At 71.0% G+C, this 56479-nt stretch carries 49 protein-coding genes and 3 pseudogenes (2 of these 52 only partly in view); 27 read left to right on the forward strand and 25 right to left on the reverse strand.

Annotated features, from left to right (window positions below):
- The 6 genes from ACWD4G_RS29700 to ACWD4G_RS29725 all read right to left on the reverse strand — a co-directional run.
- Positions 1–517: the beginning of an 8-oxoguanine deaminase gene (locus tag ACWD4G_RS29700; RefSeq protein WP_451298756.1), read on the reverse strand. The gene continues 857 nt to the left of window position 1, outside the view; 517 of the gene's 1374 nt are visible here — the first part of the coding sequence; it begins with the start codon at positions 515–517; its stop codon lies beyond the left edge, outside the window.
- A 24-nt stretch (positions 518–541) separates the two neighbouring features.
- Positions 542–1444 carry a factor-independent urate hydroxylase gene (gene pucL / locus ACWD4G_RS29705; protein ID WP_451298758.1) on the reverse strand — a complete coding sequence of 301 codons (903 nt, stop codon included), beginning with the start codon at positions 1442–1444 and terminating at the stop codon, positions 542–544.
- A gap of 5 nt (positions 1445–1449) precedes the next feature.
- Positions 1450–1884 (reverse strand): hydroxyisourate hydrolase, encoded by a 435-nt coding sequence (gene uraH / locus ACWD4G_RS29710; protein ID WP_451298760.1) that lies wholly within the window; start codon positions 1882–1884, stop codon positions 1450–1452.
- Between the two features lie 6 nt (positions 1885–1890).
- Positions 1891–2355 carry a 2-oxo-4-hydroxy-4-carboxy-5-ureidoimidazoline decarboxylase gene (gene uraD / locus ACWD4G_RS29715; RefSeq protein WP_451298938.1) on the reverse strand — a complete coding sequence of 155 codons (465 nt, stop codon included), beginning with the start codon at positions 2353–2355 and terminating at the stop codon, positions 1891–1893.
- A gap of 135 nt (positions 2356–2490) precedes the next feature.
- On the reverse strand, positions 2491–2859 hold the full coding sequence (locus ACWD4G_RS29720) for a helix-turn-helix domain-containing protein (protein ID WP_451298940.1): 369 nt from the start codon (positions 2857–2859) through the stop codon (positions 2491–2493).
- A 53-nt stretch (positions 2860–2912) separates the two neighbouring features.
- Positions 2913–3161 carry a hypothetical protein gene (locus tag ACWD4G_RS29725; protein WP_451298762.1) on the reverse strand — a complete coding sequence of 83 codons (249 nt, stop codon included), beginning with the start codon at positions 3159–3161 and terminating at the stop codon, positions 2913–2915.
- Between the two features lie 149 nt (positions 3162–3310).
- On the opposite strand from ACWD4G_RS29725, the gene ACWD4G_RS29730 reads away from it, so the two are divergent.
- Positions 3311–4132: a TIM barrel protein gene (locus ACWD4G_RS29730; RefSeq protein WP_451298764.1), complete on the forward strand. Its 822-nt coding sequence runs from the start codon at positions 3311–3313 to the stop codon at positions 4130–4132.
- Between the two features lie 26 nt (positions 4133–4158).
- Positions 4159–5121, forward strand: coding sequence for a 2-hydroxy-3-oxopropionate reductase (locus ACWD4G_RS29735; protein WP_451298766.1), 963 nt, complete (start codon positions 4159–4161; stop codon positions 5119–5121).
- Positions 5122–5853: 732 nt separating this feature from the next.
- Here the strand turns inward: ACWD4G_RS29735 and gcl are convergent.
- Positions 5854–7638 (reverse strand): glyoxylate carboligase, encoded by a 1785-nt coding sequence (gene gcl / locus ACWD4G_RS29740; protein ID WP_451298768.1) that lies wholly within the window; start codon positions 7636–7638, stop codon positions 5854–5856.
- A 344-nt stretch (positions 7639–7982) separates the two neighbouring features.
- On the opposite strand from gcl, the gene ACWD4G_RS29745 reads away from it, so the two are divergent.
- A complete protein-coding gene (locus tag ACWD4G_RS29745) occupies positions 7983–8684 on the forward strand; it encodes a hypothetical protein (RefSeq protein ID WP_451298770.1) in 702 nt (233 codons plus the stop codon).
- Between the two features lie 334 nt (positions 8685–9018).
- On the opposite strand, the pseudogene ACWD4G_RS29750 reads toward ACWD4G_RS29745, so the two are convergent.
- Positions 9019–9288: pseudogene (locus ACWD4G_RS29750) on the reverse strand (AMP-binding protein); the annotation flags it as partial.
- Entirely contained in the window at positions 9285–10964 is a 1680-nt protein-coding gene (locus tag ACWD4G_RS29755; protein ID WP_451298772.1) for an AMP-binding protein, read from the reverse strand. The gene ACWD4G_RS29755 and the pseudogene ACWD4G_RS29750, both read right to left, overlap by 4 nt.
- Positions 10965–11065: 101 nt before the next feature.
- Here ACWD4G_RS29755 and ACWD4G_RS29760 point away from each other — a divergent pair, with 101 nt between their 5' ends.
- The 4 genes from ACWD4G_RS29760 (at position 11066) to ACWD4G_RS29775 (ending at position 17651) form a co-directional block, all read left to right on the forward strand.
- Positions 11066–11923 carry a response regulator transcription factor gene (locus ACWD4G_RS29760; RefSeq protein ID WP_451298774.1) on the forward strand — a complete coding sequence of 286 codons (858 nt, stop codon included), beginning with the start codon at positions 11066–11068 and terminating at the stop codon, positions 11921–11923.
- A 295-nt stretch (positions 11924–12218) separates the two neighbouring features.
- Positions 12219–15047 (forward strand): helix-turn-helix transcriptional regulator, encoded by a 2829-nt coding sequence (locus ACWD4G_RS29765; protein ID WP_451298776.1) that lies wholly within the window; start codon positions 12219–12221, stop codon positions 15045–15047.
- Positions 15048–15470: 423 nt separating this feature from the next.
- The gene (locus tag ACWD4G_RS29770) at positions 15471–16268 is read left to right on the forward strand and encodes a S1 family serine peptidase (RefSeq protein WP_451298778.1); all 798 of its coding nucleotides are present in this window, start codon (positions 15471–15473) and stop codon (positions 16266–16268) included.
- A 180-nt stretch (positions 16269–16448) separates the two neighbouring features.
- Positions 16449–17651, forward strand: coding sequence for a magnesium and cobalt transport protein CorA (locus ACWD4G_RS29775; protein ID WP_451298780.1), 1203 nt, complete (start codon positions 16449–16451; stop codon positions 17649–17651).
- Between the two features lie 37 nt (positions 17652–17688).
- Here the strand turns inward: ACWD4G_RS29775 and ACWD4G_RS29780 are convergent, their stop codons facing one another.
- Positions 17689–18672: a phosphotransferase family protein gene (locus tag ACWD4G_RS29780; protein WP_451298782.1), complete on the reverse strand. Its 984-nt coding sequence runs from the start codon at positions 18670–18672 to the stop codon at positions 17689–17691.
- 218 nt (positions 18673–18890) lie between these two features.
- Here ACWD4G_RS29780 and ACWD4G_RS29785 point away from each other — a divergent pair, with 218 nt between their 5' ends.
- Positions 18891–19889: an asparaginase gene (locus ACWD4G_RS29785; protein WP_451298784.1), complete on the forward strand. Its 999-nt coding sequence runs from the start codon at positions 18891–18893 to the stop codon at positions 19887–19889.
- 220 nt (positions 19890–20109) lie between these two features.
- Positions 20110–21600, forward strand: coding sequence for a bifunctional lysylphosphatidylglycerol synthetase/lysine--tRNA ligase LysX (lysX, locus tag ACWD4G_RS29790; protein ID WP_451298786.1), 1491 nt, complete (start codon positions 20110–20112; stop codon positions 21598–21600).
- A 181-nt stretch (positions 21601–21781) separates the two neighbouring features.
- On the opposite strand, the gene ACWD4G_RS29795 is transcribed toward lysX, so the two are convergent.
- Positions 21782–22270, reverse strand: a complete 489-nt coding sequence (locus ACWD4G_RS29795) for a GNAT family N-acetyltransferase (RefSeq protein WP_451298788.1) — start codon at positions 22268–22270, stop codon at positions 21782–21784.
- Between the two features lie 55 nt (positions 22271–22325).
- Positions 22326–22841, reverse strand: coding sequence for a GNAT family N-acetyltransferase (locus ACWD4G_RS29800; RefSeq protein ID WP_451298790.1), 516 nt, complete (start codon positions 22839–22841; stop codon positions 22326–22328).
- A gap of 136 nt (positions 22842–22977) precedes the next feature.
- On the opposite strand from ACWD4G_RS29800, the gene ACWD4G_RS29805 reads away from it, so the two are divergent.
- The 6 genes and pseudogenes from ACWD4G_RS29805 to ACWD4G_RS29830 all read left to right on the forward strand — a co-directional run bounded on the left by ACWD4G_RS29805 (position 22978) and on the right by ACWD4G_RS29830 (position 29024).
- Positions 22978–23517 (forward strand): GNAT family N-acetyltransferase, encoded by a 540-nt coding sequence (locus ACWD4G_RS29805; protein WP_451298792.1) that lies wholly within the window; start codon positions 22978–22980, stop codon positions 23515–23517.
- A gap of 293 nt (positions 23518–23810) precedes the next feature.
- A complete protein-coding gene (locus ACWD4G_RS29810; RefSeq protein ID WP_451298794.1) occupies positions 23811–24455 on the forward strand; it encodes a polysaccharide deacetylase family protein in 645 nt (214 codons plus the stop codon).
- A gap of 194 nt (positions 24456–24649) precedes the next feature.
- A pseudogene (locus tag ACWD4G_RS29815) lies at positions 24650–27502 on the forward strand (extracellular solute-binding protein); the annotation flags it as partial.
- Positions 27503–27695: 193 nt separating this feature from the next.
- A pseudogene (locus ACWD4G_RS29820) lies at positions 27696–28187 on the forward strand (helix-turn-helix domain-containing protein); the annotation flags it as partial.
- A 146-nt stretch (positions 28188–28333) separates the two neighbouring features.
- Positions 28334–28756 (forward strand): CBS domain-containing protein, encoded by a 423-nt coding sequence (locus ACWD4G_RS29825; RefSeq protein WP_451298796.1) that lies wholly within the window; start codon positions 28334–28336, stop codon positions 28754–28756.
- Between the two features lie 40 nt (positions 28757–28796).
- Positions 28797–29024 carry a DUF6480 family protein gene (locus tag ACWD4G_RS29830; RefSeq protein ID WP_451298798.1) on the forward strand — a complete coding sequence of 76 codons (228 nt, stop codon included), beginning with the start codon at positions 28797–28799 and terminating at the stop codon, positions 29022–29024.
- Here the strand turns inward: ACWD4G_RS29830 and ACWD4G_RS29835 are convergent.
- Together ACWD4G_RS29835 and ACWD4G_RS29840 are read right to left on the reverse strand one after the other, a co-directional pair.
- Positions 29021–29176, reverse strand: coding sequence for a hypothetical protein (locus ACWD4G_RS29835; RefSeq protein WP_451298800.1), 156 nt, complete (start codon positions 29174–29176; stop codon positions 29021–29023). The two genes, ACWD4G_RS29830 and ACWD4G_RS29835, sit on opposite strands and share 4 nt — an antisense overlap.
- Positions 29177–29189: 13 nt before the next feature.
- Positions 29190–30119, reverse strand: coding sequence for a LysR substrate-binding domain-containing protein (locus tag ACWD4G_RS29840; protein ID WP_451298942.1), 930 nt, complete (start codon positions 30117–30119; stop codon positions 29190–29192).
- A gap of 109 nt (positions 30120–30228) precedes the next feature.
- Between ACWD4G_RS29840 and ACWD4G_RS29845 the strand changes: the two genes are divergently transcribed.
- Genes ACWD4G_RS29845 through ACWD4G_RS29855 form a run of 3 tightly spaced genes read left to right on the forward strand, consistent with a single transcriptional unit; the run spans position 30229 to position 33959 of the window.
- Positions 30229–31422, forward strand: a complete 1194-nt coding sequence (locus ACWD4G_RS29845) for a diaminopropionate ammonia-lyase (protein ID WP_451298802.1) — start codon at positions 30229–30231, stop codon at positions 31420–31422.
- Between the two features lie 58 nt (positions 31423–31480).
- Positions 31481–32812, forward strand: a complete 1332-nt coding sequence (locus tag ACWD4G_RS29850; protein WP_451298804.1) for a M20 family metallo-hydrolase — start codon at positions 31481–31483, stop codon at positions 32810–32812.
- Positions 32805–33959: an ArgE/DapE family deacylase gene (locus ACWD4G_RS29855; RefSeq protein WP_451298806.1), complete on the forward strand. Its 1155-nt coding sequence runs from the start codon at positions 32805–32807 to the stop codon at positions 33957–33959. The genes ACWD4G_RS29850 and ACWD4G_RS29855 overlap by 8 nt, the downstream gene beginning before the upstream one ends.
- Before the next feature lie 66 nt (positions 33960–34025).
- On the opposite strand, the gene dmpG is transcribed toward ACWD4G_RS29855, so the two are convergent.
- The 3 genes from dmpG to mhpD are packed head-to-tail and all read right to left on the reverse strand — an operon-like array spanning position 34026 to position 36840.
- Positions 34026–35075 carry a 4-hydroxy-2-oxovalerate aldolase gene (dmpG, locus tag ACWD4G_RS29860; protein ID WP_451298808.1) on the reverse strand — a complete coding sequence of 350 codons (1050 nt, stop codon included), beginning with the start codon at positions 35073–35075 and terminating at the stop codon, positions 34026–34028.
- Complete coding sequence (locus ACWD4G_RS29865; RefSeq protein ID WP_451298810.1) at positions 35072–36031, reverse strand: acetaldehyde dehydrogenase (acetylating); 960 nt, start codon at positions 36029–36031, stop codon at positions 35072–35074. The genes dmpG and ACWD4G_RS29865 overlap by 4 nt, the downstream gene beginning before the upstream one ends.
- A complete protein-coding gene (mhpD, locus tag ACWD4G_RS29870) occupies positions 36028–36840 on the reverse strand; it encodes a 2-keto-4-pentenoate hydratase (protein WP_451298812.1) in 813 nt (270 codons plus the stop codon). Before mhpD ends, ACWD4G_RS29865 begins: the two co-directional genes overlap by 4 nt.
- Before the next feature lie 141 nt (positions 36841–36981).
- Between mhpD and ACWD4G_RS29875 the strand changes: the two genes are divergently transcribed.
- Complete coding sequence (locus ACWD4G_RS29875; RefSeq protein ID WP_451298944.1) at positions 36982–37704, forward strand: IclR family transcriptional regulator; 723 nt, start codon at positions 36982–36984, stop codon at positions 37702–37704.
- A 244-nt stretch (positions 37705–37948) separates the two neighbouring features.
- On the opposite strand, the gene ACWD4G_RS29880 is transcribed toward ACWD4G_RS29875, so the two are convergent.
- Positions 37949–38590 carry a TetR/AcrR family transcriptional regulator gene (locus ACWD4G_RS29880; RefSeq protein ID WP_451298814.1) on the reverse strand — a complete coding sequence of 214 codons (642 nt, stop codon included), beginning with the start codon at positions 38588–38590 and terminating at the stop codon, positions 37949–37951.
- Between the two features lie 161 nt (positions 38591–38751).
- Between ACWD4G_RS29880 and ACWD4G_RS29885 the strand changes: the two genes are divergently transcribed.
- The 5 genes from ACWD4G_RS29885 to ACWD4G_RS29905 all read left to right on the forward strand — a co-directional run bounded on the left by ACWD4G_RS29885 (position 38752) and on the right by ACWD4G_RS29905 (position 44462).
- On the forward strand, positions 38752–40455 hold the full coding sequence (locus ACWD4G_RS29885; protein ID WP_451298946.1) for a bifunctional 3-(3-hydroxy-phenyl)propionate/3-hydroxycinnamic acid hydroxylase: 1704 nt from the start codon (positions 38752–38754) through the stop codon (positions 40453–40455).
- A gap of 8 nt (positions 40456–40463) precedes the next feature.
- On the forward strand, positions 40464–41345 hold the full coding sequence (locus ACWD4G_RS29890; RefSeq protein ID WP_451298816.1) for an alpha/beta fold hydrolase: 882 nt from the start codon (positions 40464–40466) through the stop codon (positions 41343–41345).
- Complete coding sequence (locus tag ACWD4G_RS29895; RefSeq protein ID WP_451298818.1) at positions 41342–42376, forward strand: VOC family protein; 1035 nt, start codon at positions 41342–41344, stop codon at positions 42374–42376. Before ACWD4G_RS29890 ends, ACWD4G_RS29895 begins: the two co-directional genes overlap by 4 nt.
- 62 nt (positions 42377–42438) lie before the next feature.
- Positions 42439–43488, forward strand: a complete 1050-nt coding sequence (locus ACWD4G_RS29900; RefSeq protein WP_451298820.1) for an amidohydrolase family protein — start codon at positions 42439–42441, stop codon at positions 43486–43488.
- Between the two features lie 116 nt (positions 43489–43604).
- Positions 43605–44462, forward strand: a complete 858-nt coding sequence (locus ACWD4G_RS29905; protein ID WP_451298822.1) for a PaaX family transcriptional regulator — start codon at positions 43605–43607, stop codon at positions 44460–44462.
- Between the two features lie 49 nt (positions 44463–44511).
- Here the strand turns inward: ACWD4G_RS29905 and ACWD4G_RS29910 are convergent, their stop codons facing one another.
- The 3 genes from ACWD4G_RS29910 to ACWD4G_RS29920 form a co-directional block, all read right to left on the reverse strand.
- Entirely contained in the window at positions 44512–45777 is a 1266-nt protein-coding gene (locus ACWD4G_RS29910) for a DUF418 domain-containing protein (RefSeq protein ID WP_451298824.1), read from the reverse strand.
- Between the two features lie 99 nt (positions 45778–45876).
- On the reverse strand, positions 45877–46482 hold the full coding sequence (locus ACWD4G_RS29915; protein WP_451298826.1) for a TetR/AcrR family transcriptional regulator: 606 nt from the start codon (positions 46480–46482) through the stop codon (positions 45877–45879).
- Positions 46483–46705: 223 nt separating this feature from the next.
- Complete coding sequence (locus ACWD4G_RS29920; RefSeq protein WP_451298828.1) at positions 46706–47833, reverse strand: GAF domain-containing protein; 1128 nt, start codon at positions 47831–47833, stop codon at positions 46706–46708.
- A gap of 258 nt (positions 47834–48091) precedes the next feature.
- On the opposite strand from ACWD4G_RS29920, the gene ACWD4G_RS29925 reads away from it, so the two are divergent.
- Positions 48092–49921: a serine/threonine-protein kinase gene (locus ACWD4G_RS29925; RefSeq protein WP_451298830.1), complete on the forward strand. Its 1830-nt coding sequence runs from the start codon at positions 48092–48094 to the stop codon at positions 49919–49921.
- Between the two features lie 99 nt (positions 49922–50020).
- Positions 50021–50662, forward strand: coding sequence for a Pr6Pr family membrane protein (locus ACWD4G_RS29930; RefSeq protein WP_451298832.1), 642 nt, complete (start codon positions 50021–50023; stop codon positions 50660–50662).
- Between the two features lie 109 nt (positions 50663–50771).
- Here ACWD4G_RS29930 and ACWD4G_RS29935 read toward each other — a convergent pair whose 3' ends face one another.
- The 4 genes from ACWD4G_RS29935 to ACWD4G_RS29950 all read right to left on the reverse strand — a co-directional run bounded on the left by ACWD4G_RS29935 (position 50772) and on the right by ACWD4G_RS29950 (position 55610).
- A complete protein-coding gene (locus ACWD4G_RS29935) occupies positions 50772–52205 on the reverse strand; it encodes a hypothetical protein (RefSeq protein ID WP_451298834.1) in 1434 nt (477 codons plus the stop codon).
- A 363-nt stretch (positions 52206–52568) separates the two neighbouring features.
- Entirely contained in the window at positions 52569–53501 is a 933-nt protein-coding gene (locus ACWD4G_RS29940; RefSeq protein ID WP_451298836.1) for an ATP-binding cassette domain-containing protein, read from the reverse strand.
- Positions 53502–53509: 8 nt separating this feature from the next.
- A complete protein-coding gene (locus ACWD4G_RS29945) occupies positions 53510–54583 on the reverse strand; it encodes an ABC transporter permease (RefSeq protein WP_451298838.1) in 1074 nt (357 codons plus the stop codon).
- Between the two features lie 7 nt (positions 54584–54590).
- The gene (locus ACWD4G_RS29950) at positions 54591–55610 is read right to left on the reverse strand and encodes a sugar ABC transporter substrate-binding protein (RefSeq protein WP_451298839.1); all 1020 of its coding nucleotides are present in this window, start codon (positions 55608–55610) and stop codon (positions 54591–54593) included.
- Positions 55611–56074: 464 nt separating this feature from the next.
- On the opposite strand from ACWD4G_RS29950, the gene ACWD4G_RS29955 reads away from it, so the two are divergent.
- Positions 56075–56479 carry the 5' portion of a GntR family transcriptional regulator gene (locus tag ACWD4G_RS29955; RefSeq protein ID WP_451298841.1) on the forward strand. 360 nt of this gene lie beyond the right edge of the window, so the window shows 405 of its 765 coding nt (coding positions 1–405); it begins with the start codon at positions 56075–56077; the stop codon falls past the right edge of the window.

A 56479-nucleotide genomic window follows, 5' to 3' on the forward strand; every position in this document is an offset into this window, starting at 1 on the left:
CGAAGTCCGGGGGCAGTCCGCCGTCCTTCTCGCTGCGGTCCATGGAGCCACGGGCGAGGGTGAAGCGGACGCCCGTCTCGCGCGCGGCCCGGATGATCGAGCCCGACAGATCGCCGGAGCCCTTCGGGAAGACGTAGTGGTGGTCCATGGCGGTCGTCACCCCGCCACGGGCCATCATCGCGAGCGAGCCCTGCGCCGCCGCGTACGTCATGCGTTCGTCGATGCGCGCCCAGGTCGGGTACAGGGCGACGAGCCAGTTGAAGAGGTTGTGGTCGGTGGCGAGACCCCGGGTGATCCACTGGTAGTAGTGGTGATGGGTGTTGACCAGGCCGGGGGTGATGAGGTGCCCGGTCGCGTCGATCCGTCGTACGACGTCCGTCAGCCCCTCGGGGGCCTTGCCCTCGCCGACCGACTCGATCACGTTGTCCGCGACGACCAGGTGACCCGAGGTGTACTCGGTGTCCTTGGCGTCCACGGTCGCGATCGCCGCGTTCTCGATGACGATGCGCTGAGCCATCGTTGCTCTTCCTCTACTTCCGCGTCAGAGGTTGGTGAGGTCGACCGGGATCTTCGCCTCGCTGCCGTCCCGCAGGATCGTGGCCTCGATCAGGCCGTAGGGGCGGTCGGCGGCGAAGTACACAGCTCCTTCGGCGGTGTCGTTCTTGAGACCGAACGGAGCCAGGTCCACCAGGAAGTGGTGCTTGTTCGGGAGGGAGAAGCGGACCTCGTCGATCTCGCTCCGGTTGTCGATGATCCGGGCGCCCATCGCGTACAAGGTCTGCTGGAGGGAGAGCGAGTACGTCTCGGCGAAGGCCTGGAGCGTGTGCCGCTTCACCTGTGCGTACGACTCGTCCCAGTCCGGCGTCGGCTGCTCGTCGTCGGTCCAGTGGAAGCGCCAGCGGCCGGAGACCTCGGTGGCGAGGATACGGTCGTGCGCCTCGGGCAGGGTCGTGTACTTGTCCTTGACGTAGCCCCAGAATTCGGAGTCGGTCGAGTTCAGGACGGTGAGGTCCTTGAGGCCGGAGACGACCTCCCACGACGAGCCGTCGTAGGTGATCTGGGCGAGCCGGGTCTCCTGGCTTTTGCGGACGAAGGAGTGTGCGCCCTCGCCGCCGTGCTCTATGCGCTCCCAGGCGTACTCCTCGATCCGGATGCGCGCCCGGTGGATCGCCGGCTGTGAGGTCACGAAGTGGCGGGCGAGGTGGATGCCGAACTGCTCGGCCGACTGGATGCCGTGCTCCTTGGCGAAGGCGTACACGGTGTTCTTGGTGGTGTCGGTCGGCAGGACGTTGGCGTTCGAGCCGGAGAGGTGGACCTCGTCCATGTCGCCGGAGAGCGACACCGAGACGTTCAGGTCCTTGATGTGGTGGGTGGCGCCGTCCCGCGTGATCTTGACGACTCGGTTCTCGGCCTTGCCGTACTGGTTCTGTCCAAGAATGGGCACGGGTGCTAACTCCCTCGGTATACGGAGTAGCCGAACGGGTTGAGCAGCAGCGGTACGTGGTAATGCTCGCCGGGGTTCACCGCGAAGGTGATCGCCACCTCCGGGAAGAAGGCCCCAGCCCCGGCAGTACCGCTGTCCCGATTCGCGGGGGCGTCCTGCTGCGCATCGGCTCGCTTGTTCTGGAAGTACGGCTCGACCGCGAAGTCCAGCCGTACGTGGGTGGTCCCCTCCGGGGGCGCCGGGAGGTCCTTGCACCGGCCGTCGGCGTCGGTCGTGGAGCCGCCGAGGGCCTGCCAGTCCGCGTCGCGCCCGGAGCGGGCGGAGAGTCGGACGGCGACCCCTGAGGCCGGGCGGCCGATGCTCGTGTCCAGGATGTGCGTGGACACGGAGGCGGTGGTGCCTGTGCCGGTGCTGGTGCTCGTGCTGATGTTGGTGCTCATGGTGCGTCAGCCCTCTTCGACGAGCCGGGTGAGGCGGATGCGGTTGATCTTGCCCAGTTCGGTGCGGACGATCTCGCGTTCCCGCTCCGGCGGGTTGCCGATCCGCTCCCTGACGGCGTCCCGCATCCGCTCGCCGGTGAGCCCGGTGGCGCAGATCAGGAAGACATGGCCGAACTTCTCCTGGTAGGCCAGGTTCAGTTCGAGCATCTCCGCCTTCAACTCGTCGGAGGCGCCGGCCATACCGCGCTGCTCCCGCGCCGAGGTGGGGTCCCCCGGCTTGGGCCGGCCGATCGGCGGATGCCCGGCCATGGCCTCGGCCAGATCCTCGGCGGTCAGCTCGGCCATGGCGGCGTCACTGGCGGTGAGGAGGTCGTCGACGGTGGCGTACGGGCGCGCGGCGAGCAGCCTGCGCCCCCATTCCGCCGAGGCACACACCTCATGGAGGGCGGCCGTGGCCGCGTGCTCCTCCATGGCGTTGAACCGGGCGAGCCCCGGCGCCGACGTACGCGAAGTCACGGGAGCCTCCGTGGCCGTGAGTCTGGACTGCCTACGGCAAGCTAACGCCCCACGACGACATCGCGTCAACAGTTTGTTGAAAAATCCCGGTTACGGGGAGTGGCGGCCGGGCTTCGTCGACGCCTCCCCGCCCGGTCGCGCCTTGGCACGCTGCTCATTGACGTAGTTGATGTAGTTGTAGACGGTGAACCTGCTGACGCCGAGCGCGCTCGCGACGGTCTCCACCCCGTGCCGCACCGTGAAGGCCCCGCGCGCTTCGAGCGTGCTGACGACCTCCTGCTTGGTCTTGCGGTCGAGGTCGGCCAGGGGCTTTCCGTGCTTGCGTTCGAGCGCGGCCAGAATGTGGTCCAGCGACTCGGCGAGCTGCGGCAGCCGTACGGCGACGACGTCGGCCCCCTGCCAGGAGAGCACCACATCGTCGGGGCCGGCCTCGCCCGGCGGGACCATGACGCCACCCATGGCATCGACCAGCGGCTTGACGGCCTCGGCGAAGTCGTCACCCCCGGGGCCGGTCACTCGCCCTCCTCGATGACGTTGACCTGGAGCGAGATCCTGGTGGCACCGCCCCGCAACGCCTTGCGCAGCAGACTGCCGACGGCGGCGAGGACGACCTCGGAGCCACCCTCCGCCGTGTTGCCGAACGGCCCCACATCCACGGCGTCCAGATCGGCGGCCGCCAGGACCTCCCGGGCGACCAGCGCGTGCCGGGGCGGCTCGTCCAGGTCGAAGGGTTCGGTCGTGAACTCCACTCGCAATCGCACGCGCCCAACCTAACGCGCACCCCCGGGGTTCCACCTCCCCCTCTTGACAGAGCGGGGTCGTCGGCGACAGCATTCCATTAAGCAGAAACTAAATTTCGTAATACGGAATTTCGTGTCCGGAATTGACGCCCGAAGGGAGCGGCCGTCCCATGGGACCCGCAGAGCAGCGCTACGACGTCAATCTGTCGATCCTCTTCACGGAACTGCCGCTCCTGGAGCGCCCGGCCGCGGCCGCCGCCGCCGGCTTCGACGCGGTGGAACTGTGGTGGCCCTGGCTCGACTCCCCCACCCCCGAGCCCGCCGAACTCGACGCCCTGAAGCGGGCGATCGAGGACGCCGGTGTCCGGCTGATCGGGCTGAACTTCTACTCCGGCCAGCTCCCGGGCCCGGACCGGGGCGCCCTGTCCATCCCCGGCGCGGAAGCGGAGCGGTTCCGCGCCAACATCGACGTGGTGGCCGACTTCGCCGAGTCCGTAGGCTGCCGGGCCCTCAACGCCCTCTACGGCAATCGCGTCGACGGCGTGGACCCGGCCGAGCAGGACGCGCTGGCGCTGGAGAACCTGGTGCTCGCCGCCCGCGCGGCCGACCGTATCGGCGCGACCCTGCTGATCGAGGCGCTGAACCGGCTGGAGTCACCCCACTACCCGCTGGTCTCGGCCCCCGCCGCCGTCGACGTCGTCGACAAGGTCAACCAGGCGACCGGCCTCGACAACGCGCGCTTCCTCATGGACCTCTACCACCTGTCCATGAACGGCGAGGACCTGCCGTCGGTGATCGACCGGTACGCCGACCGGACGGGCCACGTCCAGATCGCCGACAACCCCGGCCGGGGCGTCCCCGGCACCGGCTCACTGCCCCTCGCGGACCTCCTCGACCGGCTGAGGAAGGCCGGTTACGAGGGGTGGGTCGGCCTTGAGTACAAGCCGGGGGACCGCCCGAGTTCCGAGGCCTTCGACTGGCTGTCCCGCTGACCCCGCACGGAGAGGAACCCCCAGGTATGAGCAACCCCGACGCTTCCTCCCACCCGGCCCGCGCGGATGCCTCCCACCCGGCCCGCGCGGATGCCTCCCACCCGGCCCACCCAGCGGTTGCCTGGATCGGGCTCGGCATCATGGGCTCCCCCATGTCGGAGAACCTGATCAAGGCGGGTTACGACGTCACCGGCTACACCCTGGAGCAGGACAAGCTGGACCGGCTGAGCGCGGCCGGCGGTACGGCGGCCGGTTCCGTCGCCGAGGCCGTGCGGAACGCCGATGTCGTGATCACCATGGTTCCCGCGTCACCGCAGGTGGAGGCCGTGGCGTACGGCCCGGAGGGCATCCTGGAGAACGCGCGGCCGGGGACCCTGCTGATCGACATGTCGTCCATCACCCCGCAGACCTCGATCGACCTGGCCCGCGCCGCGCGGGAGAAGGGCATCCGGGTGCTCGACGCGCCAGTCTCCGGTGGTGAGGCCGGGGCGGTCGAGGCCGTGCTGTCCATCATGGTCGGCGGCGACCAGGCCGACTTCGACGCGGCCCGGCCCGTCTTCGAGGCGCTCGGCAAGACCATCGTGTTGTGCGGACCCCATGGCTCCGGTCAGACCGTGAAGGCCGCCAACCAGCTGATCGTCGCCGTGAACATCCAGGCGTGCGCCGAGGCCGTGGTCTTCCTGGAGAAGTCCGGCGTGGACCTGGCGGCGGCCCTGGACGTCCTGAACGGCGGGCTCGCCGGCTCGACCGTGCTGACCCGCAAGAAGGGCAACTTCCTCGACCGGGACTTCAAGCCGGGCTTCCGTATCGATCTGCACCACAAGGACATGGGCATCGTCACGGACGCCGCGCGCACGGTCGGCGCCGCCCTGCCCGTCGGCGCGGTCGTGGCCCAACTGGTGGCCTCCCTGCGCGCCCAGGGCGACGGCGACCTCGACCACTCGGCCCTGCTCCGAGCCGTGGAACGCCTCTCCGGCGCCCAGGTCTGATCATCCGCTTCCCGGCCGGCCGTTCCAGCCCGGCCGGCCCGGCGGGACCGCCCAGGAACCCCGGGCGGCGGCGTCGCTGACATCTGTCCTGTCGCGCCCATGCGACACCGCCGCCCGGCACCAACTCCCGCCCCCTGCCCGCCCCTTGTCTACGCAAGGGTGCGTAGCCCGTCTACGGAACCCTCAAATCAACCTCTGAACCCGTGCTCCGGGGCTTCAACTCCCCCTGGGTGCGGGCACATTCTCGTCACATGAGGCCCGCCGGCACGGGGGCGGCGGGCCTCGACGGGGGAAGCCGCCGGGGGCGCGGGGGAACGCCCCTCGGCGGCAGGAGGAACTCCCCTCGCGAGAACGGGGGAAACGGGGGAAACGGGGGGAGACCATGAGCGGCAGTGCGACAAAGCGGCCCGCCTCGTGCGGGGTCGCACTGCCGCGCGGTGGGCCCAGCGCCCGCGGACGTCGGGGTCGTCCGCGCGCGCTGGGCCTTTTCCCGTCGTCCCGCCACAAGCCCGCCCACGGCTGAGTGAAGCCACGGGCGCGCGAAAGGGGCGGCCCATCCCCCGGCTGAGCCGCCCCCGACGCCCCACCGCACTCCGCCCCTCCGCACTCGGGGCCTACGGGCCTACGGGCCTACGGGCCTACGGGCCTACGGGCCTACGGGCCTACGGGCCTACGGGCCTACGGGCCTACGGGCCTACGGGCCTACGGGAACACCCTGGGGCATTCCGTGCCTCAGGCCCTCAACCGTGTGATCGACGTCGGCGCGTGCCCCGGCTCCGTGGCCACCTCCTCGAACTCCACCACCTCGCTGATGTCGTTCGTCGTGGACATGGAGATGTTGGTGACGCGTTCCAGGATCGCCTCGACGACGACCGGCACCCGGTGCTCCGCCGCCAGCTTCTTGGCCTGCTCGAAGGCGGCGCCCAGTTCGGCGGGGTCGGTCACGCGGAGCGCCTTGCAGCCCAGCCCCTCGGCGACCTTGGCGTGGTCGACGCCGTAGACGCCGAGTTCGGGCGAGTTGAGGTTCTCGAACTCCAGGTTGACCTGGAAGTCGATGTCGAAGGCGCGCTGGGCCTGGCGGATGAGGCCCAGATAGGCGTTGTTGACCAGCACGTGGACGTACGGGATGCGGTGCTGTGCCCCGACGGCCAGCTCCTCGATCATGAACTGGAAGTCGTAGTCGCCGGAGAGCGCGACGACGGACGCCTCGGGGTCGGCCTTGGCGACACCGAGCGCGGCCGGGATCGTCCAGCCGAGGGGGCCCGCCTGGCCGCAGTTGATCCAGTGGCGGGGACGGTGGACGTGCAGCAGCTGCGCGCCGGCGATCTGGGAGAGCCCGATGGTGGTGACGTACCGGGTCTCGGGGCCGAAGGCCTTGTTCATCTCCTCGTAGACGCGCTGCGGCTTGATGGGGATGTCGTCGAAGTGCGTACGGCGTTGAAGGGTGGCCTTCCTCTCCTGGACGGAGGCTGCCCACGCCGAACGGTCGGGCAGCCCGCCCGCCGCCCTCAACTCCCTTGCCACCGCCACGAAATGTTCCAGCGCGGCCCCGGCGTCGGAGGTGATGCCGTAGTCGGGGGCGAAGATCCTGCCGATCTGGGTGGGCTCGATGTCGACGTGGACGAACGTCCGGCCGGCCGTGTAGACGTCGAGTCTCCCGGTGTGGCGGTTGGCCCAGCGGTTGCCGATGCCGAGGACGAAGTCGGACGCCAGGAAGGTGGCGTTGCCGTAGCGGTGGGAGGTCTGGAGGCCGACCATGCCGGCGTTCAGCTCATGGTCGTCGGGGATGGCGCCCCAGCCCATGAGGGTGGGGACGACCGGGACGCCGGTCAACTCGGCGAATTCCACCAGGAGTTCGCTCGCGTCGGCGTTGATGACACCACCGCCCGCGACGATCAGGGGGCGCTCGGCCGCGTTCAGCATCCCGATCGCCTTCTCGATCTGGGCGCGGGTCGCGGCCGGTTTGTGGACCGGCAGCGGCTCGTAGGTGTCCGGGTCGAACTCGATCTCGGTGAGCTGGACGTCGACGGGGAGGTCGATGAGGACCGGCCCGGGGCGGCCCGAGCGCATGAGGTGGAAGGCCTGTTGGAAGACACCGGGGACCTGGGCGGCCTCCAGCACGGTGACCGCCATCTTGGTGACCGGCCGCGCGATCGAGGCGATGTCGACGGCCTGGAAGTCCTCCTTGTGGATCACGGCGGTGGGGGCCTGGCCGGTGATGCAGAGGATCGGGATGGAGTCACCGGTGGCGGAGTAGAGCCCGGTGATCATGTCGGTGCCGGCCGGTCCCGAGGTGCCGACGCAGACCCCGATGTTGCCGGGGTGGGTGCGGGTGTAGCCCTCGGCCATGTGCGAGGCGCCCTCGACATGGCGGGCGAGGGTGTGGTGGATACCTCCGGAGGCCTTCAGGGCCGCGTAGAAGGGGTTGATCGCCGCGCCGGGCACTCCGAACGCGTCGTGGACGCCCTCGCGCTTGAGGATCTCGACTGCCGCGCGGGCAGCGGTCATACGAGCCATGCGTACTCCTGCTTCGGTTGCCGAAGTCGCGCTCCCGTCGCGCCCCGCGGTGAGCACTGCCGATTTCTGTGACCGACCTTCTGTGACGGACTCTCCCCGACCGATGGGAATCCATGAATCCATTCCCGAACAGATTACAAATTCCGTATCGCGGAAAGTTTTTTCTGCTATCTGGAAGCAATGTAGAACGCGGGGTGGAGAGCGTCAAGGGAGCCGGACGCGGGCGGCGTCAACGGCGTCGACGTGGGAATCCACCTGTCCCATCGGGGTGTTCGCCTGCCGGGACGGCTCTCGCTGGAGGACGATGAGGGGGCTGTTCAGGTGGTGTCGGGGTGGGGTGGAGCATGAGCGAGAGCATGGTGGTGCGGTGCCCGGACTGCGGGCGGGAGCATCAGTACGCCGCCCCGGCCTATCCCTGTCCGTGCGGCAACCCGGTCGCGCCCCCGCTGAACCGGCATGCCGCGCCCGTCTCCGTCACCCATCACACCTGGGACGAGGACTGGGTCACCGTCCGCTGCGGCAGCTGCGGCCGCGCCGACCAGTGGCCGCACCCGGAGCTGGGCTGCACCTGCGGGACCGTGCTGCGCGTGCCCGTGATCGGCGCGCTACGGCCGCTGGGCCCCGACGACGCCGGCCCGGACGCACGGCCCGTCGACCCCCGGCCCACCTTCCGGCCGTTCACCATCCGCACCGCCCGCGACGCGGTCACCGCCGTCGCCCTCTATCTGCGCTGGCTCGGCTACCGGGACGTACGCCGCGCCGACCAGCGGCAGCCCCACGGCATCGGGCTGGCCGCGCGCGGTGTCCTCGCCCAGGTCGACCCGTCGGTCGGCCCGGCCTCGCTGCGGGACGTCGAATGTCTGTGGCTGACCGCCATGACCGAGTCCGCCGACTGCGTCTACTTCTCCCTCGCCGGTTACGCCACCGACGCCCGCGAACGCGCCGACGGCCTCGGTGTCTCCCTCTTCGTCCTCGACCTCACGGGCACCCCGCAGCCGGTGAACGGCGCGGCGGTCGAGCTGATCGCCACCGGCGCGGGGGCCTGAGCCGCCCCATCGGCGCGGGGGCCGGAGTTGAGCCCCATCGGCGCGGGGCCAGAGCCGCACCACGGCACCGTCCATGCCTTCCAGGCATAGCGCTCCCGGAGTTCGATCTCGCGGACCTTCCCCGAGGCGGTCCTCGGGAAGGCGTCCAGGATGCGCAGGGCGCTCGGCAGGACGCGGCCGACCGTGCCGGTGCGGTGCGCCAGGTCGTCGTCGCGGCGGGTCCGGGTGGAGACGGGCGAGGTCTTTGTCATGCCGTAGCAGATGGGCACCTCCGCCATGTGCATCTCGGTGACCGCCCTCCCCCACTGCCTCAAGGGTGTGGGAGGTGCCCCCAGGGGCGGTCGACCGCCCAGATCCCGATCCGGTCGCCCTTCTCGACGCCGGAGGCGAGCAGCGCGCACGCCGACCGGTCGACATCGGCGGCGAATCGGGCGTACGTCCAGCGCCGCCCGGAGGGTACGTCGACCAGGGCCTCGCGGTCCGGCCAGACGGCCACCGCACGGTCCGGATCGGCGCCGGTGGTGTCACCGAGGAGAGCGGTGTCGCCGGTGCCGTGCGTGTACGAGAGCGCTGTCGGGGCCGCCGGGGTACTCGGCGCCGTCAGCGGAAGTCCTCCTCGCGGTACTCCGCTTCCGAACCCTCGGCCGTGGCCTCGCGCAGCTGGACCCGGCGGATCTTGCCCGAGACGGTCTTCGGCAGATCGGCGAACTCCAGCCGCCTCACCCGCTTGTAGGGCGCCAGCGTGGTCCGGGAGTGCTCGAAGAGGATCTTCGCGGTGTCGGGGCCCGGCTCCCAGCCCGCCGCCAGCACGACATACGCCTTGGGCACCGCGAGCCGCAGTTCGTCGGGCGCGGGCACGACGGCGGCCTCGGCGACCGCCTCGTGCTCCAGGAGGGCGCTTTCCAGCTCGAAGGGGCTGATCTTGTAGTCGCTCGCCTTGAACACGTCGTCCCGCCGGCCCACATACGTGATGTAGCCGTCCTCGTCGCGTGAGCCGATGTCGCCGGTGCGGTAGAAGCCTCCGGCCATGGACTCGGCCGTACGGTCGGGGTCGCCGTGGTAGCCGGTCATCACGCCGACGGGCCGGTTGGACAGGTCGAGGGCGATCTCGCCCTCGACGGCGCCGGGGGCGCCGGTGACCTGGTCGAGGAGGACGACCTTGAAGCCGGGGCTGGGCCTGCCCATGGAGCCCGTCTTCAACTCCTGGCCCGGGCTGTTGGAGACCTGGACGGCCGTCTCGGTCTGGCCGAAGCCATCGCGGATGGTGACGCCCCAGGCGCGGCGGACCTGTTCGATGACCTCGGGGTTGAGAGGTTCACCGGCGGCGACGACCTCGCGGGGCGGGGTGCGCAGCTGGCCGAGGTCGGCCTGGATCAGCATGCGCCACACGGTCGGCGGGGCGCAGAAGCTGGTGACACCCGCGCGCTCCATCTCGCCGAGCAGCCGACTCGCGTCGAAGCGCGTGTAGTTGTGGATGAAGACGGTCGCCTCCGCGTTCCACGGGGCGAACAGATTGGACCAGGCGTGCTTGGCCCAGCCCGGCGAGGAGATGTTCAGGTGGACATCGCCGGGCTGGAGGCCGATCCAGTACATGGTGGCCAAGTGGCCGATGGGATACGACACATGGGTGTGCTCGACCAGTTTGGGCCGGGCGGTGGTGCCGGAGGTGAAGTACAGCATCAGCGGATCGGTGGCGTTGGTCTCACCGCTCGGCTCGAAGTCGGCCGGGGCCTCGTACGCGTCCTCGTAGCGCCGCCAGCCGTCCACCGCCCCGCCGACGGTGATCTTGCCGTAACGTCCGGGCACCTCGTCGAACTTGGGCGCGTCCTCGGCCCGTACGATCGTGTGCCGCACCCGGCCGCGCTCGACACGGTCGCGCAGATCGGCGGGGCCCAGCAGCGGGGTGGCGGGGATGACGACGGCGCGCAGTTTCATCGCGGCGAGGGCCGTCTCCCACAGCTCCGCCTGGTTGCCGAGCATGACGAGGATGCGGTCGTCCGCGCGAACGCCCTGTGCGCGCAGCCAGTTGGCGGCGCGGTTCGAGCGCTCGGACATCTCGGCGAAGGAGAGCCGGACCTCGGAGCCGTCCTCCTCGACGATGTGCAGCGCCGTGCGGTCGTTCCCGTCCGCGATGACGTCGAACCAGTCGAGTGCCCAGTTGAAGTAGTCCGGGCGCGGCCAGGTGAAGCCCTTGTACGCCGTGGCGTAGTCCTCACGGTGTGCCAACAGGTAGTCCCGGGCCGCCCGGAACTCGTCCGTGGCGCGCGTCCTCGCCGACATGTGTCCTCCTCATTGCCGGACCGTTGCGTGACATCGTGTAATGCGTGATACACGTCTCACTACCCCCGAACGGGGGTGCGCCGCGCCGAAGGGACGAGTTCATGGCCTTGAATCCCCCCACTTCCGCCGAAACGGCGATGTCCGGCACGACGGAGTTGCGTGGCGCGCTGTTACGACTGCGGCGGTCGACCGGGCTGCCGCTCGCCTTCGCCGGACTGATCGATCCGGGCACCGGGCAACTGCGCATCAGCGAACTCCAGGGCAATCGGGCCACCTCCCTCAGTGGTCTCTCCGTCCTCTCCGGGAACGGCCTCGGCGGCAAGACGGTCGCGCTGGCCCGCCCCTGTTCGGTGACCGACTACTCGGTGTCGCGCCAGATCAGCCACGAGTACGACGCCGCCGTCGCCGCCGAGGGCATCCGCTCCGTGCTGGCGGTCCCCGTCGTCGTACGGCGCCGGGTGCGCGGTGTCCTGTACGGCGCGCTGCGTACACCCCAGGTGCTGGGGGACCGTACGGTGGGCGCCGCGCTGGAGGCGGCGCGCGATGTGGAGCAGGCACTGGTCGTACGTGACGAGGCCCACAGTCTGTTGGCCGCCGTCGGGACACCGCGGGACGCGTCGCCGGGGGCGTGGGAGGAGGTACGGGAGGCACATGGCGCGCTGCGCGCGCTGGCGCCGCGTATCGAGGACCCGGTGTTGCGGGAGGAGTTGCTGCGGGTGTGCGGGCGGCTCGCGGGCGCGGCGGTCGGGTCGGGTGGCGGCGGGGTCGATCTCACACCGCGTGAGCTGGACGTGCTCACGTCGGTCGCCTCCGGCGCGACGAACGCGGTGGTCGCGGAGCGGTTGGGACTGCGGCCCGAGACCGTCAAGGCGTATCTGCGGTCCGCCATGCGGAAACTGGGGGCGCACAACCGGTTGGAGGCGGTTGTCGCTGCGCGGAGGGTGGGGTTGTTGCCGTAGCACGGCGAGGCTTTGCCGAGTAGCGCCGTAGCAGTACAGGGTCCGTCGCGGGCTGCGGGCTCGTCGTGGCTGGTCGCGCAGTTCCCCGCGCCCCTTATAGGCGGCTGCGCCGCCATCAGGTCGCGGGCCGGGCCACTCGGCGAAGGCCCCGTCGGCCCGTTTTCATGTAACGGGCACGTGAAATTCCTAATGCCGTACTCTGCCTGTTATTCCACTCATCTACCGGCCGTTCCGAAATTCAAAGGCTGGTTGCCTAATATTGGCCCGGACACGACACAGAGGGGAGCGGTGGCCCGTGCGACGGGACTTCAAGGAGCCTGGGAGACCCCGCCCCGACCTGGTCATAGGCAGGGAGGAGCTGTTCTCGGCGGCGCGGGAGCAGCTTTCGCGGGGTGGGAGCGTGCTGGTGCACGGCTCCGCCGGGATCGGTAAATCGACCGTTCTGCGTGCTCTGGCGGCGGAAGCCGCGGAAAACGCCGCCACGGCCCGCACCGTACTGCGCTGCTCGGCGACCGAGTCGGAGTCGCATCTGCCGTTCCTGGCGCTGACGGATCTGCTGGGCCTGGTCGTGGACGAGGTGTCCGACCAGCTGCCCGCGCCCCAGCGCACCGCGCTGGAGTCCGCGCTCACCGGGCGGGGCGAGTCCACGCTTCAGCGTGACGGTCTCGCGCTCAGGCTCGCCGTGCTGTCCGCGCTGCGCGCGCTCGCCGCCAAGGGGCCGGTGCTGATCGTCGCCGACGATCTCCAGTGGCTGGACCCGGCCAGTGTGGAACTGCTCGGATTCGCCGCGCGGCGGCTCGGCGAGCTGCCGGTGCGGATGCTGTGCGCCGTGCGTACCTCGACGGACCCGCACGGCCATGAGCAGGACAAATATCTACGCGCGTCCCCTACGGACACCCTGGCCCTGAGGGTGAATCCGCTGTCCCGGGCCCATGTCGCCGAGCTGCTGGAGAACCGGGGGTACACCGGTCTGCCCCGCTCCACCGTGCGGGACATCCATCGCACGAGCGGCGGCAATCCGCTGTTCGCGCTGGAGCTGGGCCGGGCGCTGGCCGACAGTACGACGCCGCCGCGCCCCGGTGAGCCACTGCCCGTGCCGACCTCGCTGCGGACCCTCGTACTGAACCGCCTGGACATGCTGTCGGCCGAGGCCCGCCACACGCTGCTGGTGGCGAGCGCCGGTGCGCGGCCCACGGTGGCGTTGCTGCACGCCGCCGGGCGGGAGAACGCCGAGGCGGAGACCGCGCGGGCCGTGGAGCTGGGGCTGCTGGCACCGGAGCGGGAGGCTCCGGGCGTACGGTTCGCGCATCCGCTGGTGTCGGCGGCGCTGTATGCCGAGGCCACCGCGCAGGAGCGGCGGGCCGCCCATGCCGCGCTGTCGACGGCCGCCGTCGACCCCATCGAGCGGGCCCGGCACCTGGCGCTGTCCACGCAGGGCACCGATCCGCAGGTCGCCGCGCGGCTCGGCGAGGCCGCGGCCGCGGCCCGGGACCGGGGCGCCCCGTCCGTCGCCGCCGAGCTGGGGCTGCTCGCGGCCCGGCACACCCCGGCCGACGCGACGCCCGGCCCGGACGAGCGGCGGTTGCAGGCCGCCGAGGACGCGCTGACCGCCGGGGAGAACGACCTCGGCCGGGACATCGCCCGTGAGGTGCTGAGCCGGGCGACCGAACCGGCCGAGCGGGTACGGGCCTGGATGGCGGTGATCGACGCGGCCGGGCAGTCCATCACCGAGGTCGACGCCGTCTATCCGCAGGCCCTCGCCGACGCGGGCGACGATCCGCGGCTGCTCGCCCTGGTCCGCTATCAGCTGGCCTGGCGTGCCCTGGTCATCGACGGCGACTTCGCGGAGGGCCGCGAGGAGGCCGCCCGCGCCGCCGAACTGGCCGCCGAGGCCGACGACCGGCGCACCGAACTGCTCGCGCTCGCCCTCCAGGCCCAGGTCGAGACCCTGATGGGGCACCCGGACGCGCCCATGACGATCAAGCGGGCGCTGAAGGAGCCGCAGGACCCGCAGCTCGCGTGCCACCACAACGGGGCGGGTGCGACCCGCTTCCGCTGGCTGATGATGAGCGACCAGTTCGGCGAGGCCCGGGCCGTCGTCACCTCGCTGCTGCGTGAGGTGCGCCGGCGCGGCATGGTCGAGAGCGAGGTGCACTACGTGCGCTTCCTCGCCGAGATCGAACTGCGCACCGGGCACTGCGGGCGGGCCCTGGACCTCGCCCGCGAGGGCTACGGTCTCGCCCGGGACTCCGGGATCGCCGAGGGCGCCTCGGCCATGCTCACCTCGTTCTGCGAGGCCGCCGGCGGCGATGTGGAGCGGGCCCAGGCGCTCGCCCGGGAGGCCGCAGAGCACGCGGAGCAGGACGGCGACCTGATGTATCTCTCCCGCGCCCTGTGCGCCCTCGGACACGCCCAGTTGGTGGCGGGGGACGCGTCCGGCACGGTGCAGTCGCTGCGCCGGGTGAGGGAGTTGGAGCAGGGGCTCGGGGTCACCGACCCGGCGCGCGGGCGCTGGCAGGGCGATCTCGCCGAAGCGCTGGTGCGGGTCGGGGAGTTGGCCGAGGCGCAGGACGTCATCGACGTCACCCGGGAGCGGGCGCTGCGTCTCGGCCGGGAGAGCGTGCTCGCCGTCCTGGACCGGGCGGAGGCGCTGGTGCGCGCGGCCCGGGGTGAACAGGACGCCGCCGTACGGCAGTTGACCTCGGCGCAGGATCAGCTGGCCAAGCTGGGCTATGGGCTGGAGGAGGCGCGGGCCGCGTTCGCGCTGGCGTCCTTGCGTCCGGGGCGGCCGGGGCCGACGTCGTACGACGAGGCGTCCCGGTTGTTCCGTCGCTGCCGGGCGCTGCCGTGGCTGCGGCAGGTGGAGCAGGTCGCGGTCGCCCCGGCGCCCCCGCCGCGGGTGCCCATGGCCCCGCCCGCGCTGGACGCCCTCGCCGTGCTGGCGACGACCGAGCGGCAGGTGGCCGAGCTGGTCATGGAGGGCGCGACCAACCGGGAGATCGCCGGCCGGCTCTACATCAGCGTGAAGACGGTCGAGGCGACACTCACCCGCGTCTACCGGAAGCTGGGCATCCGGTCGCGTGTGGACATCGTGCGGCTGGCGGCGGGACACCGTACGAACTGACCTCCCCGGGACCGGCGTTTCGTACCCCTCCCGGGGACCAGACCCATTTCGGGGGCGGCGCGCGAAGCGACCCTGACATGCCCGGCACCACGGCGTAGGCCCCCTCGCGGGGCCGGCTCGGTGGCGTGCCCTTTTCCGGGGCTGACGCGCGTAGCTGCCATGGCGACCTTGCGGCTCCAGCCTAGGCTCAAACCCCCGCCGGGGTCATCAAGGGTTTTCCCTCCCCAACTCCCCTAGGGACATCCCCCATTGGGAGGGGCTCACCATCGCTCTTAGTTTTTGAGCCGTGCCGCACGCCAGGGCACACAGTCCGGCCCACCGCCCCGCTCGGCTCCCCCGAGCGGGGCGGTAACCCCCACGGCAGGTCTGTGCACCACCCCCCACCCGCGCGTCCCCCACCGGCAATCCCCCATGAGGAGAACCATGTTCGGGTTCAACCGTGCGAAGAAAACGCTTGTCGCCGCCGCGGCGACCGCCGCCGCCTCCGCGGCCGCGCTTCTCACCGCCCCCGGCGCCGTCGCCGCTCCGCAGCCCATCGTCGGCGGTTCCACCACGACCGCGAGCGCCTACCCGTACGTCATGCAGATCACCAACGCCTCGCAGAGCCAGTTCTGCGGCGGCACGCTCGTCTCCGCCACCAAGGTGATCACCGCGGCCCACTGTGTCGACGGCAGAACGACCAGCAACACCCGTGTGGTCGGCGGCCGTACGTACCGCAACGGCACCGACGGTACGGTCAGCACGCTCACCGACATCTGGATTCACCCCGACTACACGGACGCCACCCAGGGCAGCGACGTGGCCGTGCTGACCCTGTCGTCATCGATGCCGTACACCCCGGTCTCGTACGTCTCCTCGTCGCAGACCGGCGTCTACGCGGCCGGCACCACCGCCCGCATCCTCGGCTGGGGCACCACCTCATCCGGTGGCTCCTCCTCCAACCAGCTCCGCACCGCGACCGTGCCGATCGTCGCCGACTCGGTCTGCGGCAGCTCCAGCTCCTACGGCTCCGAGTTCATCGCGAGCGACATGGTGTGCGCCGGGTACTCCTCCGGCGGCGTGGACACCTGCCAGGGCGACAGCGGCGGTCCCCTGATGATCGGGGGCGTCCTGGCAGGCATCACTTCCTGGGGCTACGGCTGCGCCGACGCGCAGTACCCCGGGGTCTACACCCGGCTGACCACCTTCTCCAGCCTGGTGACCGCCGAGGTCAACTCGTAATCGGGTAAGACCCGGCCCACGATCCCCTGAGGCACTCCCTCAGGTGATACCAGGGGGCGCTGCGAACCTGCCACGAGCGGTTCGCAGCGCCCCCTTCCAGTACCGGGTCTCGTCGCGTTTGCCCCGTATATCCTGCTCGGTGATCACAGAGTCGTACGCGCCAATCGGAAGGCAGCCGCGATGGCCGATCGACGTGCCCGCCGGGCTTCGAAGAGCGCCGACCCGAACGGGAAGGGCAACGGCGCGACCGCGAGCGGGGGCCGGAGGTCCGTCTGGCGCCGTGCGCTGAACACTCCACCGGGCCCGCCCCCGGAGCGGGTGGAGGCGGCTGAGGAGGCGGCGCCCCGGGCCCAGCCGGAGGGGGCCAGTGTGGTGCGGGCGGCCCTGTACCAGGACGGCGTACGGGTCTCCTCCCCCGCCACGCTCGCGGAGACCTACCGGGAACTGCGCGAGGCGCCCGCCGGTATGGCGTGGATCGGGCTCGCCCGCCCCACCGAGGACGAACTCCTCTCCCTGGCCTCAGAGTTCGGCCTCCATCCGCTCTCCGTCGAGGACGCGATGGAGGCCCATCAACGCCCCAAGCTGGAACGCTACGGCGACACCCTCTTCGTCGTCCTGCGGGCGGCCCGGTATCTCGACGCGCCGGAGGAGGTCGACTTCGGCGAGCTGCATGTGTTCGTCGGCCCCGACTTCGTGATCACGGTCCGCCATGGCGCGGCGCCCGACCTCTCGGCGGTGCGACAGCGGATGGAGCAGACCCCGGAGCTGCTGAAACTCGGCCCCGAGGCCGTTCTGTACGCCATCCTCGACGCCGTGGTCGACGGCTACGTCCCGGTCGTCACCGGCGTCCAGAACGACATCGACGAGATCGAGACGGAGGTGTTCCGGGGCGATCCTGAGGTCTCCCGCCGCATCTACGAACTCTCCCGCGAAATGGTCGAGTTCCAGCGCGCCACCCGTCCGCTGGTCGGCATGCTGCACGGTCTGATGGCGGGCTTCTCCAAGTACGGCACGGACGAGGAACTCCAGCGCTACCTCCGCGACGTCGCCGACCACGTCACCCACACCAGCGAACGCGTCGACGGCTTCCGCCAGGCCCTCACCGAGATCCTGACCGTCAACGCGACCCTGGTCACCCAGGAACAGAACGCGGAGATGCGCGCACTGGCGGAGGCCGGCTTCCAACAGAACGAGGAGCTCAAGAAGATTTCGGCGTGGGCGGCGATCCTCTTCGCCCCGACGCTGGTCGGGACCATCTACGGAATGAACTTCCTGCACATGCCGGAGTTGCGCTGGGTGCTCGGATACCCCTTCGCGATCGCCCTGATGGGGATCGTCTGCACCAGTTTGTACATCATCTTCAAGCGACGGGGCTGGCTCTGAGCGGTCATCGTCGAGCGCCGAACGGACCTCCCGCGGGTCAGAACGCCCAGCCGCGCCGGTCGGCCAGCCATCGCAGGCACACCTCCCCGCACCACGTCTGGTGTTGACGAATGTGCGGGGACCAGTCCGCCGGGGGCTGTCCGCCGGAGGTCAGGAAGAAACCCGAGAGTGCGGCCAGCGCCGCATCGAGTTGTTCGTCGGCGACTCCACGGGTGGTGGGGTGCCGGATGAAGAGGGACGTGGCGTCGTGGCCGTCGGCGTGGGCGGTGGCCAGGAGCAGCACCAGATCGAACCAGCTCGCCCCCAGACATGGCCAGTTCCAGTCGCAGATCCACGCGGTGCCCGAAGCGTCGATCAGCACGTTGTCCTGGCGCAGGTCGTGGTGAAGGACGGCATGTCCTGCGACGGCCTCCCGCCATCCGCTCTCCAGACCGGCCAGCACGTCCAGGAGGTCGAGTGGCATCCAGGAGGGGAGGACATCCGTGGGCGTGGCGCCACGGGCGAGGTCGCGCCAGTCGGCGAAGTCACCCTCCGCGCCCACCGGCTTGAGACCGAGGTGCTGGAGCCGTGCGGGTGGGGTGGCGAGCGCTTCCGCGGTGATCGTGCAGGCGTCGAGGGTGGCCTTGAGCTCGTCGGGTTTCCATGGCCTGGCCGGCATACGGCCGCCGTCGACAGCTTCGATACCAAGGACGACCCAGCCGTCCTGCTCCTCGATCCACCGCAGGCGCGGCGCCGGAATCGGTGCGGGGAGCGCCTGGTTGATCGACGCTTCCCGGCGGTAGCAGTCGGCGACCACCGCGTTGTCCGCGCTGTTGACCGCCTTGATGAACTGAGGCCCCGACCTGCCGCGCAGTACCGCGGCGAAGCCGCTGGTGAATCCGCTCCCGGCACTGGGCCCGGCCTGTACCTCGCCCCCGAGACGCTGTGCGATGAGCCGGCGAACGTCCTGGGGAAGGTCCCGCCAGTGCGGGCGTACCGCTGTGGCGTGGTACCGAAGGCGCGGGGTGACGATCTTGGGCATGCCGTCAGCATGAGGGAACCGCATGCGCCGGCGCCACACAGTTGTCACGCGGGCGAGGGGGCCGGCCCCTTCGCCGGCTGAGCCACGTAGCCACGTAGCCACGTGGGACTGCGTCGAGACGAGGAGCGTCCTGGTCGAGGACCCGATAGCCTGCGTGGAGCGATCTCCGAGTAACGAGATTCAACCTGGCAGAGGGAGGTCGGAAGTTGGGGGCGAGGATGGGCGCGACAAGAGCGGTGGCCGTCTACTCTCTCGGTGGCACCATCGCCATGACCACCGATCCGGCGACCGGCGGAGTCGTCCCGGCCCTCTCCGCCCACGACCTCCTCGCGGCCGTGCCCGGCCTGGATGGCCGCGGAATCGAGCTGCGCGTGCACGACTTCCGCCGTGTGCCCGGTGCCTCACTGACCTTCGACGACCTCACGGAACTCGGCGCGGCGGTCGACAAGACCCTCGCCGGCGGTGACGTCGACGGTGTCGTGATCACGCAGGGGACCGACACCATCGAGGAGACCGCGTTCTTCCTGGACCTTCATCACGGCCACGAGCAGCCGATCATCGTCACCGGCGCCATGCGCAATCCCACCATGGCCGGTCCCGACGGCCCCGCCAATCTGTACGCGGCCGTACTCGCCGCAGCCGACCCGCAGTTGCGTGGCGCCGGTGCCCTGGTCGTCCTGAACGACGAGATCCACGCGGCACGCCACGTCCGCAAGTCCCACACCACCAGCCCCTCCGCCTTCACATCACCCGGCGCGGGACCCATCGGCCGGATCGCCGAGGACAGCGTACGACTGACCGCTTCCCTACCCCACCGCCGCAGCCCCTTGCCCCGGCCGCGAAGCCGTGAAGCGCGCGTGGGCCTGTATACGGTCAGTCTCGGCGACGACGGGGAACTGCTCGCGGCATGGGACGGCCGATGCGATGGGCTCGTCGTCGCCGCCTTCGGTGTCGGCCACGTTCCTCAACGACTCGTCGAGAGCCTCGAACGGCTTGCCACGCGCATCCCCGTGGTCCTCTCATCGCGCATCGGCAACGGCCCCGTCCTGACCAGGACATACGGCTTCCCCGGCTCCGAGAAGGACCTGATCGGCCGTGGCCTGATCCCGTCCGGCGATCTCGGCCCCCACCAAGCACGCCTCCTGCTCCACGCACTGCTGACACAGGACGCGGACCACGAGACGATCACGGAGAAGTTCTCCGGCTTCGCGGGCTGACCTGCGTACCTCAGCACGTCCGAGGTCTCCGTGAGGAGGGCCATGTCCTCCTCACGGAGACGGCCGTTACGTCGGCCGAGGCCGCAGAGCCGGGTGCGGCTGGACGGCATGGTGTATCGGCTACGGCGCCCTCGTACGGAAGATCCGGGGGTTCGTACGGAAGATCCGGGGGCATTGGCCGCGACAGAGGCGCTGCTCCTCGCCGCATACCCTTGGTCCCATGAGTCACGAGCCCTACGAAGACGCCCCGGAGCAGATGCGCGTCCGCCTGGAGAAGGTGGCGCGGCTCCGCGATAACGGCGTCGACCCCTACCCGGTGAACTACCCGCGCACACACACCGTCGGCGACGTCCGGGCGAAATACCCCGAGTTGGAAGCCGACACCGCGACCGGGGAGAAAGTCGGGATCACGGGCCGGGTCATGCTGTCGAGGATCGGCGGCAAGCTCTGCTTCGCCACCCTTCGGGATGGGACCGCCGCGATCCAGGTGATGATCTCGCTCGCGGGCGTCGGTGAGGAGGCACTCGCGGCCTGGAAGCGCGATGTCGACCTCGGCGACCACATCGGCGTGACGGGCGAGGTCATCTCGTCCAAGCGCGGCGAGCTGTCGATCATGGCGGAGAGCTGGGCGATCACGTCGAAGTGCCTGCGTCCGCTGCCGGAGAAGCACGCCGGGCTCACCGATCCCGAGGCGCGGGTCCGCTACCGCTATCTCGACCTCATCATCAACGACGAGGCCCGCAAGATGGCCACCTTGCGCAGCGACACCGTGCGGGCGATCCGGGACTTCTGGCACTCCGAGGGCTACCTGGAGGTCGAGACGCCGATGCTCCAGCCGATCCATGGCGGTGCGGCGGCCCGGCCGTTCAAGACCCATATCAACGCCTACAACATGGAGATGTATCTCCGGATCGCGATCGAGCTGTACCTGAAGCGGCTCGTCGTCGGTGGCATCGAGAAGGTCTTCGAGGTCAACCGCAACTTCCGGAACGAGGGTGCGGACTCCACGCACAATCCCGAGTTCACGATGCTCGAAACCTACGGCACCTATCTCGACTACAACGACATGGCCGATCTCACCCAGCGGTCGGTTCAGCAGGCCGTCGTGGCCGCGCTGGGTACGACCGTGGTCGTCCATGACAACGTCGAGTACGACCTGGGCATCGCCGAGTGGCCGCGGAAGACCGTCTACGGCCTGGTCTCGGACGCACTCGGCGAGGAAATCACTCCGCACACCCCGATCGACGGCGTCCGCAAGCTCGCCGACGCCCGCGAGATCGGATGGGACCCCAAGTGGGGTCAGGGCAAGCTCGTCCAGGAGTTGTTCGAGGAGCTCGTCGAGCACACGCTCATGCAGCCCACGTTCGTCATGGACTACCCGGTGGAGACCTCGCCGTTGACCCGCCAGCACCGCTCCGAGCCGCTTCTGGCGGAGAAGTGGGACCTGATCGGTTTCGGTGCCGAAATGGCCACGGCCTACTCGGAACTGGTCGATCCCATCGAGCAGCGCCGCCGCCTCACCGAGCAGTCCCTGCTGGCCGCGGGCGGCGACCCGGAGGCCATGCAACTCGACGAGGACTTCCTCCGCGCCCTGGAATACGGCATGCCCCCCACGGGCGGCATGGGCATGGGCATCGATCGCTTGATCATGGCCTTCACCGGCAAGAACATCCGCGAGACCATCCTGTTCCCTCTGGTGAAGCCCAACTGACAAGTCCCAGCGGTCCATTGCCATGGCCCCCGCATGAAGTCGGCGCGGGGGCCATGGCAACGGGTGAGGCATCGCCGGGCGGCGAGCCGCCGGCGCCGCCGGGGACTCGAACCCCCGAACCGATGACAACGTGGCCTGGCACGACGCGTTCACCGGCGGATTCCGTGAAACGTGACTGCGCCTACGCGAGTTGCTTCCGCATCAATGTGCAGATCGTCTCGTAGCGGCGCAGCGATCCATCAGGGGCTTGTTCGTCCCACGCGTCCGGCTGGCGGTCGTACGCGACATATCCCAGTCGTTCGTACAGGGCGCGTGCCCTGGGATTGTTTTCCTCCACAGCCAGCTCGGCCTGCCGCAGACCCCGGTCTCTGATCCGCAGTTCGGCGGCTTCGACAAGGAACGTGCCGATACCGCACGACTGCAACGCGGGGTGGACCGCCAGCTGCCACAACGTGCCGACACCGTCCTTGACCTGGTAGTCGATGCCGCCCTTCGCCACGGGGATGTCGGTTGCGGGGCAGACCGCGAGGTAGTCGACCTCACCGGTCCGGGCACGTTCCAACTGCTTGGCGACGCCGGCCAGGTGGTGGTCAGACCCCGCCCATCCGCACGACGCCAGGTCCGCGTGCGTCAAGTCGCGGGCTGACAGCTTCAACACAACGTTGGTCATCTTCACTACCTCCGGCGAGCCGGCTTCCACCGCGCGCGCCGTCTTAGGTGATCCTTCAGGCCAGTTCGGGCTCACGGGCCATGCGCACGTTGGGCAGTCTGCCTCGCCAGAGCTCACGCTCACCAGTGGTCCTGAATCCGTACCGCTCGTAGAAGCGGATCGCCTTCTCGTTGTAATCGGTCACCCACAGGCGCATGGGAGCGTCCTGCGCCCACGCCAGGAACTCGCCCATCAACCGACCGCCGGTGCCTTGGCTTTGGGCTTCGTCCAACAGATACATCGGCCCGAGGGTGATGACCTCGTCCCGGCGCCCGCAGAGGAACCCGACGATGTCCGCCCCGGAACGAACGACACGGCAGAACAACAGATCCGGCTGCCGCACGGCCTCCTCGATGAACTCTCTCCACCGGGCAACACCCTCCGCGGTCACAGCGGACCCGAGGTGCTCGTGAATCCACGCCTCATCGATCCCCGCTCCCTCGTTGAGGTAGGTCTGGAGCCAGGCCCTCAACTGCACCCGGCCCATGACTGCGGCATCGTCAGGTTCGGGTACGTCGATCCGGTGGACCACAGGGCCGTCCTTCACAGTGCGGCTGATGGATCTCGTGTGGCTTTCCGCCCAGGCCACACCGGCTGAAAGGATAAGCCGCCGCACGCCACCAAAAAATCGTGGCAGGGGTCCAGCCCCTCTCGTAGGGTCAGTCGGCATGGCCGGTAGTCATCGCGACAAGCGCGTCTTTTCTGAACTCGCCACCCGTGTCCCCGGATTGACGTTGTGTCTGCTCGCTGCCGAGCGAGCCGATGAGTATGACGCGCTCATCGACCGCAATCGCGAGCACCTCACCCAGCACGGCGACTACCAGGAGCTGGCCGCATCGGACTACAACGCCGTGCGTGCCGAGCTGCTCGACGATCCCAGTCCGTCCCTCCGGTGCGGCATCCTCCTTCACGGCGCCCTCATCGGCCGCGTTGACCTCGTGGCGGTCAACCCGCCCAAGTACGGCTTCGGCTACTGGCTCGACCGCCAGGCAACGGGACATGGGTACGCCACCGCGGCCTGCCGTGCGCTGATCGAGTACGGGGCCACCGTGCTGGGCGCCACCGACGTGTTCGCGGGCGTCAGTCACGGAAATGACCGGAGCAGCGCCGTGTTGACCCGGCTCGGCTTCGAGGTCGCCGAGGTCTTCGAGACCTACACCCGATACCACCGGGCCCTCGTCGCCTCGCCCTGCGCGAAGAGCGTTTAGGCCATCCTCGCCCTCGCCGGCGTCATCGCCCGCCGGCTCCCTCCCCAACCGCCGGAGGGCTCAAGGGCGGGCCTGGGGCGGCCGATGGGAGTGGCATGAGAGCACGTCTTCCCGCCGTCGCGCGTCGCGTTGTGGCCCGTCGCATGCTCGGGGTGGCCGCCGGGCTGTTCGCCGTCCCCTGGGTGGTAGGGCCCGGCCGCCGGGGCGGAGCGGCGGCATCCGACGGCTGTTGCCTGGCGTTGACGGGGGACGAGACTCACCTGCGTGCGTTGTTCGGATCGGAGAACCGAGTGATGCGCACCAACGAGCGGGTGGTCGCGGTGACGTTCAACGCCGCCTGGAACACCGCCGGCCTCGAAGCCATCCTCGACGAGCTCGCCCGCCGGCACACGCCCGCAACGTTCTTCCTGACCGGTGACTTCGCCGACCGGTACCCCGAGGTCGTGGGGAGGATCGCGGACGAGGGCCACGGGCTGGGCAACCACTCCTACAGCCACCCTCATTTCAAGGACCTCACCGCGGCCGGAAGGCGCCGTGAGATTCAGGCAGCGGACGTGGCACTGCGTGAGGCAGGCGCCGGAGGAGCCCTGACGCCGTTCTTCCGGTTCCCCTACAGCGAGACCGGCCCGGCACAGATCAAGGAGGTCAACGGGCTGGACCTGGCGGACATCGAGTTCACCACCGACACCAACGGATGGATGGGCACCGAGGGCGGCATGAGCGTGGACCGCGCGGTGCGCAGAGTGCAGGACGCTCTGTGTGCGGGGGCGATCGTGCAAATGCACGTCGGTACGACCGAGGGCCGGAGCGAGGTGATCGACGCGCAGGCCCTGCCACGGATTCTCGACGCCGTCGCCGCCCGTGGTTACCGGGTCATCGACCTTCGCACCCTCCTCGCGCCTCCGCCCCGCACGGCGCGGATCGCGGACCAACCTTGAGAGGGACCTCCGGCGCGTCGAGAGGGACTCATCGGCCGAACGGGGGCCGGGATTCGCCCTCGAAGCGCGCCCACCACGGCGCCCTCGACGCCGGCCCGGAACGGGGCGACGCCTTCCTGCGCCGGTATCCGACAGCAAACAGCAGCACTGGGCCGACGACGGCCGCGATTGCGGCGGCCACGGTCCAACCGCGCGTGCCGCCACCGCCGCCCTGCACCATCAGCCCGCCGGCGCTCCCCTGCACGGCCTTTGTAGCCGCCCTCGCGGCGACCGCACTGGTCGCCGGATGCGCGACCGGAAGCGGCAGCGGCTCGTCCGGAGCCGACGGAGACACGATCACCTTGTGGACGCACAACGCCGGCAACTCGGCCGAGCTGGACGTCGTCAAGAAGATCATCAAGGACTTCAACGGCTCGCAGAGCACGTACGAGGTCGAGCTCCAGGCGTTACCGCAGAACTACTACAACAACTCCGTCGTGGCCGCCGCCTCGGCCCGCAAGCTCCCCTGTCTGCTGGATGTGGACGGCCCCAATGTGCCGAACTGGGCGTGGGGCGGCTATCTGGCCCCGATGGACCTCTCCGGCAGCGAGGTCCCGCTCTCCGGCCAGCTGCCCAGCACCGTCGGCCGCTACCAGGACAAGGTCTACGGCTTCGGCTTCTACGACGTCTCCCTGACCTTCTTCGCCCGCAAGTCGGTGCTGAACGACAACGGCATCCGCATACCGACCGTCGACAAGCCCTGGACGAAGGACGAGTTCGACGCGGCGCTGGCCACGCTGAGGAAGAGCGGCAAGTTCCCGTACCCGCTGGAGATGGGCACGGGCGGCAGCGGGGAGTGGTGGTCGTACGCGTACTCCCCGCAGCTGCAGAGCTTCGGCGGCGACCTGATCGACCGCGACGGCTACAAGTCCGCCTCGGGCACGCTCGACGGCAAGGAATCCGTGGAGTGGGCGACCTGGTTCCGCTCGCTGGTGTCCAAGGGCTACATGGCGAAGAAGTCCGGCGCCGACCCCAACAAGGACTTCCTGGCGGGCAAGAGCGCCATCCAGTGGGACGGCAGCTGGAACGCGGCCAAGAACGCCGAGAAGCTCGGCGACGACCTGGCGATCATCCCGCCGGTCGACTTCGGCGACGGGCCCAAGATCGGCGGTGCCTCGTGGCAGTGGGCGATGAGCTCCAGCTGCTCCAACAAGTCCGGTGCCGAGGCGTGGCTGAAGTTCTCCCGCCAGACCGAGTACTTCGTCGACTACGCCGAGGCCACCGGCACGATCCCGGCCACCGACGCCGCCGCCGAGCAGGTCGACGGCTACCAGCCGGGCGGTGAGTTCAACGTGTTCAGCCGGTTCGCCCGCGAGTACGCGGTGGTGCGCCCGGTCACACCGGCCTACCCGTACATCTCCACCGAGTTCCAGAAGGCGGCGCAGGACATCCTGGCCGGGGCCGACCCCAAGACCGCTCTCGGCCAGGCCGCGCAGGACATCGACACCAACCTGAAGACGAACGACCACTACTCCGGCTGCCCCGCCCCGGTCCGGTTCGGGCCCGACCGCGCCTCCTCGCACACCCGAACAGGACCGGCTCCCCCTGGAGCCACCGTGACCACCATGACCGCAGCGCTCGCTCGGCTGCGTCCGGTCCGGCGAACCCGCACGACGCGCGCCCGACGCTGTGAGAGCCTCACCGGCCTCGGCATGGCCACCCCGGCCGTGGTGCTGCTGATCGTCTTCGTCGTCGTACCGCTCGCCCTGACCTTCGCCCTGTCCTTCACCGACGCGAGGCTCATCTCACCCACCCCGGCCCGCTTCGTGGGCCTGCGCCCGCCCCGCAACTGGATCAACCACCCCAACGGGCTGGCCTTCCACGACGGCCACTACCACGTGTGCTTCCAGTACAACCCGTACGGACCCGAGCACGCGCACATGCACTGGGGCCACTTCCGCAGCCCCGACCTGATCAGCTGGGAGGAACTCCCCATCGCCCTGGCCCCCACACCGGGCGGCGAGGACGCCGACGGCTGCTTCTCCGGCAACGCCGTCTCCGCCGGCGAACGACTCGTCGCCTTCTACTCCGCCTACCGCACCGACCGCTGGGCGCAGCCCGTCACCACAGCCGAGTCCCGGGACAACGGTCTCACCTGGACACCGCGCGGCAGCCTGCTCATCCCCGACCCGCCCGAGGGCGCCACCATGTACCGCGACCCGTACGTATGGCGCGAGGCCGGACGCTGGCGCATGCTGGTCGGCTCCGCCCAGGCGGACGGCCGGGCCGCGGCACTGCTCTACGAGTCCGACGACCTCGAACAGTGGGAGTACCGGGGGCCGTTCCTGGCCGGGCCGCCGCGGATGGTGGCACCGGACGCCGACACCGGGCCGGGCTGGGAGTGCCCGCAGTACCTGCACGCGAACGGACGCGGCGCCCTGCTCGTCGGCGCCTGGGACCCGGAGCTGGGACCGCGCCGCACCGTGGTCTTCCCCGGCCGCGAACAGGACGGCCGTTTCCTCGCCGACGCCCCCGCCCTCCTCGACCACGGCCCCGACTTCTACGCCCTGGCCCTGCTGCCCGCCCCCGACGGACGGTGGCTGCTGTGGGGCTGGGCCTGGGAAGCCCGCGACCCCCAGTGGGTGCGCGAGGCGGGCTGGGCCGGGCTGCTGACCTTCCCGCGCGAGGTGACACTCGCCGAGGACGGCTCCGTACGACAGCGACCGGCCGCGGAACTCCTCGCGCTGCGCGCGGAGCGCGCGGTGACGGCCACCGGCGAGACCGGCGGAACCGCCGTACTGGGAACGGTGGGCCCGAGCTTCGACCTCACAGCCCGCCTGGAGCCCCGCACCGCCGCCTCGGCAACCGGGCTACGGCTGGTCACCTCCGCGGACGGCACCGAGTACCTGGACCTCAGGATCGACCCCGACGCGGGCGAACTCGTCGTCGACCGCGATCACGCCTCCCGCGACCCGCGCGCCCACGGCGGCACGTTCCGCGTCCCCTGCCCCGAGGCTCAGGCCCCGGCCGGTGCCCCCGTCGAACTGCGCCTGGTGGTGGACCGGTCCGTCGCCGAGCTGTACCTGCCGTCGGGCCGGACCCTGACGCTGCGGTTCTACCCACCGGCCGCTCCCCCTGGCGGATCGAGGCCCGCTCCGGGGACGGGGGAGGCCTCGGCTACACGGTCGGGGCCTGGAACCTGCGTCCGTACACCATGCGGTACGCGACCGACACGAACGCCGAGTCCACGACCCTCACCGTCTGACAACCGGTGGGAGGGAGGCAACTCTCCCTCCTTCCCCGGGTGCGATCGGAGAATTCCTCAAGCAGCGGCGCTCGGAGCTGAGCCCGCGTACGGTCGGCCTGCCCGAGACCGGTGGGAACCGCCGGGTGGCCGGGCTGCGCCGCGAGGAGGTCGCACAGCCCGCCGGCATCAGCACCGACTACTACACCCGCCTCGAACAGGGCCGTATGCAGGCGTCGGCGCCCGTGCTGGACGTGCTCGCCCGGGTTCTCCTCGAAGTATCCCGAGGACCCGCGTCTCATCGAGCTGGTCGGTGAACTGTCCACGCGGGACAAGCAGTTCGCCCGGTGGTGGGGTGATCACCGTGTCGCCGCCCGGACCGTGGGCACGAAGACCCTCAACCACCCGGTCGTCGGCGAACTCGTCCTGGACTGGGACACCCTGACCGCCAACACCGACCCCGACCAGCATCTGGCCGTCTGAACCGCGCCCCCGGCTCCCCCACCCATCGCCCTCGCCCTGAGCCACCGCCTCCCCACCGCCTCCCGAGCGGAAAATCCCCGCTGATCGGGTACGTGGACGTGCCGCGCCTGTGGGTACTCGGTGGCCCAGCGGCGGTGAACGGCACCGCCCCACTCCACGGAGGGATGGCCCCATGACTCAGCATGTTCGCGACATCATGACGACCGACCTGGTGACCGTAGAACCGCAGACCTCGGTGACGGCGGTGGCCCGGATGATGCGCGACGAGAACATCGGCGCCGTTCTGGTCACCGAGGGCGAGCGGCTGCGCGGGCTGGTCAGCGACCGCGACCTGGTGGTGCGCGCGGTGGCCGAGGGCGGCGATCCGAAACAGACGACGGTGGCCGGCGCCTGCAGCGACGACCTCGTCACCGTACGGCCCGACGACGATGTCAAGCGCGCGGTGAAGCTGATGCGTGAGCACTCCGTACGCCGTGTGCCCGTCGTCGACCAGGAGAAGCACCCGGTGGGCATCGTCTCCATCGGCGACCTGGCCATCGAACGCGATCCCGAGTCCGCCCTCGGCGACATCAGCGCCGCCCGGCCGAACCGCTAGGACCGCGGAAACGAACGGGGACCGAGAGGGAGCGTGCGCCGTGACCAGCCCCGACCCCGAGCCGACCCGGACACCCGGCCTGGAACCGGGCGGCGCCGTGCCACCCGGGGAGACCCCGCCCGCCGAGGGCAGCACCTCCGCCGTCTCCCACCGGGAGCAGAGGGAACTGCGCAAGGGGTGGGGTCCCCTGCCGCTGACCCTGATCATGCTGGTGGTGGCGCTGGTGGCGATAGGACTTGTCGCGATGGCGATCGCCCTTATCGTCTAGCGCCCCGACGGCCGCCGGCTCGTCCAGCGCCCGAACCGGCCGATGGCGTCGGAGCCGGTGATCAGGGCCACGGGGGCGGGACGGGGGCTGGGGTCGTCGTGCCGAGGTTCCATGAGGCTCCAGGCGAATCCGTCGGCGCTTGAGAACGCCACGCCGGGGGAACCGTCACCGCGTCCCCGGACGAAGAGCCGCACGGCACGCCAGTACTGCCGGATGTCGGCCCCCGCCCCGGCGTACGACGGTGAAGACGCGCCGTGTGTCCTGGCCGGGAGGGAGCCTGAGGAGAGGGACGGTCGGGGGGTGTCCGCTCCAGACGAGGTCGGGGAGGAAGGCCGCCGCGTGGCCCTGGGCGACCAGGCGGTGGTGGAGCAGCAGATCGGTGGTCTCGAACCGTACGTCCGGCTCGAAACCGGCGTCCCGGCACAGGGTCATGGCCCAGTGCCGGGCGGCGGTGCCCTCGGGTTCCATGACCCAGGGGTGGTCCGCGAGTGAGCGCAGCGCGTCCGGCGGACCGCCGCCTGCCGCTGTGCCGCCCTGTGGTCCGTCACCGTCCGCCGCGCCGCCCGGCGGGAGTGCCAGGCGCAGTGGGTCGTCGAGCAGGTCCTCCTCCTCCAGTTCGGCGGGCCGGGGGTGGGGGTTGCCCGGGTACTCCTCGGCGAGGACCAGGTCGAAGTCACGGGCCTGGAGGGCGGGCAGGGCCCTCTCCGGTTCCATGTGGGTGACGTGGACGCGCAACTTCGGGTGCAGTTCGCGGAGTCGGTCGAGGGCGGCGGGGATCAGGGCGAGGGCGGCCGTCTGGAACGAGGCGATGCGCAGGGTGCCGGTCAGCTCGGTCAGGGAGGTGGCGATGTCCGCCTCGGCGCGCTCCAGACGTTCGAGTACCGCCTCGGTGTGGGCGACGAGGATCTCGGCCTGCTCGGTCAGCCGGACCCGCCGCCCGACCGGTTCCAGCAGGGTGACGCCGACCTCGGCCTCCAGTTGGGAGAGCTGCTGGGAGACCGAGGAGGGCGCGTACGACAGGGCGGCGGCGACCGCGGCGAGTGTGCCTCGGTGCTTGAGCTCGCGCAGCAGGCGCAGTCGGTGCAGGTCGAACATCGTGGACATCGCGGCCCTCGGCGATCAGCGGCAATCATCGGTTTCTTCGATGAATATAGGTCGGAAACATTCGCTGGACCGATCACCGGGCCCGGCGGACCCTGATGAGGTGTCCGACAACGTCACCCCCGCCTCCCCCGTAGCGCCGTGGTTCTCCCGGCCCGGCGCCCGCGCATGGCACTGCGAGCCCGCGCCCGCCGAAGTGCGCGACTTCCACATCGCGCTGCCCGGCTACTCACCCACCCCGTTGACCGAACTACCGGCCCTGGCCGAGGAGTTGGGTGTCGGCCGGGTCTTCGTCAAGGACGAGTCCTCCCGGCTGGGGCTGCCCGCCTTCAAGGCGCTGGGCGCCTCCTGGGCGATCCATCGCGTCCTCGCCGAGCACCGTGCCAAAACCGCAAGCGAAGCCGAAGCGGAAGCCGAAGGCGGGTCGGGCCCTCGGGCCGGGACCGGCACGCTCCCCGACGGCGAGCCCGCCCCGCTCACCCTCGTGACCGCGACCGACGGCAACCACGGTCGGGCGGTGGCCCGTACGGCACGGCTGCTGGGGCAGTACGCCCATGTCCTCGTGCCGCAGGGAGTGCATCCGCAGGCGGTGGCGGCGATCGTCGCCGAGGAGGCCAAGGTCACCGAGGTCCCGGGCCCGTACGACGAGGCGGTGCGCCTGGCTGCCGAGGCGGCTGCCGCGCCGGACGCGGTGCTGGTGCAGGACACGGCCTGGCCCGGCTATGAGCGCGTACCGGGGTGGATCGTCGAGGGGTACTCCACCCTCTGCGCCGAGATCGACGAGCAGTTGGCGGCCGCAGGTGTCACCGAGGGGCCGGATCTCGTCGCCGTTCCGGTCGGCGTCGGGTCGCTGGCCCAGGCCGTGGTCACCCACTACCGCAGCCGTCCTTCGGGGCGGGGCCCGGCGCTGCTGTCGGTGGAGCCCGAGGCCGCTCCCTGTGTCCTGGCCGGCCTCACACGCGGCGAACCCGTCGCCGTCGTCACCGGCGAGACCAGCATGGCCGGTCTGAACTGCGGCACCCCGTCCAGCATCGCCTGGCCCTTCCTGCGCGACGGTCTCGACGCCGCCGTGGCCGTCCCCGACTCCGACAGCGCCCGCGCCGCCGAACGCCTCGCGGCCCTCGGCGTCTCCTCGGGCCCCTGCGGCGCCGCGCCCCTCGCCGGTCTGCGCGCGGCACTCACCGAGGAGGGCGCCGACGAAGGCCGTACGGCCCTGGGGCTGGACGCCACCTCAGTCGTCGTCCTGCTGAGCACCGAGGGCACCGCCGCCAACCCCGGTGCCGCCACGACGAGTTGACCGCCGGCCCGCACCGCCCTCGACACACCACCCGTCCGCCCCCTCCGGGAGACAGCCCATGACGAACCCCGTCCCCGACACGCTCACCCCCGCCACGGGCCCCGCCGTGCTCACCGTCGACCGCGAACGGCTGTGGCGGTCCTTGATGGACCTCGCCGAGATCGGCGCGTACGACGACGAGCGCACCGGGCTGCGAGGCGTGGACCGGCTCGCCCTCACCGATGCCGACGCGGCCGGGCGCCGCCGGGTCGTCGCGTGGATGGAGGAGGCCGGGCTGACGGTCCGGGTCGACCGGATGGGCAACATCTACGGTCGCCGCGAGGGCACCGATCCCACCGCCGCGCCGGTGCTGACCGGCTCGCACATCGACAGCGTCGCCACGGCCGGCGCCTTCGACGGCTGTCTCGGGGTCCTCGGCGGTATCGAGGTCGTACGGACCCTGAACGAGCGCGGTATCCGTACCCGCCGCCCCATCGAGGTCGCCGTCTTCACCGAGGAGGAGGGCGTCCGGTTCGGCACCGACATGCTCGGCAGCGCCGTGGCCGCCGGACGGCTCTCCCTGTCGTACGCCCACGCGCTGACCGACCGCGACGGGCTGACGCTCGGCGGCGAGCTGGCCCGTACCGGCTTCGACGGGCCCGAGGACGTACGGCTCGCCCCGCCGTACGCCTATGTCGAGTGCCATATCGAACAGGGGCCCGTGCTCGCCGAGAGCGGTGTGGAGATCGGGGTCGTCACCGGTGTGCAGGGCATCTCCTGGCAGGAGATCACCTTCCACGGCCGCGCCGCGCACGCCGGTACCACGCCCACGCGTCTGCGGGTCGACGCCGGTCTCGCCGCCGCGCGGGTCGTCGTCCGGCTGCGGGAGCTGGTCGACTCCGGGGAGTACGGGGAGCTGCGGGCCACGGTCGGTCATCTGGTCGTCCACCCGGACCTCACCAACATCGTCCCGGCGCGGGCCGAGTTGACCGTCGACCTGCGCAATCCCGACGACGTCCAGATGGGCCGCGCGGAGGAGGCCCTGGCCACGTTTCTGCGCGATCTCGAAGACGGCCAGGAGGGGTTGGCCGTGACCACCCGGCGGATGGCGAGGACCGGGTATGTGCCCTTCGACGAGGGCGTGCGGAAGGTGATCGCGGAGGCGGCCGACGACCACGGGCTGCCGTATGTCTCCCTGCTGTCCGGCGCCGGACACGACGCCCAGGAGATCGCCGCGCTCTGCCCCACCGCGATGATCTTCGTCCGTGGCGAGTACGACGGGATCAGCCACAACCCCCGCGAGTACTCCACCCCCGAGGCCTGCGCCCACGGCGTCGACGTCCTCGCCACCACTCTCCTCCGCCTGGCCGAACAGGGCCACAGGGACCAGAAGGAGCATGACCATGTCTGATCACTCGCACGGCGAACCCCGCGCGTTGCTGGCGCGGCTGATCGCCATCGACTCCGTCAATCCCGATCTCGTACCGGGCGGGGCCGGTGAGAAGGCCGTCGCCGACTTCTGCGGGCGGTGGCTGGCCGCTCGCGGCTTCGAGGTGCACAGCCTGGAGCGGCGGCCCGGCCGGCCCTCGCTCGTGGCGGTCGCGCGCGGTACCGGCGGCGGGCGTTCACTGATGCTCAATGGGCATCTCGACACGGTCGGCCTCGCCGGATACGACGGCGATCCGCTGCTGCCGCTGGTCCGGGACGGACGGATGTACGGCCGGGGCGGCTTCGACATGAAGGGCGGGATCGCGGCCATGATGGTCGCCGCCGCCCGGGCCACCGCCGACGGGCCCCTGCGCGGTGATGTCGTCCTCGCCCTGGTCGCCGACGAGGAGCACGGCAGTTCCGGCACCGAGGAGGTGCTGGAGTCCTTCACCGCCGACGCGGCGATCGTGACCGAGCCGAGCCATCTCGAAGTGACCCTCGCGCACAAGGGTTTCGCGTGGTTCGAGGTGGAGGTCGAGGGGCGGGCGGCGCATGGTTCGCGGCCCGATCTGGGGGTGGACGCCATCGTCAAGGCGGGGCATTTCCTGGTGGCGCTGGAGGAGTGGGGCCGGCGGCTCGCCGAGGGTCCGGCCCACCCCCTGCTCGGCACCGGCACCGTGCACGCCTCCCTGATCGACGGCGGTGAGGAGCCGTCCACCTACCCGTCCCGCTGCCGGGTCACCCTGGAGCGCCGTACGGTCCCCGGTGAGGATGTCGACGTCGTCGAGCGGGAGTTGACCGCCGTACTGGACCGACTCGCCGCCACGGTCCCCGACTTCCGGTACCGGCTCGTGCGGGGCATGCACCGCGAGCCCTTCCAGGCCGACCCGGACGCGCCGATCGTACGGACCCTCACCCGCCATGCCGAGCGGGCGCTCGGGCACCCACCGGCGGTGCGGGCCGAGCCGTACTGGACCGACTGCGCCCTGCTGGACCGCGCGGGCATCCCGTGTCTGCTCTTCGGCGTCGACGGCGAGGGCGCCCACGCGGCCACGGAGTACGTCGACCTGGCGTCCCTGGACCGGCTCACCACGATCCTCACGGACACCGTCACCGACTTCTGTGGGTGATCCGTGCTTGATCGGCGCGTGATCCGTGCGTGAGCGCACCCCGGCCCACCGGGACCGCCCGGTGGGTCAGGCCGTCGCCGTGTCCCGGGCCGCCGCGAGGTCCAGGGCGATATCGGTGATCATGTCCTCCTGGCCGCCGACCATCTTGCGGCGGCCCACCTCGACGAGGACGGTCCGGGTGTCGAGGCCGTAGCGGGCGGCGGCGGTCTCGGCGTGGCGGAGGAAGCTGGAGTAGACGCCCGCGTAGCCGAGGGTGAGGGTCTCGCGGTCGACGCGTACGTCACGGTCCTGGAGGGGGCGGACGATGTCGTCGGCGGCGTCCATGAGCGGGAACAGTGCGCAGCCGTGCTCCCAGCCCATCAGGTCGGCGACCGCGATGAACGCCTCCAGCGGGCAGTTCCCGGCCCCGGCTCCCTGCCCGGCGAGCGAGGCGTCGACGCGGGTCGCGCCGCTCTCGACCGCGACGACGCTGTTGGCGACGCCGAGGGCGAGGTTGTGGTGGGCGTGGATGCCCAACTCCGTTGCCGGGTCGAGGACTTCGCGGTAGGCGCGGAAGCGGTCGCGTACGCCGTCCATGGTGAGCCGGCCGCCGGAGTCGGTGACGTAGACGCAGTGGGCGCCGTAGGACTCCATCAGCTTGGCCTGGCGGGCGAGTTCGGCGGGCTCGGCCAGATGGGACATCATCAGGAACCCGGCGACGTCCATGCCCAGCTCCCGCGCGGCGGCGATGTGCTGGGCGGCGATGTCGGCCTCGGTGCAGTGCGTGGCGACGCGTACCGAGCGGATGCCGAGGGAGTGGGCCTGCTTGAGGTCGTGGACCGTGCCGATGCCGGGCAGCAGCAGGGTCGTGGGGACCGCCCGGTGTACGGCGTCGCAGACGGCCTCGATCCACTCCCAGTCGGTTTGCGCGCCGACGCCGTAGGTGACGCTGGACCCGGACAGTCCGTCGCCGTGGGCGATCTCGATCGCGGTGAGCCCGGAGGCGTCCAGCACTGCGGCGATGGTGCGGGCCTGCTCGACGGTGTAGCGGTGCCGGACGGCGTGCATGCCGTCCCGGAGGGTCACGTCCTGGACGTACAACGGGGTCTTCGGGGGCGTGGTCATGGGCGTCGTCATGCGGATGCCACCTCCGTGATGCGGTGTGCGGCCATGCGTTCGGCGGTGCGCAGGGCGGCCGAGGTCATGATGTCGAGGTTGCCGGCGTAGGCGGGGAGGTAGTGGGCGGCGCCCTCGACCTCCAGGAAGACCGAGACGCGGGTGGCCGTACCGGTGCGGGAGGCGTCCGGGAGCAGTTGGCGCAGGGGGTCGTCGCCGGTGACCCTGTCGAACTGGACCTTCTGCTTCAGCCGATAGCCCGGTACGTACGTCTGGACGCGGGCGGCCATCTCCTCGACGGAGGCGGCGACGGCCGTGTCGTCGCAGTCGCCGACGAGGCAGTGCACGGTGTCCCGCATGATCAGCGGGGGTTCCGCCGGGTTGAGGATGATGATGGCCTTGCCCCGCGCGGCGCCGCCGACCTTCTCGATGGCGGCGGAGGTGGTCTCGGTGAACTCGTCGATGTTGGCGCGGGTGCCGGGGCCCGCCGAGCGGGAGGAGATCGAGGCGACGATCTCGCCGTAGTGCACGGGGGTGACGGCGCCCACGGCGGCGACGATCGGGATGGTGGCCTGGCCGCCGCAGGTGACCATGTTGACGTTGTCGGCGCCGAGGTGGGCGTCCGCGTTGACGGGCGGCACGACGTACGGGCCGAGGGCGGCCGGGGTCAGGTCGATCACCGTGCGGCCCGCGGCGCGCAGTACCTGGTCGTTGTGGCGGTGGGCGCCTGCGGAGGTGGCGTCGAAGACGATCCGGACCTCCTCGAACTCGTCGAGTTTCAGCAGCCCTTCGACGCCCTCGTGGGTGGTGGCGACATTGAGGCGGCGGGCGCGGGCCAGGCCGTCGGAGTCCGGGTCGATACCGACCAGGGCGGCCATCTCCAGGGACTCCGACAGCCGCAGCACCTTGATCATCAGGTCGGTGCCGATGTTGCCGGAGCCGATGACGGCGACCTTGGTGGGGCTCGTCGTGCTCATGCGGGGGTTCCTTCCTGGGTGGGTGTCTCGAAGGCGACGGCGACCGTGCCGAGGCCCTCGATCCGGGCCGTGAACTCGTCTCCGGCGGCGACGGTGGCCATCGGGCCGAGCGCCCCGGTGAGGACGGTGTCCCCGGCGCGCAGCGGGTCGCCGAGCAAGGCGAGGGTGGAGGCCAGCCAGCAGGCCGCGTTGAGGGGGCCGCCGAGGCAGTCGGCGCCGGTGCCCCGGGAGACGGTCTCGCCGTTCTGGTCCAGGCTCATCCGGACGCCCCGCAGATCGACGCGGTCCAGCGGTACGGGAGCGCCACCGAGGACGTACAGACCGCTGGAGGCGTTGTCGGCGACGGTGTCGACGATGTTGATGTCCCAGCCCGCGATACGGCTGTCGACGATCTCCAGCGCGGGCAGCGCGAAGGCCGTGGCGAGCAGCAGATCGGCGACCGTGCACGCGCGGTGCGGCAGATCCCGGCCCAGCACGAGCGCGACCTCGGCCTCGACCTTCGGCTGCAACAGCCGCCCGGCGGGGACGACACCGCCGTCCGGTACCGCCATGTCCGCGAAGAGGGTGCCGAAGTCCGGCTGGCCGACGCCCAGTTGGCGCTGAACGGCCGGTGAGGTCAGCCCGATCTTCCGGCCGACCGGGCGGCGGCCCTGGGAGAGACCCCGTTCGACATTGAAGCGCTGGACGGCGTACGCGGTGTCGATGCCGTCGGACGCCGGGAGCAGATCGCGTACGGGAGGGCAGGGGATGCCGGTGCGGGCGGCCTCCTCCAGAAGAGCGGCCACCTTGGCCACTGCGGGAGCGGTCACGCGGGACACCTCCGGGGGTAGGGGGTGGGTCGGGCGGTGGTGGGGGAGGAGGCCACCGCCCGAGTCGAGGACCAGGTATAGGCGGCATGTCGACCATCGGGCAAAATCTGTTCCATGACACGGAACAGCGACGCCGGGAATATGCTCGACAAGGCGGCGGCCCTCATGGATTGCTTCCGTCCAGATGGCGGATCGTTCCGCCTCACGGAACTGGCCGAGCGATCGGGGCTGGCGAAGACGACCGTCTTCCGGGTGTGCGGGGATCTGGTCCGGCTGGGCTGGCTGGAGCGGGACGGGGAGGTGTACCGGCTCGGCGGGAAGCTGTTCGAGCTGGGTTCGCTGGTGCCGCGTCGGCACGATCTGCGGGAGACGGCGCTGCCGTTCCTCCAGGACCTGTTCGAGGCCACGCACGAGACGGTGCACCTGGGTGTGCGCGAGGGGCACGAGGTGGTCTACGTCGAACGCATCCACGGCCACGATCCGCTCCGGCTGCCTTCCCGGATCGGCGGCCGGCTCCCGCTGACCTGCACGGGTGTCGGCAAGGCCCTGCTGGCGTTCTCCGGGGCGGAGCTGACCGAGGAGGTGCTGGCCGCGCCGCTGCCCAGCCTCACCCCGTACTCGATCACCGACCCCCGGCGGCTGCGTACCGCCGTGGAACAGGCCCAGGTGTCGGGCCTCGCCTACGAGGAGCAGGAGGCCGCGCTGGGCGTCAGCTGTATCGCGGCCCCCGTCTTCGACGGCCCCGTAGCGGCGGCGGCCCTGTCGGTGGCGGTCCCCCGCGACCGCTTCCACCCCGCCCAACTGGCCCCGGCGGTCCGCACGGCGGCGCTGGGGCTGTCGCGGGCGCTGCGCGGCGGGGTGTGACGGGGTTCCGCCCGGCGGGGAGCGGGCCTGCGGGTCGGAGCCGTCCCGGCACCCCTGCGGGCCCGCCGCCGGGACCGCGCGGCCCAGGGGCCCTCGCATGCGCTGTGCACGGGGTTCGAATGGGCTCCCTGCGAGCACGGGAGCAAGCCGCTGATCAGCTCCTGCAAGCTGATGTGCCGGGGGGCGGGGCCTTTCCGCTGGGCGCTACCCCCTCGCCGCCCCTCGCGCCGGGTGGCCGTCGGAGTCAGCCCGCGCTCCTCGCCTCCTCCGCCATGCGCAGCGCCGTCTCGTAGACCAGCCGCGCGTGCAGCTCGAACATCGTCACCAGGTCGACGGTGTCGCCGCTGATCTCGCGTTGGACGAACAGGCCGTCGGCGCCGGCGACGGCGTACGTGGTCAGGGTGTGGACGTCGTCCTCGGCCAGGTCGGGGACCAGTTCGCGGATGACCTCGGTGATCTTCTCGCGGGCGATGTCGCGGACCTGGAGGAAGACCGTGCGGCCCCGGGGCTCGGTGGGGCGGCGTTCCAGGGCGAGCATCAGGCCCAGTCGGAGGAAGTCCGGGGCCTCGACGAGGGAACGGGCGACGTTCGCCGCCATCGTGGCGATCCGCTCGCGCGGGGTGCCCTCGTCCTCCCCGGGCAGTTCCAGGGCCGCGAGCCAGCTCTCGAAGCTGCGCTCGATGACCGCGGCGATCAGGTCGTCCTTGTCCTTGAAGTGCCAGTAGATGGAGCTGGCGGGCAGTCCGCACTTGGCGCTGACCGCCGCGATCGACGTGCCCTCGTAGCCGCGCTCGCCGGCGATCTCCACCGTGGCGTCGAGGATGCGCTGGCGCGACTCCACCCCGTTGGCGCGCTTCTTGCGCGTCGTCCGCGGCCTGGTGGTCATGGCGATGTCCTTCCCTCACGCAGGCGCTCTTCCCGTCGATCCGGTACTCGACCGGCCACCGATCCGGCACTTGACCGGCTACTGCGCCCAGCTTACCGTAGCAGCCATTCCAATTGGAATGAGCGCTACAGGAACGACAGTGAGGTGGCCTGGTGAGTGCGATCAGTGCCGGGAACAGAGCAGAAGACCCCGAGAACAACAGTGCCGAGGGCGGCGCCTACGACGTCGCGGTGATCGGATACGGGCCGACCGGCGTGACCGCCGCCAATCTGCTGGGCGCGCTGGGCCTGAAGGTCGTCGTGCTGGAGCGCGACGCCGAGGTCTACTCCAGGGCGCGGGCGATCTCCACCGACGAGGAGGTCATCCGGATCTGGCAGCGCGTCGGCCTCGCCGACCGGCTCAAGGAGGACATGCTCGCCGAGCGCCCGCTGGACTTCGTCGACGCGTCCGGCCGTACCTTCCTCAGCGCCTGCCCCGCCCCGCGCGGCCACGGCCATCCCCCGCAGATGTTCCTCTACCAGCCCGCCCTGGAGCAGGTCCTGCGCGACGGCGTCGGTCGCTATCCGAACGTCGAGGTGCTCCTCCGCCACGAGTGTCTGCGGCTGCGCCAGTCCGCAGACGGCGCCGGCGTCGAGTTGACGGTGCTGGGCGCCGACGACTCCGTACGACGCCTGCGCGCCTCGTACGTCATCGCGGCCGACGGCGGCTCCAGCCTCACCCGCGCCCAGCTCAACGTGGGCTACGAGGGGCGGACGTACGAGGACCGCTGGGTCGTTGTCGATACGAAGATGCTGAAGCCTTGGCCGGACCATGACCGGCTGCGGTTCCGCTGCGATCCGGTACGCCCGGCCGTGGACTGCCCGACGCCGCTGGGGCACCACCGGTGGGAGTTCCCGATCCTGCCGGGCGACGACGAGACGCGGCTGACCTCGCATGACGCCATCTACGCGATGGTTTCGCGGTACGGGATCGGGCGGGATCAGGTCGAGATCCTGCGGGCCACCGTCTACAGCCACCATGTCCGTTTCGCCGCCCGGTTCCGCGTCGGCCGGGTCTTTCTCGCCGGGGACGCCGCCCACGCCATGCCGCCGTGGATCGGCCAGGGCATGGCCGCCGGGGTGCGCGACGCGGCCAACCTGTGCTGGAAGCTGGCCGCCGTCCTGCGCGGTGAACTGCCGGAGAGCCTGCTCGATTCGTACGAGGCCGAGCGCAAACCGCATGTCAAGGAGGTCACCCGGCGGGCGGTGCTGGTCGGGCGGATCATCACCGAGCGCCGGCTCCCCGTGGCCCGCGTCCGGGACCGGGCCCTGCGTGCCGTCGGCCCCGTCACGGGCGTCACCAACCGTCTGGTCGACGCCAACTGGATACCGGTCGCCCACTACGCCCAGGGCTTCCAGGCCGGTGCGCGTACGAAGGGCTTCCCGGTCGGCCCACTCATCAAGGGCGTCCCGGTCGGCAGACTCATCAAGGGCTTCCAAGCCGGCCCGAGAACCAAGGCCGCCGGCCGTCAGATCCCCCAGCCCCGGGTCACCGGCCCCGACGGCGACCGGGTCCGCCTGGACGACGTACTCGCCGGCCGCTGGCTCCTCCTGCGCACCGGGGCGTCGTCCGTGCCGCAGCCCGCGTGGGAGCGCGCCGGAGTGCCCACGCTGACCGTCCTCCCGGCGGGCTCCCGCCCGGCCGAGGGCACGGTCGTCGACAGCGACGGCGTCCTGCTGCCCTGGCTGACCGCCCATCGCGCGGCCACCCTCGCCCTGCGCCCCGACGCCTACGTCTACGCCGCCGCCCGGGCCGGAGCCCAACTCCCGCCGCCCCCGGCCGGGTTCGCCCCGGCCGCCCCGCGTACGACCGCCGCCACCAGTTAGGGAACGCCATGTCCACGTACACCGCACCCCCGTCACCCCCGTCCCTGCGGGAGTCGCTGCTCGAAGTCGCGGGCAAGCAGATCTTCGTCGCGGAGACCGGCGACGGCCCGCCCGTCCTGCTGCTGCACGGCGGCGGCCCCGGCGCCTGCGGAGTCTCCAACTACTCGCGGAACATCGCCGCGTTGGCGAAGGAGTACCGGGTCATCGTGCCCGACCTGCCCGGCTACGGCCGCAGCACCAAGGGCATCGACGGCACCGACCCCTTCGGCTGTCTGGCCACCGGCATCCGGGGCCTGCTCGACATACTCGGCCTCGACAGGGCCCACCTGGTCGGCAACTCCTACGGCGGTGCCTGCGCGCTGCGCCTCGCCCTGGACACCCCCGACCGCGTCGACCGCATGGTGCTGATGGGCCCCGGCGGCATCGGCACCACCCGCGCCCTGCCCACCCCCGGCCTCAACAGCCTGCTCGACTACTACTCCGGGGACGGCCCTTCACGGCTGAAGCTGGAGAAGTTCATCCGCACCCATCTGGTCTTCAACGCGGCCGACGTCCCCGACTCCGTCATCGACGCCCGCTACCAGGCGTCCATCGACCCGGAGGTGATCGCGGCCCCACCGCTGCGCCGCCCCTCCGGACCGGGCGCGCTGAGGACCCTGTGGAAGATGGACTTCACCCGCGACGACCGCCTCTCCCGGCTGCCCGTACCGACCCTGGTCCTGTGGGGCGCGGCCGACAAGGTCAACCGCCCCTCCGGCGGCCGGATGCTGGCCGACCGCATGCCCAACTGCGATCTGTACGAGGTCGCCAACACCGGGCACTGGGTGCAGTTCGAGCGGGCCGACCTGTTCAACCGGATCTGCGCGGGCTTCCTGGCGGGCCGACGATGAGCACATCGGCCTTCGGGAACGCCGATGACGACTTCCCGTCCGTCTTCGGCGCGGTCCACCTCGGCTACCTGGTGATCGAGACGAACCGCTTCACCGACTGGCGGCGCTTCGGCGTGGACGCCATCGGGATGCACCACGACGACCTCGACACCGGGCTGATGCGTTTCCGCCTCGACGACCACGAGTGCCGCTTCCTGCTGCGGCGCGGGCCCGCCGAGGACGTCGTCACCATCGGCTGGCACCTCGACGACCACACCACCTTCGAGCGGATCGAGGCCCGGGTCCGCGCCCACGGTGTGCCGTGCGCCGAGGGCACCGCCGAGGAGGCGCGGCAGCGCGGCGTCGAACGGCTGCTGCGCTTCCCCGGCCCCAAGGGCATCACCCAGGAGATCTACACCACCCCGGTCCTGACGCCCGAGCCCCTGCGGATGCTCACCTCCGGCTGGGTGACCGGCGACGCCGGTATGGGCCATGTCGCCCTCACCTCCGCCCGACCGGCCCTGATGCGGGGCTACTTCCACACCGTCTTCGACGCCCGGCTCACCGACTACATCGACGAGACGATCAGCGGCGTCAAGCTGAAGATCCGCTTCCTGCGCGTCAACGAACGCCACCACTCCATCGCGATCGCCGCCGTACGGGGCCTGCCCATCGACCCGATCCGCACCCGCGTCCAGCACCTCAACACCCAGGCCGCCACCCTGGACGACCTCGCCCGCAGCTACGAGCGCGTCCACGAACTCGGCTTCGACATGGCCCTGTCCGTCGGCCGGCACACCAACGACAAGGAACTCTCCTACTACGCCCGCACCCCGTCGGGCTTCGAGTGGGAGGTCGGCTGGAACCCCCTCGTCATCGACGAGTCCACCTGGCAGCCCACCACCCACCAGGGCATCAGCGTCTGGGGACACACCCCGGTCGGCCAGACCATCGTTGACAAGCTGAACCAGTTCCGACTGGGCGCCCGCTCCCTCGCCCACCCCGAGAGGACCGTGCCCGCCCTCAGCGGCGCCGGCATCCCCGACGACTGAGACCCGACCTCCGTCCAGGCCGCCCCTCCCACCCCCTGTAAAAGCCGAGAGGCAGTACCTCCATGGCCATCACCCCCCGCCGGATCGACGTCCACCAGCACCTCGTCCCGCCCCTCTACCGTGACGCGCTCGCCAAAGCCGGGATCGCCGAAGCGGGTGGACGCGCGGTGCCCGGCTGGAGCGCCGCCGCCGCGCTGGAGGCGATGGATCTGCTGGGCACCGAGACCGCGATCCTCTCCGTCTCCACGCCCGGCACCACCTTCCTGACCGACCGGGCCGAGGCCGCCGATCTGGCCCGGCGGCTCAACGACCACTCCGCCGCCGTCACCGCCGAACACCCCGGCCGCTTCGGCTGGTTCGCCACCCTGCCGATGCCGGACGCCGAGGCGTCGGCCGAGGAGGCCGAGCGCGCGCTGACGGAACTCCGCGCCGACGGGGTCACCCTGCTCGCCAACACCCGGGGCGCGTATCTCGGCGCGGAGGGCCAGGACGCGCTGTGGCGGGTCCTCGACGAGCGCCGTGCCGTGGTCCTCGTCCACCCGGCCGATCTGCCCGCGCCCACCGTCGACGGCATCCCGCCCTTCGCCGCCGACTTCCTCCTCGACACCACCCGCGCCGCGTACCTCCTCGTACGCGACGGCGTCCCCGGCCGCTACCCGAACATCCGGTTCCTCCTCAGCCACGCCGGCGGCTTCCTGCCGTACGCCTCCCACCGTATGGCCGTGGCCATGGCGAGCGAGACCGGGCGCAGCCCGCTGGACATCCTGGAGGACTTCCGAGGCTTCTACTTCGACACCGCGCTCTCCTCCAGCCCGGCCGCCCTGCCGTCGCTGCTGGCGTTCGCCCGACCCGGCCGCGTCCTGTTCGGCAGCGACTGGCCGTTCGCGCCCGTGGCGGCGGGCCAGTACTTCGCCAACGGGCTCGACGACGGAGTCGCCCCCGACACCCTCGCCGCGATCAACCGCACCAACGCCGAGACCCTCTTCCCCCGCCTGGCCACCACCGCCACCACACCCCCACCGGCCCGCCCCCTCACCGCACGCCTGCGCATGTCCGCCCAACGCTCGGGCGCCCGCCTCTTCTTCAAGCTGATCCGGACCGGGACGCGGTGAGTACCGGGCCGAGTGCGAGTCGGGCCGAGTGCGAGTCGGGGCGGGGGCGTTCACCTGCGGCCTTGTCGTCTCGGCCGGTCGCTGCGGTGGTGAGGGGCGGTCGTAGGCTTGGGCCCGTGGAGGACTACGACATCCTGGACACCCCGGACGGCCCGGCGCCGCGCCCTCAGTCGCTCATGCTCGCCTTCTTCGGCAGCCATGTGCTGGAGGAGGGCGACAGCGACCTGTGCGTGTACTCCGGCAGCATCATCGACGTACTCGGCCGCGTCGGAGTCGGGGAACAGGCCGTACGCTCCACGCTGACCCGTATGGTCAACCGCGGGCTGCTGCGGCGCCGGCGGGAGGGCCGCAAGATGTACTTCGGCCTCACCCCGCAGGCGACCCGGGTCCTCCAGGACGGCCGCGTCCGCATCTGGGAGCAGGGCGCCGTCAACGACGACTGGGACGGCACCTGGACCCTGCTCGGCTTCTCCCTCCCCGACTCCTGGAAGCGCCAGCGCCACGATCTGCGCTCCCGGCTGACCTGGTCCGGTTTCGGCGCCCTCTACAGCGGGCTGTGGATCGCCCCCGGTGAGGTGGATGTCACCGGTGTGGTCGCCGAGTTGGGGCTCACCGAGCACGTCAAGATCTTCCACTCCCGGGCCGATCCGACCACCGACATCGCGCTGATGATCCGCGACACCTGGGACCTGGAGACCATCGCCACCCGCTATGTCGGCTTCGACAAGCGGTGGACGGCCCAACTGGGCGCGGTGGCCGGGCAGTGCCCGATCGGCGTCGGGCTGCTGCTGGTCAGCGAGTGGCTTTCCATCATCCGTACCGACCCCCGCCTGCCCGCCCGTCACCTTCCGTCGGACTGGCCGGCCGGCCCGGCCCAGGAGACCTTCCGGCGGGTGGCCGACCAGACCCGTGAGCCCGGCCGCCGGCTGGCCCGCGAGCAACTGGACATGGTCCCCTGGGCCGAGGCCGAGTGAACACGAGGGCCATCAGCGGCAGTTGACGGGACGACTCGGCAGCGGGCGGTCAACGGACCCGTTCCGCCGGCTTGGTGGCCTTGCCGAGCAGCCACTCCAGGGGGCCGCGCCGGACGTACCGCGACCACAGCGTCGCGAAGACGCTCACCACGAGCAGGAACCCGACCAGTACGTGCACCGGGGAACCGGGCAACTCCTCGATGCCGAGGGCGTGGATACCGAGGACGTGCAGGACGTACGCGGTCAGGGACATCGAGCCGACCGCGACGACCGGACGGGCGAGGCGCGGCAGTCGCGGGAACGCGTCGACGGCGGCGAGACAGCCGACCAGGATCGTGAGCGCGACCCCCGTGTTGCCCACGATCGACAGCGTCGTCTCGCTGTGCGGTGAGGCCACCAGCAGCGCGTACGGGCTCTCGCCGCTCGGCCAGCCCCAGGTGTCCGACCACCACGCCGAGGCCGCCGCGCCGTCGCCGTCCACACCGGACTCCCCCACCTTCGCGAGGGCGCCGGGCACCAGGCGCAGGGCCAGCCAGGAGCCGCCGTAGCCGAGTACGGCCAGGGCGACGCCGGTGAGGGCGAGGCGTACGCGGACGGCGGTGGCCGTCAGGTCCAGCCGGGCCACGGCCATACCGGCCACCACGAACGGAACCCAGGTCAGGGCCGGGTAGCCGCCGGTGAAGAGGAGGGAGACCAGGCCGTCGGCGTCCTCGGGCCAGGCCCAGATGCCGCCGGGCTCGGTGTCGTGGAGCAGCCGCGTGACGACGTACAGGATCTGGGGCAGGACCAGTGTGCCGAGGGCGGCGATGATCGCCAAGGGGCGGGCGCTCAACCGGTACAGGGGCAGGACCAGCAGGAAGAACAGGCCGTAAAAGGCGAGGATCACCTCGACCGGGGTGCCGGTGAGGGTGAGCGCGGTGCCCGCGGCGAGGAGCACGACCGCCCGGATGACCACCTTGGCGACGGCCTGCCGGCCCGCGCGACCGGTCTTCGGCGCGCTGCGACCGGTGATCAGGACGATCGAGAAACCGGCCAGGAAGGCGAAGAGCGCCGAGGCCCGGCCGTGCGACAACTCCATGAGAAAGCCGACGGTTCCCCCCTCGGAGGGATCGGGCCCGACATGAGCCGCGTACATGCCGAACACCGCGAGCCCCCGGGCGAGATCCACACCGATGAGGCGGGGGGTGGAGGGGGCCGCCGATGTGGGAGCGGCAGTGGGGTGCGGGGTGGGGGCGGCGGGAGGTCGGGGGTGGGAGTGCTTGGGCAGGGCCGTCGTCGGGCAGGGCGGGGCCTGTTCGCCTGTGTCCTTGGGCATACTCCCAGGCTGTGGAACGGCCCGTTCGCGGAGTATCCGGCAAGTGTCCGGTTTGCCCCCGCCACCCGGCGGGGGCGCACGCCGTCGCTCGCCACCCGGTCAGGAGCGGCTGTCCGACCCCATGCCCAACAGGCCGTTGATCACCAGCGTCGCCAACGCGTCTGCCGTGGCGGCGAGTTGCTCCGGCGAGGCGGGGTCGGGGCGGCCGAGGCGGCGGGCCAGCGGGGCTTCCACCATCCCCGCGACGGGCGGGACCACGGCGAAGAAGAGCACGTCCGGTGGGATGGGGGCCATCCGTCCGGCGGCGACCAGCCGCTCGATGCTGGGCTCCATGGCCCGTAGCGTCCGGGCGATGAAGTTCTCGTACAGATAGTCCAACCGCTCGGTGTCGAGGTTGAGTTCGTTGAGGAGCAGCCGTCCGACGAGGGGGGAGTCCACCGCGCTCCGGTAGAAGTGGACGATGAACTGCCGTAGCCAGTCGGCGTCGTCGCCGCTGGGCTCGATGCCGATCATGGTGGTGAGCTGCGGTTCCATGGCGTGGTCCACCACCGCACGCCAGAAGGCCATCTTGGAGCCGTAGCGGTCGTTGATGAAGTTGTGGCTGACGCCCAGGCGGCGGGCCAACTCGCGTGCGGAGGCCCGGTCGTAGCCCAGTTCGGCGAAGGCTTCGAGGCCACGCAGCAGGATGCTCGCCTCCTCGGGCACCGCGGGAGTGTCGGCGCCGGGGCGCCCCGGCCGTCGAACGGATTCGGCTCTTGCTCCCACGACTGCCTCCATCACTTCCCGCCGGCGTCCCGAACCGGCCGGCCCACGACCATCTTAAGGACCCGTGATCCGGACTTGAGGACCCGCGATGCCGTCCCCCCGAGCCCGCGAACCGCGGCCCGGGCGGCGACCTCCCTTTTATTTGACACCTGTCAGAATATAGCTAAGGTGGAGCCGGCCGAGGGGAGTAGTGGCGGGCGTTGTACACGGCCAGCGCCGCCCGTGCCGCGATCTCCTGGGCCAGCAGCAGATCCTCGTCACCGAAGGGCTCGGGGGTGCCGTACCGGAAGAACTGGGCGATCCCCAAGGTGGCCCCCCGCGCGCACAACGGCACGACCAGCGCCGAGTGGACCGGCACGGCGGCGGAGCCATCGCCGCCGCCCGGCGGATCGAGGTCGTCCAGCGCCTCGATCTCCGGCTTGTGCTGCCGGGACGGCTGCCCGGTGGCCAACGCCCGGGCCTGCGGCGACTCCTCCGCGAAGGTACGCGGCCCCCTCGGCGGTACGTCCCCCTCGTCCCCCTCGTCCGCTTCCCCCGCCGCCCGGCGAGCCACCCGGCACGACACCGGCGGCACCCCGGGCTCGGCGTCATGACCGTGCAGCACGGAGCCGAGCAGATCGACGGTCACGAGATCGGCGAAGGGCTCGGGGACGAGGTCACCACCCGGCCCGGCCGCCGGATCGGCCAGGCAACCGGCCCCCGCGCCACCGACGGCCCCCGCATCGCCGACAGCCCCCGCGTCACCGTCCGCCCCCGTGTCCCCCACGGCGACCGTGAACGGTCTGGTGGCGAAGTCGGCGAGTTCCCGGGTGGTGCGGGCGATGTCCAGGGTGGTTCCGATCCGTACGCTCGCCTCGCTGACCATCGACAGCCGCCACCGCAGCCGACGGTCCCGTTCCTCCTGGTACGCCACGACGCCCTGCTCCGACGAGCGGTCCACATAGCCGGTCGCCACCGCGATCAGTCGCCGTGTCGCCTCGTTGATCAGCCGGGGGTCGTCGGTGAACCGGGGCATCTGGGCGAGCAGTCCGTCGAGGACGATGCCCTGCCCCAGCCGGAGGGCCCGCAGCACGACGCTGACGGGTGTGCCGTGGCGGGCCAGCCGCCGTACCCGTACCAGCTCGCCGACGGGCACCTCGATCCAGCCGGGCTCGACACCGCGTTCGAGGCCGGACAGTACGGCGGTGATGTGTTCGGCGATGTTCTCCGAGGCCATGGCGTCGGGGTGGGCCCACAGTTCGGGCACATCGCGGCGCAGGCACCGCTCCACCTCGGCGATCAGCTCGTCCACCCTCGAAACCGAGCTCCCGCGCGGCACGCGACACCAGCCCCTCAGCCGTGAGGTCCACAATTCGACGTTACGCCGAACGGCCCCGCCCGCAGCCCCGGCCGACGCCCCCTCCGCTCTCCCCGCCCGCCCGGGCGTCCACCGGAACCAGTCCGCACCGGTCCACACCGTTCCACACCGATCCGCCCCATGGCCGGTTCCGGCGGCCGGTTATTGTGGCCGGGCGAATCGAACGTACGCAGGGCTGGCGGAGGGCACGCGGTGTCGGAGGACGTAGGGCGGCTCATCGCCGGGCGCTACCGGCTCACGGAGCAGATCGGCCGCGGCGGCATGGGCACGGTGTGGCGGGCCGAGGACGAGGTCCTCGGCCGTCAGGTCGCGCTCAAGCGACTGCACATCCAGCCCCATCTCTCCCCCGACGACCTGACCAGGCTGTACGAGCGCACCCGCCGCGAGGCCCGCAGCGCCGCCCGGATCGCCCACCCCAACGTGGTCGTCGTCCATGACGTCGTGGACGACCACCAGGACGTCATGGACGGCATCGGCGCCGGCGTCCGCGGAGCGGGCGGTGACGGCGAGGGACAGCCCTGCATCGTCATGGAGTTCGTGCCCGCGCCCACCCTGGCCGACGTCCTGGAGGGCGGCCGGACCATCGCGCCGGAGGAGGCCGCCCGTATCGGGCTGGGCATGGTCGCCGCCCTGCGCGCCGCCCATGCCGCGGGCGTACTGCACCGGGACGTCAAGCCCGGCAATGTGCTGCTGGCCGGGGAGGGCCGGGTCGTCCTCACCGACTTCGGCATCGCGATGACCGCCGACGCCTCGACCCTCACCAAGACCGGCGAGATGGTCGGTTCCATCCACTACATGGCCCCCGAGCGCATTCGTGGCCAGAAGCCCGGCCCCGCCTCCGACCTGTGGGCACTGGGCGCCACGCTGTACCAGGCGGTGGAGGGCCGCCCGCCGTTCCGCCGGCTCACCGCGATGGAGGCCGCGTACGCCATCGCCGTGGACCCCCTGGAGCCGTTGAAGCAGGGCGGCGCCCTGGAACCCCTGATCGAGGCGCTTCTCGCCAAGGACCCCGCCGACCGTCCCTCCGCCGAGGACACGGAACGGGCGCTGCGGGCCGTGGTCTCCGGGTCGACGACCGAGGCCCTGCCGAGGCCGGCCGCCACCGGGCACGCGTCCGCCCCCGGCACGGCCGGCGGGAACCCGTCCGGTGCGAGCGGCACGGGTGGCGGCCGGGTCTTCGGGTCCTGGACCGACGGGGACCGGACCGACGGCGGCCGGATCGGCGGAGACGGGATCGTCGGAGACCGGGCCGACCGGGACCGGGCCGACCGGGCGACGGATCGGGGCGCCACCCAGGAGACCCGCCGGGGAGTCGCCCCGGCCGCCCCCGAGACCCGTCAGGGAGGCATCCCGGCCGCCCAAGGGCAGCCCGGCGACAGCGCCACCCTCTCCCATCGACGCCGGGGCAAGAGCCGCAGCCGCGGTCGTCGCCGTAGCCGCGTACTGGTCCCCGTCGCCATCGCCGTGACCGTGGCCGCCGCCCTCGTCGGAGCCGCGCTCTACAGCACGGTCGGCACGGACGGCGACCCGACGAAGGAGCAGGCCGCCACCCCCTCCTACTCGCCCTCCCCCGTCCCGGACGGCTTCCGCCTCGTCACGGAGAAGGGCCTCGGCGTCTCCTTCCCCGTACCGGACGACTGGACGCTCAAGACACGGACGTCCGAGCAGGTCACGTACATCGACCCGACCGGACTCGCCCAGATCAGCATCGGCATCGTCGACCCCGCGGGCACCCATCCCCTCGCCCACTTCAAGGACATCGAGGCGAACACGAAGGTCAACTACCCGGGCACGTACCGGAAGTTGCGTATGGTCCGCACCACCTTCCGTGGACAGCCCGCCGCGATCTGGGAGTTCACGTTCGAGGGCCGGGCCCGGGCCTTCCGTGCCATCGACCTCGGTTACGGGCAGGAGGGCGAACGCGAGTACGACATCTATCTCTCGGCCCCGGACTCCGGCTGGGACACCTACCGTCCCGTCTTCGACAAGGTCAGGGACGGTTTCCTCACCGACGGCTCCTGAGCGGCCCCCCGGCGGTCGACCCGTGGCACGACGGCAGGACACCGCCCTCGTACGAACCAATGCGGGCCGGTGGCCGGAACCTCCCCTACCTCTGGGCGCATGACGCACGCCCTGCGCCGGTCCCGGCCGCTCCCCGTCACCGTGTCCCGTATCGTCCTGGGCCTCCTGCTCGCCGTGGCCCTGGGTGTCGCGGCGGACCACGCCGCCGACTCGCCGACCGGGCTGGGGGACTTCTTCAGCCGTTTCACCAATCTGAGCTGCGTGGCCGCCTGTCTGGTCCTGCTGGCCGAGGGCTGGGCCGGGTCACGCGGCGGGCCGGGCGTACCGGACGAGGTGCGGGGCGCGGTGGTGCTGTACATGGCGGTCACCGGGATCACCTACGGCCTGATCCTCACCGAACCCCACAACACCCTGATGCCGGACTGGACCCACCACGTACTGCACCAGGTGATGCCCGTCGTCCTCATCGCCGACTGGCTGGCCGATCCACCACGCCACCGGATCGGCTACCGCCGGGCCGCGTACTGGCTGCTGCCCCCGCTCCTCTATGTCGGCTACGCCCTGCTCCGGGGCGAGGCGGCCGACCGGTACGTGTACCCCTTCCTGGACCCGGACCGAGGGGTCGGCGGCTACGGCCGGGTCACGGTGGCCTGTCTGCTGCTGGCGGTGCTGCTCGTGGCGGTGGGCGCGCTGGTGGTCCTGACCGGCGATCGCGCCCGGACGCGCCGCGCCTCCATCTGAGCGGGTCGAGCGCATCCCGGTCGCCGGTGTGCGGAGCGGCCGGCCACGACGGCGCCGCGGAACGCGGGCGGCATACGCGACGGCATATCGCGGCACTTCCGGCGGAGCGCTACCGCCCCGCCGGAGCCACATGCAGTCGAAACCCGGCGACCTGGTGGGCGGGCCAGGTCCGGGCGAACTCGGGTGGGCCGCCGCCGGGTCCGACGAGGGCGGCGACCGGGATGCGCTCGGCGGTGCCGATGATCCCCTCGCGGGTGGTGTTGGCGTTGTTGCCGTGGGTGTGGGCGGAGGCGCAGCCGGCGTAGAAGGCGATGGGGATGGCGTAGTGACCGGTGAGGAGGCAGGGTGGCCGTACGCCGAGTCGCCGCAGCTCGGTGGCGGTGCGGTGCCAGTCGCCGTGGGAGGCGGTGGTCCGCTCGACGGTGCCCGCCAGTACGGCGTACTGCACGCCCAGATGCACGCTGAGCCCGAGCGCCACGCCCGCCCCGACCGCCGGCCGCCGGGCCCCGCCCGCCCCGGTGACGAGCGCCGACAGCGCGTCGGCGACGGGGATCGCGAGCAGGGCGTACGCCGGGAGCAGGAAGCGGGGCGCGGCGTATCCGATGAGGAACAGATAGGGCACGGCTGCCGTCGCGGCGCAGGCCACCGGTACCACGGTGGGCGTCGCGCGCCCCGCCCGGAACGCGACGGCCACGCCGAGGGCTGCGAGCACCGGCAGCGCGAACCACCAGGCCATGACGGCCACATGGGGCAGTTCACCGGTGCAGGGACGGCACAGGGTGCGCCCCGCCAGAGCGCGCAACTGGTCGTCGACGGCGATGTTCCAGCCGAGCCCGCCCTGAATCCGCGAGGCGTCGGCGAGCCGCCGGGCCGGCCCTCCGTACTGCGCGTACGACTCGACGATCCAGGCCACCACTCCGGTGCCGCCCCCGGCCACCATCGCCATCGCGGGCCAGGGCCGCCGCCATCGCCGTACGCCGATCAGCAGGGCGAACAGCGGGAGGGTCACCCATACGGTGTCGGTGGGCCGCGTCCACGCCATCAGCGCGGTACCGCCGGCGATCCCCCACAGCACGGGCCGCTCGACGGCGTCCCCTCCGGCCCGCAGAAAGCACCCCACGCAGATCAGCGCCCCGATGGCGACCCAGTAGTTGGGCATGGCCTGGGGCCCGTAGAAGAGCGTCACCCAGAGGGTCCCGAACAGCCCACCGGCCCACAGGAGCACACGCATGGGGAAGAGCCCCCGCCAGACCCACAGGGCCAGGCACAGTCCGGCACCGGACAGCACCGCCAGATAGGTTCGCAGCAGCACGGTCGACGAGGACCACGAGGCGACCGGCGCGACCAGCAGCGGCACTCCCCGGGCCCGAGGGGCGCTGAAGAACGCGGCCGGTGCGTGCGGACTGACCTGGCTGACATACACCGCCTCGTCCCAGCCGAGCCCCATCCCCGGTGGCACCAGCAGGAGTTGGGCCGCCGTGTACGCCCCGGCGACGGCGAGGAACGGCGCGGCCCGCCGCAGACCCCTCGAACCGATACGCATGACGGACTCCAGGAGGAAGACGACAGAGGAAGGACGGAATGATCGGCCATCCCCCTGCCTCACGGAGCCCGACGCACGGCCCCCACCGCCCCTTCACCCACCCGGCGCACGCCCCCACGGCCCCCTTCACCCACCCGGCGCACGCCGGCTCACGGCCGTCCTGCCCGGCCGGCGGGAGATTCCCCAGCTGGGGCGGTATCAAGGCAAACGGCCGCGGTCATCAGGAAGCCCCTCCTGGAAGCCCTTCACGTGGAAGGGCTGTCCATGCCAGGAGAGCCGTCCCGACGACCCGGCCGTTGCTGTCTGCGGGGTCACCATGGGGTGGCGGCCGCCGTCATCGTGCGGGCCCGAGAGCCCCTTCCGTCACGCGGTACCCTCCTTCGGCGTCGCCACGGGTGCGGTGAGGTCGTCCTCTTCGGGGAGTTCGTCGACGTCGACGCCCTGGACCTGGGCCAGTTCGTGTTTGAGGGCGGCGAGTTCGGCGCCGCCGGCCATGTGGTTGGTGAGTTCTTCGAGGCTGACCTGGTCGCGGGCGGCGGAGAGTTCCAGGGTGCCCAGGCGCAGGACGCTGAAGTGGTCGCCGACCATGTAGGCGTGGTGGGGGTTGTGGGTGATGAAGATGACGCCGAGTCCGCGGTCGCGGGCGGCGGCGATGTATTTCAGGACCACGCCGGACTGTTTGACGCCGAGGGCGGCGGTGGGCTCGTCCAGGATGAGGACGCGGGCGCCGAAGTAGACGGCGCGGGCGATGGCGACGCACTGGCGCTGGCCGCCGGAGAGGGTGCCGATGGGCTGGTCGAGGTCGTCCAGGACGATGCCCATGTTGCGCAGTTCGGCGTCCGCGGTGGCCTTCATCTTGTCGATGTCCAGGCGGCGGACGGGCCAGGGGCCGCGGGTCATCTCCGAGCCGAGGAAGAAGTTGCGCCATACGGGCATCAGGGGGACGGTGGCGAGGTCCTGGTAGACGGTGGCGATGCCGGCGTCCAGGGCCTCGCGCGGGGTGGAGAAGCGGACCGGTGTGCCGTCGACGAGGAAGTCGCCCTCGGTGTGCTGGTGCAGCCCGGAGATGATCTTGATCAGGGTGGACTTGCCGGCGCCGTTGTCGCCGAGGACGCAGGTGACCTTGCCGGGGTGCACGGTCAGGTCCACGCCGTGCAGGGCACGGATGTTGCCGTACGACTTGCCCGCGCCGCGCAGTTCCACGACCGGCTTGTCGTCACCGGGCCTGCCGGGCGCCGCGTCCTTGGCCGGGTCCTTCGCGGTGCCGTCGGCGGAGGGTGCGTTGGTGTCTGTCATGGCGGGGTTCACCTCCGGGTCGCCTGGTGGCGGACCCACAGATTGACGAGGGCGGCGAGCAGGAGCATCACGCCGAGGAAGGCCTTGAACCAGTCGGGGTTCCAGCCGGCGTAGACGATGCCCTGGTTGACCATGCCGAAGATGAAGGCACCGATGACCGGGCCGATCGCCGAGCCGTAACCGCCCGTCAGCAGACAGCCGCCGATCACCGCCGCGATGATGTACAGGAACTCGTTGCCCACACCCTCGTTCGACTGCACCGTGTTGAACGAGAACAGCAGATGCATGCCGACGAACCAGGCACCGACGCCGACGCCCATGAACAGCGCGACCTTCGTGAAGTTCACCGGCACACCGACAGCCCGCGCGGAGTCCTTGTTGCCGCCGACCGCGAAGATCCAGTTGCCGAACTTCGTGCGCAGCAGCAGCCAGGTCGCGATGCCGGCGAACACCAGCCAGTAGAAGACCGTGATCTTGAAGTCGACGCCGCCGATGGAGATCTCCGAGGCGAAGACATTCTTGGCCTGCCCGAAGCCGTCCATGTCGGCGATCGAGTCGCTGGCCACGTTGCCGGTGAAGATCTTCGTCACCGCGAGGTTCGAGCCCTGGAGGATCAGGAACGAACCCAGCGTCACCAGGAAGCTCGGCAGGCCGGTTTTGATCAGCAGCCAGCCATTGAACGCCCCCACCGCCAGCGAGACGACCAGGGCGACGAACACGCCGCTCCACACGTTCAGCGTCAGCTGGAAGCTGAGGATGGCGGCCGTCAGGGCCGAGGTCGTCACCGCGACGCCGGCGGACAGGTCGAACTCGCCGCCGATCATCAGCAGCGCCACGGGCAGGGCCATGATGCCCATCACCGACGCCTGGTAGAGGACGGTGGCGAGGGCTCCGGTCTCCCGGAAGGAGGGGGCCACCGCGAAGAAGAAGACGTACACCCCGATGGCGGCGATCAGCGCGCCCACCTCGGGGCGGGCCAACAGCCGCCGCCCCAGGGAGCGTTGTACGGTCCGGCCGTCCTTCTGGCCGGCCGGCGGAGCCGGCGGCGAGGAGTTCGCCGCCGGGGCCGTTGCCTGGGTCATGGCCGGATCACCGGGTGCCCTTCGCGGCGAACGAGGCGATCTGGTCGACATTCTCCTTGTCGACGAAGGCCGGACCCGTCAGGACCGGCTGCTCGCCACCGCCGCTGTAGTTGCCGTTGTTCTTGTAGAGCCACAGCGAGTCCACCGCCAAGTAGCCCTGCAGATACGGCTGCTGGTCCACCGCGAACTCGATGTCGCCCGCCTTGATGGCGTCCGTCAGCTCCTTGTTGAGGTCGAAGGTCGCGACCTTGGCCTTACTGCCCGCGTCGTCCACCGACTGCACGGCGGTCAGCGCGATCGGGGCACCGAGGGTGACGACCTCGTCGATCGAGGTGTCCTGCTTGAGCTTGGCGGTGATGGTCGACTTCACCGAGGGCATGTCGGTGCCGTTGACGTAGAGGTTCTCGGTGTCGCCCTCGAACGTCTTCTTCACACCGGCGCAGCGCGCCTCCAGGGAGACGTTGCCCTGCTCGTGGATGACGCAGACGGCGTGCTTGGCGCCGGTCTCGTTGAGCTTCTTGCCGAAGGCCTCACCGGAGACGGTCTCGTCCTGGCCGAAGAACGAGAGCAGCCCCTGCTCCTGCCATACGTCCATACCGGAGTTGAGGCCGACGACGGGGATGCCGGCCTTCTCCGCCTTGGCGATGACGTCCTTCATCGCGTCCGGCTTGGCGAGGGTGACCGCGATGCCGTCGACCTTCTGGTCGATCGCGTTCTGGACGAGGTTGGCCTGGTTGGCCGCGTTCGGGTCGTTCGAGTAGACGAGCTTGACGTTGTCCTTGGCGGCGGCCGTCTCGGCACCCTTGCGAACGATGTCCCAGAAGGTGTCGCCCTGACCGGCGTGGGTCACCATCGCGACCGTCATCTGGGGGGTGTCTGCCTTGCCCGCGGAGGCGTTCGCCCCGCCCTCCTCGGCCTCCTTGCCTCCGGAGTCGCTGGAGCAGCCCGCTATCAGAAGGGCGGACGCGGCAGCCAACGCGAAGACGGGGACCACTCTGCGAGAGCGGCGGTGAAACGTGCGGTCCATCTTTCCTGCACCTCACTGTGCGACAGGGGGAAAGGGAACGGGACAGCGCCGGGCGGAATGCCCCGCGCGGGCCCGGACATGAAAGTCCGGATCATTGTGCCGGTAGGCCGTCGACGCTGTTTCGTTGGGACGGGATACAAACCCCTGGAACACCCACCTGTCAATACTTTGTCAGGACATCATTTCACGAGCAGGTCCAGATGTCCGTACAAAATCTCGATGGCGCCTTACTCAGGCCATACACCTGGAATACCTCCGCACTCGGGCGCCCGCATCCGCACACGACGGACTCGGGCGGTCCGTTTTCCCGAGCGAGGGGCGACACACCGCCCCGCGTCCGGCACACGTTGCGATCTCATAACCATGGCGAGCGCCGGCCTCCATGACGTCCCACCTCGGCCAATTGTCAGGACAACGCGATGACAGGGGTTCCTGTCATCCGTACGGACAGTTACCCTCATGGCGTGACCAGCGCTACCACAGGGAGTACAGAGAAGCTCGACCTCAGCGTCGACCGGAGCAGCCCGGTGCCGCTGTACTACCAGCTGGCCCGGCAGCTGGAGGCCGCGATCGAGCACGGAGTGCTGGGCCCGGGCAGCCTGCTGGGCAACGAGATCGAACTGGCCGCACGCCTCGGCCTGTCCCGCCCGACCGTCCGCCAGGCCATCCAGTCCCTCGTCGACAAGGGCCTGCTCGTACGCCGCCGGGGCGTGGGCACCCAGGTCGTCCACAGCCAGGTCAAACGCCCCCTGGAGCTGAGCAGCCTCTACGACGACCTGGAAGCCGCCGGCCAGCAGCCCACCACCCAGGTGCTGTCGAGTGAGATCGTCCCCGCCTCCGCCGATGTCGCGGCGGCCCTGGGTGTCGCC

It is taken from the genome of Streptomyces sp. NPDC002643 (genome assembly GCF_053592555.1).

Excerpts from the sequence above, each read along its gene's own strand:
- uraH (WP_451298760.1), bottom strand. The coding sequence starts at position 1,884 with ATGAGCACCAACATCAGCACGAGCACCAGCACCGGCACAGGCACCACC.
- uraD (WP_451298938.1), bottom strand. The coding sequence starts at position 2,355 with ATGGAGGAGCACGCGGCCACGGCCGCCCTCCATGAGGTGTGTGCCTCG.
- ACWD4G_RS29720 (WP_451298940.1), bottom strand. The coding sequence starts at position 2,859 with ATGGGTGGCGTCATGGTCCCGCCGGGCGAGGCCGGCCCCGACGATGTG.
- ACWD4G_RS29730 (WP_451298764.1), top strand. The coding sequence starts at position 3,311 with ATGGGACCCGCAGAGCAGCGCTACGACGTCAATCTGTCGATCCTCTTC.
- ACWD4G_RS29735 (WP_451298766.1), top strand. The coding sequence starts at position 4,159 with ATGAGCAACCCCGACGCTTCCTCCCACCCGGCCCGCGCGGATGCCTCC.
- gcl (WP_451298768.1), bottom strand. The coding sequence starts at position 7,638 with ATGGCTCGTATGACCGCTGCCCGCGCGGCAGTCGAGATCCTCAAGCGC.
- ACWD4G_RS29745 (WP_451298770.1), top strand. The coding sequence starts at position 7,983 with ATGAGCGAGAGCATGGTGGTGCGGTGCCCGGACTGCGGGCGGGAGCAT.
- ACWD4G_RS29755 (WP_451298772.1), bottom strand. The coding sequence starts at position 10,964 with ATGTCGGCGAGGACGCGCGCCACGGACGAGTTCCGGGCGGCCCGGGAC.
- ACWD4G_RS29760 (WP_451298774.1), top strand. The coding sequence starts at position 11,066 with ATGGCCTTGAATCCCCCCACTTCCGCCGAAACGGCGATGTCCGGCACG.
- ACWD4G_RS29770 (WP_451298778.1), top strand. The coding sequence starts at position 15,471 with ATGTTCGGGTTCAACCGTGCGAAGAAAACGCTTGTCGCCGCCGCGGCG.
- ACWD4G_RS29775 (WP_451298780.1), top strand. The coding sequence starts at position 16,449 with ATGGCCGATCGACGTGCCCGCCGGGCTTCGAAGAGCGCCGACCCGAAC.
- ACWD4G_RS29780 (WP_451298782.1), bottom strand. The coding sequence starts at position 18,672 with ATGCCCAAGATCGTCACCCCGCGCCTTCGGTACCACGCCACAGCGGTA.
- ACWD4G_RS29785 (WP_451298784.1), top strand. The coding sequence starts at position 18,891 with ATGGGCGCGACAAGAGCGGTGGCCGTCTACTCTCTCGGTGGCACCATC.
- lysX (WP_451298786.1), top strand. The coding sequence starts at position 20,110 with ATGAGTCACGAGCCCTACGAAGACGCCCCGGAGCAGATGCGCGTCCGC.
- ACWD4G_RS29795 (WP_451298788.1), bottom strand. The coding sequence starts at position 22,270 with ATGACCAACGTTGTGTTGAAGCTGTCAGCCCGCGACTTGACGCACGCG.
- ACWD4G_RS29805 (WP_451298792.1), top strand. The coding sequence starts at position 22,978 with ATGGCCGGTAGTCATCGCGACAAGCGCGTCTTTTCTGAACTCGCCACC.
- ACWD4G_RS29810 (WP_451298794.1), top strand. The coding sequence starts at position 23,811 with ATGCGCACCAACGAGCGGGTGGTCGCGGTGACGTTCAACGCCGCCTGG.
- ACWD4G_RS29825 (WP_451298796.1), top strand. The coding sequence starts at position 28,334 with ATGACTCAGCATGTTCGCGACATCATGACGACCGACCTGGTGACCGTA.
- ACWD4G_RS29840 (WP_451298942.1), bottom strand. The coding sequence starts at position 30,119 with ATGTTCGACCTGCACCGACTGCGCCTGCTGCGCGAGCTCAAGCACCGA.
- ACWD4G_RS29850 (WP_451298804.1), top strand. The coding sequence starts at position 31,481 with ATGACGAACCCCGTCCCCGACACGCTCACCCCCGCCACGGGCCCCGCC.
- ACWD4G_RS29855 (WP_451298806.1), top strand. The coding sequence starts at position 32,805 with ATGTCTGATCACTCGCACGGCGAACCCCGCGCGTTGCTGGCGCGGCTG.
- dmpG (WP_451298808.1), bottom strand. The coding sequence starts at position 35,075 with ATGACGACGCCCATGACCACGCCCCCGAAGACCCCGTTGTACGTCCAG.
- ACWD4G_RS29865 (WP_451298810.1), bottom strand. The coding sequence starts at position 36,031 with ATGAGCACGACGAGCCCCACCAAGGTCGCCGTCATCGGCTCCGGCAAC.
- ACWD4G_RS29875 (WP_451298944.1), top strand. The coding sequence starts at position 36,982 with ATGCTCGACAAGGCGGCGGCCCTCATGGATTGCTTCCGTCCAGATGGC.
- ACWD4G_RS29880 (WP_451298814.1), bottom strand. The coding sequence starts at position 38,590 with ATGACCACCAGGCCGCGGACGACGCGCAAGAAGCGCGCCAACGGGGTG.
- ACWD4G_RS29890 (WP_451298816.1), top strand. The coding sequence starts at position 40,464 with ATGTCCACGTACACCGCACCCCCGTCACCCCCGTCCCTGCGGGAGTCG.
- ACWD4G_RS29895 (WP_451298818.1), top strand. The coding sequence starts at position 41,342 with ATGAGCACATCGGCCTTCGGGAACGCCGATGACGACTTCCCGTCCGTC.
- ACWD4G_RS29900 (WP_451298820.1), top strand. The coding sequence starts at position 42,439 with ATGGCCATCACCCCCCGCCGGATCGACGTCCACCAGCACCTCGTCCCG.
- ACWD4G_RS29910 (WP_451298824.1), bottom strand. The coding sequence starts at position 45,777 with ATGCCCAAGGACACAGGCGAACAGGCCCCGCCCTGCCCGACGACGGCC.
- ACWD4G_RS29930 (WP_451298832.1), top strand. The coding sequence starts at position 50,021 with ATGACGCACGCCCTGCGCCGGTCCCGGCCGCTCCCCGTCACCGTGTCC.
- ACWD4G_RS29935 (WP_451298834.1), bottom strand. The coding sequence starts at position 52,205 with ATGCGTATCGGTTCGAGGGGTCTGCGGCGGGCCGCGCCGTTCCTCGCC.
- ACWD4G_RS29940 (WP_451298836.1), bottom strand. The coding sequence starts at position 53,501 with ATGACAGACACCAACGCACCCTCCGCCGACGGCACCGCGAAGGACCCG.
- ACWD4G_RS29945 (WP_451298838.1), bottom strand. The coding sequence starts at position 54,583 with ATGACCCAGGCAACGGCCCCGGCGGCGAACTCCTCGCCGCCGGCTCCG.
- ACWD4G_RS29950 (WP_451298839.1), bottom strand. The coding sequence starts at position 55,610 with ATGGACCGCACGTTTCACCGCCGCTCTCGCAGAGTGGTCCCCGTCTTC.